The following is a 57,671-nucleotide window of genomic DNA, read 5'->3' on the forward strand; positions in this document are numbered from 1 at the left end:
CTCACGACGGCGTTTGCGTTGACGTTTAGCCCTGCGAATTTCATGACGCTGTTCAATTTTGCGTTTTTGACGGTTGTCTTCTTGAATTGCTCGCTTAATCTTCTTTTTATAGCCAGGCTTGCGCTTGCGTTTTTCTTTTTTAACGTAACCGACGATTTTTGTATCAAGCTTGCGGCCTTTAGCTTGGCGATTATCACGACTGCGGTAATGCTTACGAGGTACTAACTCGCCATTTTTGATTTCAACAAAGTCAAAATGAACACCCATTTTTTCAAGTTCTTCAATACGGTTCATTTCTTCTTCACGAATCAAAGTAATTGCATGACCTGACAAACCATTACGGCCAGTACGGCCAATACGGTGAATTACAAATTCCAAATCACGCGGAACTTCGTAATTAATTACCAAACTAACGCCATCAATATCCAACCCACGTGCAGCCAAATCGCTAGCTACTACATATTGATACTGACCTTGTTCAACTTGACGCAAGGTTCTCTTTCTTTCACGTTCAGTAATACCACCGTGAATTTTAGCTACCTTTAAGCCTTGATCTTGCAAGAAATGAGTTAATTCATCGACTTTTTGCTTAGTATTGGCAAACACCAAAGCCAAATATGGTTGTCCCATAGTAAGCAACTTGTACAAAACATTTTTCTTGTCTTTTGAACCCACATCCAACAAATCATTTTTGATAGTTGGCGCAATAATTGCCGGATTATCAATAACGATTTCATCAGGATGAGCCATATACTTGCGCAAGAAGTTAGAAAGCTTTACAGGAATCGTAGCAGAAAATGCTGCAAATAAAACATCCTTTGGAAGCTTAGCCGCAACTTTATCAATATCAGCCAAAAAGCCCATATCCAAAGTCATATCGGCTTCATCGATAATAAAGTCTTTTACAAGATCAACGGGGAAAACTTTCTTTTCTACAAAATCAAGAAGGCGTCCTGGAGTGGCAATGATTAATTGGGGTTTTTTATTTTGAATTTTTTCTAATTGACGTTCACGATCAGTACCACCGGCCAAATGTTCAATTGAAATATTTAAGCCAGAAGCTTTACGCAAGCTTTTAGCAACCTGATAAAGTTGATCAGCAAGTTCACGACTTGGAGCCGTGATAATTGCTTGTACATAATTAGAATTTTCGTCAATATCATTAAATACCGGAACCAAGTAAGAGTGAGTTTTTCCTGAACCAGTTGCTGCTTGAACAACAACATTTACCTTAGAAAGCATAGCAGGAATAACCTTTTCTTGAACCTTAGTTGGTTCAGTAAAATGAATCTTTTTTAGACCTTCTTGAAGTTCGGGTCTAATTCTTGAATCAGTAAAAGTATTATTCATGTTCTTCATTGTATTTCTTTGTTACATCAACAACTTCGGCAAAAATTTGTTTTACTTCATCCATATCCTTGGCATTAGCACCTGAAGCAAGTGCGTGACCACCACCATCATGCTTTTCAGCCAAATGATTAATAACCGGACCCTTTGAACGGTAATGAACGCGGTAAGTGCCATCTGGCTTTTCAACAAAGACGTTCCAAGCCTTAATATCCTTAATACGGCCTGGAGTTGAAACAGTTACTGAAGCTTGATCATCAGTAATGCCTAAATCCTTCAAATCTTTTTGAGTCAAAACAGCATAAGCTGCGCCACAAGGATCAACAGTCATGTAATCAAGAACAGCTGCTTGAAGCTTAGCTTGAGCGAAAGTAACATCACTAATATTTCTAGCAATTTCTGAAATGTTAATGCCAGTTTCTGCTAATTGCTTAACAACTTCGAAAGTATGAGCAGTAGTTTCTGGATACATAAAACGACCAGTATCACCAACAATTCCTGCGTAAAGTGGGTAGGCAACATCCTTTGTAATTGGCAAGTTTTCTGCATTCAAGAAATCAACAATAATTTGTGAAGCAGCTGGAGCTTCTGGATCAACGTAGCTCATATCAGCATATGGATCTACATCTGGGTGGTGATCAATCTTAATTAATAAATCACCTTTATCATAGTTTTTGTTGGAGATTCTTGGCGTATTAGCAGTATCAGTGGTAATTACCAAAGCACCTTTGTAATCATCAACGCTAACTTCATCCATAGTGTTGATCCAAGCCAAATCGCCTTCATCATTTTCACCAGCACACAAAATCTTCTTGTCTGGGAACTTAGCTTTTAATGCACGTGAAAGTCCTGCTTGAGATCCAATGGCATCTGGATCTGGACTTGTATGACGGTGCAAGATAATAGTTGGATATTCTTTAATCTTTTCAAAAATTTCATCAAAAGTATTTTTAGTCATATATGTTCTCCTTCTTGTTTATCATATAGTTTACCAGAAAAATGATGTTAAAACCTCTATTCCAAGGTTGAAAAAAGATTAGTTTCTTGATACTTTTCTTGCTCTAAACTAGTTACGGATACGCCAAGCAACCGAATTCCCTTTTCAAGAAATTCTGGTAATTCTTCAAATAAATCCTTAGCCTCTTGATAAATTTCATGAGCATCCCGCGTTGAACTTTTTAACATGCGCCGACGAGTAACAGTATAAAAATCTGTATCGCGAATTTTCAATACAATACACTTAGTCTTTACATTTTGCGTCATTAAAATATTGGCAATATCGCTACTATATCCTCTAAGCAAAGTTAAAGCTTTTTGCTCTTCAAAGACGCTAGGTTCAAAAGTTCTCTCCTTGCCAATTGATTTGCGTTGACGTTGCCATTCCACAGGACTTAAGTCAATCCCGCGCGAATGCATTGCCATTACATAGCCCATCTTTTTAAAGTGATCAATTAAATATTTTACGCTTTTAGCTTGTAAATCTGCTCCAGTATTGATCCCTAATTCCCGCAAAATAAGCTGCGTCTTTTTACCAACACCATGAAACTTGCTGATATCTTGTCTTGCCAAAAAATCCTTGGCTTCTTCCGGCAAAATCAACGTTTTTCCAAACGGTTTAGCATATTCCGAACCCATTTTTGCCAAAAATTTATTGTAACTTGCACCATAAGAACAAGTTAATCCCGTTTCTTTATAAATTTTTTGCTGCATATAATTGCCTAGCTGAATTGTCGAATAATCACCCAGTTTATTTTGAGTAACATCCAAATAAGCTTCATCTAGTGAAACTGATTGAATTTTATCTGTCACTTCATGCATAATTTCATGAACTTGAGCAGAAACGCTTCGATATTTTTCAAAATCAGGCGGTAAAAACACCAATTTATCAGCTGGTACTTTTTGAACAGCCTTAATTGCTGGCATCGCACTACCCACGCCATATTTTCTCGCTACATAATTAGCAGTCGTAATCACGCCGTGCCCATTATGTTCCCGCGGATCATGAGCAATTACTAACGCCTTTTTTCTATATTCAGGATGATCTCGCATTTCAACAGAAGCGTAAAAAGCATCCATATCCAGATGTATAATCCGGCGATGGATGTCGTTTTTAGGCAATAAATTATCGCTATTATTCATAAATCCAGTGTTCAGTAGCACTTTCAAAAATATGGTTTGCTTCCTTAGGTCCCATGCGGTATGGCAAATATTGCGGAATATCAACATTACCGGATTCATTTTCTTGTTTCCAGGCATCTTCAATAGCGTCAATATATTCCCAATAGCGTTTTAATTCGCTCCAGTGAGTAAAGTTAGTTGAATCATTTACAAACACATCGTGAAGAAGTCTTTCATAACCATCAGGCACTTGAGATAATTCTTCTTTTGAAAAAGTATATTCTAGATTTTCACGGCGAATACCTGGTTCACTAATTCGCTTGCCATTGATAGTAATATAAATTTCACTCTTAGGATCGATTTCAATCGTAATATTGTTGGAATGTGCTCGGCCATAAGGATTATTAATATGCTTTAAAACAATATCAATTCTATTTTTCTTTTCTTTAAATTCCTTACCAGTTCTGAAGTAAATTGGAACGCCAGCAATTGGTCCCTTAGTAAATTTAACTTCACCTGCAGCAAAAGTTTCAGTTGTTGAATTTTCATCAACATTAGGTTCTTGTTTATATGCAAAGGTGGTGTCACTACCGGCATATTGACCGCGAACAAAATGCTTTTTAATCTCTTCAGCATCCGGAATAATCAAACTATCAAGCAATTCTTGTTTTGCTTTATGAATATTATCCGCAGAAATATTTTCCGGTTCAGGCATTGCAAGCAAAGTAATAATTTGGAAAATGTGATTTTGAACCATATCACGCAAAGCACCTGAAGTTTCGTAGTAACCACCACGAGCTTCAACACCTAAACGTTCAGCCAAAGTAACCTGAATATTTTTAATATTGTCACTATTCCAAATATTTTTAATTAATGGATTAGTAAAGCGAAGTGGCAAAATATTTTGAACCATTTCTTTACCTAAATAATGGTCAATTCTAAAAATTTCATCTTCTTTAAAAGAAGCAGTAATTTGCTTATTTAATTCTTCGGCAGACGCCAAATCACGACCAAATGGTTTTTCAACTACGATACGGTTAAAGCCTGAACCTGTTAAATGCTGATCATTAATGTGGGTAGCAATTGTGCCAAAGAATCTTGGTGCCATTGCCATGTAGAATAAACGATTGCCTTGAGCACAATAACGATCATCCAAATCTTGCGCTAATTCCTTCAAGGTTACATAGTGTTCAACATTAGTGACATCATGAGATTGATAATAAAAGTGACTGGCAAAATCTTTTACATCATTTTCATCTACTTCATCATGCGTCTCATGAATTGCATCACTAACTTGGCCACGCAAATATTCATGTGACCATGGGCGACGTGCAGTTCCAATTACTGCAAAATTATCGTGAATTAAACCTTGTTCATAAAGATTAAACAAAGCTGGATATAATTTTCTATGCGCTAGATCGCCACTACCACCAAAAATTATCATGACAACGGGAATGTTTTTCATCATGAGGCCCTCCTGAAACTAAAATTTACATCATTTCTATTTTACAACAAGATATTTTTGATCAAAACAAAAAGCGTCTATGTGACGCTTTCTATTTATAGATGAATTATTTATTTACTTCATCATTTTCTGCAGCTTTTTCAGCTTCAACAGGCTTAGTTGGTTGAGAAGCTTCAGTAGCTTGTACTTGTGCTTCAGCTGGCTTTGCTGGTTCTGCACTTGCTGGAGTTGAAGGAACAATTTGACGAACAGCCATTCTGCTGAAAGTTAAGTAAATACCATCAGCATCAACAACAACAGTCTTGTCCTTATCATTGATTGAATCAATCTTAGCGTGCAAACCATCAACTAAAACAACGCGGTCACCCTTCTTTAATTGATTCATCATTTCCATTCTCTTTTGTTGTTGCTTCTTTTGTGGACGAATCATACCAAAATAGGTAATGGCAATTAAAACAACAAACAAACCAAGCATCATAAAGTTGTTACCACCTGCTGCAGGGGCATTTGCTAAAAATACAGTATTCAAAATTTCCACCTCATAATATTCTAAAATTAATACAATACTTTAATTATACAGAAAGCTAAACCATTTTACATTAATCTTCGTTAGGAATTGGAAGACCTAATTGCAAATATGCTTTTTCAGTCGCCACTCTTCCTCGCGGAGTTAAAAGAATAAATCCATGTTGCAAAAGATACGGCTCATATAAAGCTTCGATAGTTTCCATATCTTCACCAACGTTAGCAGCTAAAGTTCTAATTCCAACAGGACCTCCGCCATAGCTTTCAATCATTGTTCTTAAAATTTTACGGTCGGTTTGATCAAGGCCTTCATCATCAACTTGCAATTGCTTTAAAGCATGCGTTGTTGTTTCAAGGGAAATCATATCCTCACCTTTTACTTCCGCAAAATCACGCACACGCTTCAATAATCTATTAGCAACACGTGGCGTACCTCTTGAACGACGAGCTAACTCAATTGCAGCTTCTGGCGCAATTGCAGTATGGAAAACTTCGCTTGAGCGTTCAATAATTTGTTCAAGTTCATCAATTGTATAGTATTGCATGTGTTCAACAATACCAAAACGATCACGAAGCGGGGCAGAAAGCTGTCCTGCTAAAGTCGTAGCTCCAATTAAAGTAAATGGAGGCAAAGGAACATGAACAGCATGCGTTGTTTCACCTTCGCCAATCACAATATCCACGTAAAAGTCTTCCATCGCAGAATAAAGAACTTCTTCAATTGGCTTTGGCAAACGGTGAATTTCATCAATAAAAAGAACATCCCCCGGATCAAGATCTGAAAGAAGGGCAACTAAGTCTCCAGCCTTTTCAATTGCTGGTCCACTCGTACTCTTCAAATTAACCCCGAGTTCATTGGCAATTACAAAAGCAAGCGTAGTTTTACCTAAACCAGGAGGACCATACAAAAGAACATGGTCTAAGGCCTCATCACGTTGTTTAGCTGCTTTAATGTATACAGCCATTTCCTTTTTCACACGCTTTTGGCCTAAATATTGATCTAAAGATTGTGGACGAAGCGACAATTCAACTTGTTCTTCATCTGTACCTTCAACTTCACCTGAAGTAACAGAATCTTCCTTTTCTACCACCATTTTCACTTCCTTACTTTGATAATAAAAACTATCTTCAATTATACCAGATCAACTCTATTTCTTAAGCAAGAGTCCTAAGCCCTTTTTAATATATTGATCGGCTGTTTCCGCATCTTCTTTTTCAAGCTTAGGCGTAATGCGATCGACTTCTTTTTGCGTATAGCCAAGGGCAAGTAAGGCAAGTAAAGCATCATGAAGTTCAGGAGTAACAGAAGCGTCTTGCTCAAGAGTATCCTGACGATCCAAGCGGCCAACATAGGCGCCTAACTTTCCTTTTAAATCAAGGACAATTTGAGAAGCAGTCTTTTTCCCCACTCCTGGAAAGCGTGTTAAATATTTTACTTCACCTTGTTCAATGGCTTCAGCAAGAGAATTGCTATCTTCAGCAGCCATAATAGCAAGCGCCGATTTAGGTCCAATTCCACTAACACTAAGAAGCTTTAAGAATAAGCCTTTAGCATTTTGACTTTGGAAACCATATAAAGTAAAGCCGTTATTGTCACTAAAATTTTGTTCAATATAAACTTTTGCTTTTTGTCCCTCTTTATAAGCAAAAGGTGTAGGACTGTAGACCTTATAGCCTACTCCATTTACATTTACGACAATATAGCTAGGAGTTACTTCAGCAATAATTCCTTCAAAAAATTCGTACATAATTATTCATCTTTCTTAAACATTTTTCGCAATTCATTTTGACTCATTCGAACTAAAACTAGCCGTCCGTCAGCATCATGATACGGATCAGCAGTTTGTCTTAAATTATTTAAAATCTCTATACATTCAGCTGCAGAAATTTTGATGCGCCCACTAATTTCTTTCTTAGCTTGACCAGCTGCAATTCGTGCAAATAGATTAGTATTTTTGCTATGATCCAAATTTAAATAGCTATCTAAAATCCTGCGTAATGATTCTTCAATATCACCGTTTATCCATGTAGGATATGACCGCACAATAAAACTATCTTGACCAAAATCTTCTAAATATATGCCAATATTTTTAATTTCATCAAGCTTATTTTTAATTTGCAAAAAATCCAAATTTCCAAATTCAAGAACAATTGGCGTAAGCAAGCCTTGTTGAACAATTTTTTTCGCATTCATTGCTTTGCGAATTTTTTCAAAAGCCAGTCGTCTTCTTGCTGCAACCTGATCTACTAAGAAAAGATCACCATCATTTTCTGCAATAATGTAGGCCGACATTTGCCCAACGTACTTTAAAGCTGGCAAATTATTGGCTAAAGTTTCATCCCCGGAAGAAATAACTTCTGAACTAGATTTTTCCGTATTAAATGGTGTTAATTGAGTCTGTTTTTCTACATTTTCTTGCCAAGTTGGCGTAATAACATATTTATCATTTTCTTGCGGTTTATTTAAATCAATATATTTATGAACAGACTTTTTAATAGGTTCATGTTTTTGTTCACCGATCTCTTTGCTTTTTTTAGTTGCAGTTAGTGCAGTTACGTTATCTTCTTCATGAACTTCCGGAACTTCGTCTTTTTCTCTTTTAGTATTAACAACATCTCGATTCAAATTGAACTTTAATTGATCAACCAAACTATCTTTGCGATTTGTTGTTAAATTTTCAAAAGCACTTGTTTGTTCAACATTATCAAGCAAAGCATCACTAATTGCACTCGTAATCAAGCGACTTAATTCTTTTTCTTTAGACAGCCGAACTTCTTGCTTAGTTGGGTGAACATTTACATCAACAAGCAAGGGATCAACATGAATTGCTACAATCGCAATTGGATAATGACGCGCTGTAAGCTTAGAACCATAACCATCCATAATTGCTGTTGCTAATTTAAAGTTGCGAATATACCGACCATTTAACAAAATCGATATATAATTTCGCGTTGATCTAGTCAATTCTGGTTTGGACAAAAAACCACTAACCTTAAAATCACTATCTTCTTTTTCAAAAGACATCATTTTTTCAGCAATATGACGACCATAAACATTAGCGACTGTCTGTTGCAACTTGCCATTGCCAGGCGTTCTTAACAAAACCTTTCCTGTATTTGATAAAGTAATTGCAATTTGTGGATAACCTAAAGCAATTCGATTAACGATATCCACAATTTTCATCATTTCTGTACGCGGACTGCGCAAATACTTTAATCGAGCCGGCGTGTTAAAGAATAAGTCTTTAACTGTAATCTGCGTGCCCTTACGGGCTGCTGCATCTTCTTGTCCTTTTTTACTACCTCCGCTAAAGTCAGCTCTTGTTCCAATCTTACCTTCAACGCTTGTCAAAATTTCTACATGAGCTACCGCTGAAATGGATGCTAAAGCTTCTCCACGAAATCCTAAAGTCGAAACATTGAACAAATCACGTTCATTGTTAATTTTGCTAGTCGCATGACGCGTAAAAGCTAAATCGACTTGATCACGCTCGATTCCAGAGCCGTTATCTTGAACAACAATCTGCTTTAATCCTGCATCAACAACATCAATTCGAATTCTAGTCGCACCTGCATCAATTGAATTTTCAACTAATTCTTTTACTACACTTGCTGGACGTTCAATAACTTCCCCAGCTGCAATTTGATTAGTTAAATTTTCAGATAGTTCATGAATTTTTGCCATGATTACTTATCGTCATCCTTTAAATCATCTTGCCAGTTGGCAACTAATTGCATAACTTGAAGCGGAGTTTTATCAGCTAGATATAAATTAGAAATTTGATCCAAAATTTCTTTATCTGCATCGGACATTTCTGCTTTCGGTTCCGCCTTGTCTTCGGTTGGTTCATTCGGAACTTTAGCAAATAAATCAAGTTGTTCAGTTGCCGGTCCAAGCTCGCTAGCGCCTTGCGCTTCAAGACGCTTCAATAATTTAGTTGCCTCACGTAAAACTTTATTTGGCAAACCTGCAAGTTGGGCAACGTGAATACCATAACTTTGATCAGCTGGTCCCGCTAAAATCTTATGCAAGAAAATCAATTTGCCATTTTCTTCCGTAGCCCCAACATGGATATTCTTTAAATGGTTCAAAGTTTTATCCATATCGGTTAATTCATGATAGTGAGTCGCAAATAAAGTTTTGGCTCCTACTTTATCATGCAAGTATTTTACAATTGCTCCTGCAAGAGCCATTCCGTCATATGTTGCCGTACCACGGCCAATTTCATCGAATAAAACCAAACTACGTTTAGTCGCATACTGCAAAGCTTCATTAGCTTCACTCATTTCAACCATAAACGTACTTTGACCAGAAATAAGGTCATCAGCAGCTCCAATTCTCGTGAAAATTTGGTCAAATACTGGCAATTCAGCACTATCCGCAGGAACAAAACAGCCTACTTGAGCCATAATAGCAATTAAAGCCATTTGGCGCATATAAGTACTTTTACCTGACATGTTAGGTCCAGTAATTAAGTAAACATCAGTATCTTCACCCATCTCAACATTATTTGGAATATAAGATCCTGCTGTCATTACTTTTTCCACAACTGGATGGCGTCCGTCAATTACATTAATGTCTTGATTATCTGTGTGAAAGACTGGACGACAATAATTATTTTGTTCAGCTACTGTCGCAAAACCTGTATAAACATCGAGTTCAGCTAATTGATTGCCAAGTTTTTGCAAGGCAGGAATATACTTTTTAGTTTCTTCACGAAGTTTGACAAAAATATCGTATTCTAAATCAGTAGAACGAGTTTGAGCCTCCATAATCAAGTTTTCATGCTCTTTAAGTTCAGGAGTAATGTAACGCTCTGAATTGGTTAAAGTCTGCTTGCGCGTATAGCGATCAAGCGGAACCTTCTTTTTATTTCCGTTAGAAACTTGAATATAGTAACCGAAGACTTTATTGTAACCAACCTTTAAATTATCGATTCCAGTTTTTTGACGTTCTTCGGCTTCCATTTGAGCAAGCCATTGCTTACCATTATCCATGGCATCACGATATCGATCAAGCTGAGCGTCTACGCCTTCACGAATTAAGCCACCTTCAGTAGTCAAAACTGGCGGATCTTTAACAATCGTTGTTGAAATCAATTCCGCAACTCCTTGAAGCGGATCAATTTTAGCAGCAAAATCTTTTAAAACATCACTGTCAGATTGTTCTAAAGCATCCAAAATAACCGGAACAGCGTGAAGTGAACGTGAAAGTTGCAATAATTCACGGGCATTAACATTTCCAAACGCAATTCGTCCGGTTAAACGCTCCAAGTCATAAACACCTTTCAAAGCATCAACAACATTTTCACGCGTAAAGTAACCATCAAGAAGTGCTTGCACCATCTCTTGACGATGGTTAATTTGATCAACTGACAATAATGGTCTTGATAGCCATTGCTTTAAAAGTCGTGCTCCCATTGCTGTATGAGTTTTATCAATTACCCAAAATAGCGAACCCATCTTTTTGCCAGTTTTAGCAGACGAGATCAATTCCAAATTATTTTGCACAACATGGGACATCTGCAAATATTGGTTAACTTCGTAGCTTTTAGCAATCTGCAAGTGAGCTAAGCTACGCTTTTGAGTTGTTAACAAATAGCTGACTAATTGTTCTGCAGCTAATTTTTCAGCCTGATTATGCAAATTCTGTTCAACGTAAGAAATTTCCGCATGCTCACCTTCGAGAGGAGTTGGCGTTGAAACAGTAATATTTGCCTTATGCAAAAAATCCTTATTATCCTCTGTCAAAGTCCCATCATAAACAACTTCGCGAGTTCGAAGAGACAATAACTCATTAGAAACTGACGCAAAATCCTTTAAGTGCGTCGCATAAACTTCCCCAGTCGACAAGTCGCTGTAAGCTAGACCGAAACCTGATTTAGTGGTAACTACTGAAGTAAGATAATTAGATTCCTTAGCTTCATTTGGTCCTTCGGCCATCATAGTACCTGGCGTTACTAGTTGAATAATGCCTCGCTTAACCATTCCTTTAGCTTTTTTAGGATCTTCAAGTTGTTCACAAAGGGCAACTTTATATCCTTTTTCAACTAAAGTATTTACATAATTATCAACTGCCATGTGTGGCACGCCTGCCATAGGAATTGGATTTTTAGTTTTATTAGAACGGTGCGTTAAAGTCAATTCGAGGATTTGGGCTCCCTTAACCGCATCCTCTTCAAAAAGTTCATAAAAGTCTCCGACACGATAAAAAAGAAAGGCGTCAGGATATTGCTTTTTAATTTCATAATATTGCTCCATCATTGGAGTAGTGCTTGTATTAGCCAAATGAACTCCTCTTTCTTAAAATCTTTTAATAACTGATAACTATTATACGACAAAGAATCAAACAAAAGAAAAAAGACCGCAACGCGGCCTTTTTTCTTTTTAAGTATATCTATAAAATTCAATATTATTAACTAATTTAGTTAAATTACATTCCCATACCTGGGGCACCTGCTGGATTTGCAGGAGCTTGTGGCTTGTCTTCAGGAATATCTGCAACAACAGCTTCAGTAGTAAGAAGAAGAGCGGCAATTGAAGCAGCATTTTGAAGTGCTGTACGAGTTACCTTAGTTGGGTCAATAATACCAGCATCAACCATGTTTTCCCATTCATCGATAGCTGCGTTGTAACCAATTTCGTTTTCTTGGTGTTCAAGCTTGTCCAAAATTACTGAGCCATCTTTACCAGCATTTTCAGCAATTTGACGAACAGGTGCACTCAAAGCTCTTAAAACAATATTGATACCAGTTTGTTCATCAGGAGTTTCACCCTTGATTTCCTTAACTGCCTTTTCAACATTAACAAGAGCTGTACCACCACCAGCAACGTAACCTTCGTCAACAGCGGCACGAGTTGAGTTCAAAGCATCTTCAATTCTGTAACGACGTTCCTTAAGTTCAGTTTCAGTAGCAGCACCAACGTGGATAACAGCTACACCACCAGTAAGCTTAGCAAGACGTTCTTGCAACTTCTTCTTATCGAAGTCTGAAGTAGTTTCTTCAATTTGCTTTCTGATTGAATCTTCACGTTCTTGGATAGCATCCTTAGAACCTGCACCATCAACAATAGTTGTTGAATCCTTAGTTACAGTGATACGACGAGCTTGACCTAATTGATCAATCTTAGTGTCCTTAAGTTCAAGGCCTAAGTCATCAGTAATAACTGTACCACCAGTCAAAGCAGCAATATCTTGAAGTTGAGCCTTACGACGATCACCAAAACCAGGAGCCTTAACAGCTACAACGTTGAAAGTACCACGAATCTTGTTCAATACAAGAGTTGGAAGAGCTTCACCTGAAACATCGTCAGCAATAATAAGCAAAGCCTTACCTTGTTGAACGATTTCTTGCAATAAAGGCAAAATGTCTTGAATGTTTGAAATCTTCTTGTCAGTGATCAAGATGTATGGGTTATCAAGATCTGCTTCCATCTTGTCGTTATCAGTTACCATGTATTGTGACAAGTAACCACGATCGAATTGCATACCTTCAACTACTGACAATTCAGTGTTAATACCACGTGAATCTTCAATAGTAATAACACCATCGTTGCCAACCTTTTCCATAGCATCAGCGATTAAGTCACCAACTTCTTTAGAAGCTGATGAAACTGCAGCTACTTGAGCAATTTGATCCTTTGAAGATACGTTGTGGCTAATCTTGTGAAGTTCATCAACAGCTGCCTTAGTAGCCTTTTCAATACCGCGACGAATACCAACTGGGTTAGCACCAGCAGTAACGTTCTTCATACCTTCACGAACGATAGCTTGAGTCAAAACAGTTGCAGTAGTAGTACCGTCACCAGCAATATCGTTAGTCTTTTGTGCAGCTTCAGCAACTAACTTAGCACCCAAGTTTTCGAAGTGATCCTTCAATTCGATTGACTTAGCAATAGTAACACCATCGTTAGTGATGTCTGGGTTACCGTAAGTTTGTTCCAAAACAACGTTTCTACCCTTAGGACCAATAGTAGTCTTAACAGTATCAGCTAACTTATCAACACCCTTTAAAAGTGAACGTCTTGCGTTTTCTGAAAATTTAATATCTTTAGCCATAGATTATCTATGCTCCTTATTTCAAATTTATTTTTATTTATGTCTTTAAGTTTATTACTTAACGATTGCTAAAATGTCTTTTTCACGAAGGACTAAGTACTTTTCACCTTCATATTTAACATTAGTGCCAGAGTACTTATCGTATAAAACTACGTCGCCTTTCTTAACAGTCATAGGCAACTTTTCACCGTTATCTGCGTAAGCACCATTACCTACTGCAACAACTTCACCTTCAGTTGGCTTTTCTTTAGCATTGGAAGCAAGGACGATACCTCCAACAGTCTTTTCTTCTTCTTCTTTAACTTTTACGATCACGCGATCACCGATTGGTTCTAACACGTTTGTCCCTCCTATTAATTATTTTCTTTTAAAAATTTATAATCATTATTAATAATTAGCACTCGTATTTCTTAAGTGCTAACTTACAAATATGATAATAACTTGTTTTGTAAAAAAATGCAAGAAAAAATTAGCACTCTTTTATAAAAAGTGCTAATTTCTTAATTTGTTTTGATTTTTGTCTAGAGAAGAATAAGTTTATTCGTGAGCTGTTACGGCAATTAACTTGTCACCGTGCTTGTCACCAGCATCACTAATACGTGATACATTTGCGTAGTTTGCAGTATTGGTAATCACAACCATCACAGTTGTATCGTAACCAGCCTTCTTAACAGCATCAAGATCAACTGTGCCAAGCTTGTCGCCCTTGTTAACTCTTTGGCCTTGTTTTACAAAGCTTTCGAAGTGTTCACCTTTCAAGTTAACAGTATCAAGACCGATGTGAATTAAAACTTCTGCACCTTCATCTGACTTAATACCATAAGCGTGCTTAGTTTCATAAGCAATTGTAACTGTACCAGTTACTGGTGAGTAGATTGTGCCATCGCTAGGAATAACAGCTGCACCATCACCCATTAATTTTGCTGAAAATACTTGGTCATTAACCTTAGTTAAGCTTTCAGGTTGACCATCAACTGGTGAAGCAATAACTTCATCGTGCAAGCTTAATTGTTCTTTTGAAACTTGTTCAGCTCTTTGATTATTTTCAGCTTGAGTAGTTGCATCGTTAACTGGAACATCTTGACTAGCAACTTCTTCCTTCAAGTGACCTTTACCGTAAACATAAGTTAAGACAAAGGCAACTACGAAACTGATTATTACAGAAACAATCCACATAGGAATAGTCTTTGGATAAATTGAAAGGAATCCAAGGAAACCTGCTGAACCCAAAGCTGCGGCAGTAACATGCATAAGTCCTGCAAATGCTGCGGCAACACCTGAACCGATCAAAGCACAGAAGAATGGGAATTTGTATTTCAAGTTAACACCGAAAAGTGCAGGTTCAGTAATACCAAGAAGTGCTGAAACACCAGCCGATGAAGAAAGACCCTTCATCTTTTTGTTCTTAGTTAAGAAGTAAACTGCGAAAGTTGCAGCACCTTGAGCTACGTTAGCCATACATGCAGTAACGAAGATAAAGTCACCAGAACTTGCACCATGACTTTGAGCAAATTGTGCCAACAATTGTGTTTCAACAGCTGGGAAGCTTTGGTGAAGACCTGTTGTAACAATTGCTGAGTAAGTCAAACCAAAGATACCCATACCAAATGCGCCTGTTGTGTTGTAAAGCCATACAATAGCAGCAGTAATTGCATCTGATACCCCTTTGAATACAGGACCGATAATCGTGTAAGTAAGGAAACCTGTAATCATAAGTGAAAGAAGAGGCGTAAATGTAAAGTCAACTGCAGATGGCAACCATTTATGGAATTTCTTTTCAAGAATTGAAAGAACCCAAACAGCAACTAAAACAGGAATAACTTGGTATTGGTAATTTGTTTGAGCAACATTCCAACCCCATAAATCCCAGAATTTAGCTGCGCCACCTAAGTTTGGCGTGGTCATAATCATACCAACAGCTGCACCTAAGAATTGGTTAGCACCAAATCGCTTAGCTGCGGACATACCAACAAGAATTGGCATAAAGATAAATGGAGCTGCTGACATGATTTGAATCATGCTAGAAAGTCCAGCAATATTTGGAGCCATTTGAACAACTGACTTAGCACCGAAAAGTCCAGGTGAAGTCAAGAAGTTGTTCAAAGCCATAAGCAAACCACCAGCAACTAAGGCTGGAATGATTGGAACAAAGATATCAGACAAAAGTTTAATGAAGTCCATCACAGGATTCTTCTTTTGTCCTTCAGCTGCAACTTTCTTTAAATCATCAGTTGATAATTCTTTCAAACCAGTGATGTTAATAAATTCATCGTAAACATCATTAACATCCCCAGGTCCAATAATAACTTGATATTGACCATTGGTCTTAAATGTTCCCTTTACATCAGGATCATTATCTAAAGCTTTTTGGTCAACTTTTGAATCATCCTTTAACACAAGACGTAAACGAGTAGCACAGTGCGCACCGGCGATAATGTTATCGCGACCAACTGCTTTGATTACTCGTTCAGCCACTTTTCTATGGTCCATACGTATCCTCCCTCTAAGCATTTGTTGTAAACGCTTAACTTCATTTCTCAATAACTATGATAGCGTATTCTAAAAATATGTCAATCGATTAACATATTTTTTCTTGTAATATTTTTAATAATTCGTTTTTATTGCTTGTATATCAGTTCTTGATAATATGTTAATCGTTTGACATACTTATCATAATTCATTAGAATAAAGAAAATAGATAACGCTTACATGGAGGCTATATTATGGAATGGACACGAGAAAAAAGATACTTACCTTATAAGGATTGGTCTGCAGAAACCTTATTGCATTTACAAGCACAGGCAGCCAATTCTAAATATCAAATGCATTATCACTTACGCCCTATTTCTGGTTTGATTAATGATCCAAATGGTTTTTCTTACTTTAATGGGGAATATCATGTTTTCTATCAATCATATCCATTTGGTGCTGTTCACGGACTTAAGTCTTGGGTACATTTCAAATCCAAAGATTTAGTTCACTGGCAAAACTTAGGATTAGCAGTTCAACCTGATTGCAAGGCTGATTCTCATGGTGCCTATTCTGGTAGTGCCAAAGAAATCAATGGCAAATTATTCTTAATGTACACTGGCAATCATCGTGATGAAAACTGGGTTCGTACACCATATCAAATTGGTGCTTGGATGGATAAAGATGGCAAAGTTAGTGATAAGACCATTTTATTTAAAAATCCTGACCACATTACTGAACATTTCCGTGATCCGCAAATTATTGAAAAAGACGGAATTTACTACGCTATTTTAGGTGCCCAAGATGAGGAAAATAAACACGGTCACATCGATGTTTGGAAATCTGAAGATTTAAAAGATTGGCAAGAATTAGGTTTTCTTAAGTTCTCAGATCAAGATATGGGCTACATGATTGAATGTCCTAACTTAGTAAATGTTAATGGACACTCTGTCATTATCTTTTGCCCACAAGGATTAGATAAATCAGTTGCTGACTACGATGATATTTATCCAAATATGTACGTAATTGGGGACGAAGTCGATTTTGAAAATCATAAGGTTATCAATCCTTCAACTCTTCATAATCTTGATGAAGGATTTGATGTTTATGCCACTCAAGCATTCAACGCACCAGATGGCAAAGCTTATGAAATCAGCTGGGTAGGTCTTCCAGATACTACTTACCCTACTGATGATGAAGGCTGGGCAAATTGTTTAAGTCAAGTTAAGGAACTTGAAATTAAAGATGGTAAATTACTCCAAAAGCCTGTTGAAGCAATTAAGTCTCTTCGTCATGACGAAGAAAAGATTACTTCACAATTAATTAAGGAAAACAGTGGCAATCAATACGAATTAGAACTTGAAATTGCTGCAGATCAAATTGGCAATTTACATTTGGCAGCTAACGATGACTTGAGTCAAAGTTTGCGCATTGCCTTTGATACTCAAAACGGCACCCTTACTTTAGATCGTTCTAAGAGCGGCAAGAAAGTAGCTATTGATCATGGCGAACAAAGAACTGTTTCTCTTGCTAAAAACAGCAAACTTCGTTTAAATATTTTTATTGACCACTCATTAGCAGAAATTTTCGTTAATGATGGTGAACACGTATTGACTGGCAGATTTTTCGCTGATCCAAGTCACCAAAAGATTAGTTTTGATAAAGATATAGATTACAATGGTAAATTCTGGAAGATGGACACCATTTTATAAAAATAATAAAGAGGGAAAGTATGGCTGTTAAATTAACTGACGTTGCTAAAAAAGCTGGCGTTTCTGTAACTACCGTTTCGCGCGTAATTAATAATCACGGTTACCTTAGTGAAACTACCAAGCAAAAAGTTTTTGCGGCAATGAAAGAATTAAACTATCAACCAAATTCATTAGCTCGTTCTCTTCAAGGGAAAAAGATGAAGTTGATTGGCGTAATTTTTCCTAGTATTACCAATCCCCTATTTGCAGAATTAATTGAAGATATCGAAGCTTGCCTTTTTAAACAAGGCTACAAAATTATTATTTGCAATGCTGGAAAAGATAAGGAAAAAGAGCGCGAATATATCCGCATGCTTTTAGCCAATCAGGTTGATGGGATTATCGCTGGTGCTCATAACTTAGGAATTCAAGAATACAAACAATTAGGTCTTCCAATTGTTTCTTTCGATCGCAGATTGTCTGATAATATTCCTATTGTAAGTTGCGATAATTACCAAGGGATTCAATTAGCTGTCCATGATTTAATTCAAGCCGGCTGCAAAAATATTTACTTTTTAGGAAATAAAAAGAAAAAAGGCAATCCAACTGATGAACGCTTAAAGGCATATGTTGATACTATCAAGTCTTTAAACTCTGAACCTCATATTTGTTCTGTTGCTTTCACTGATTCACCACTTCTTAAAAATATGACTATTCATAAAATGCTTGAAGAAGATCATCCTGATGGTGTTGTTTGTACCGATGATTTAACTGCAATTTTAGTTATGCAAGAAGCCAAGAAATTAGGGATTGATATTCCCAATGATTTAAAAGTTATTGGCTTTGACGGGACTAAAGAAATTCAAACTTATCATTCTGAGCTTTCTACAATTGCTCAGCCAATCTCTGAAATGGCAGAATTATTGGTTAACTTGCTTTTAACAAGAATTGATAATCCTAATAAGCCATTGAAGCAAATGCACTATACTTTCCCAGTAAAATTAATCAAAAATTTAACAACCGCATGAAACACAAAAGCTAGTTCACTGTATGAACTAGCTTTTTTCATCTTCAAATTAATCGCCAAAGCCTTCTACTTTGTAAACACGATTCTTTAATGTAGTTAAATCACTCTTAGAATGGTAAGCAACTGTTAAGTAAATTTGGTTAGGATTAATAACTTGAACACTTTCGAATTCAGTTACATAGCCTAATGAATCAACTGTATGATCGTGATCCAAATTTGCAACTTCCCACTTGTCAGGATCAGTGCATCCCCATGGGATTTTGACAATCTGACGTGGATGGCCTTCTTTAGCAAGACCTAAGAAATTAGTAGTAGGTCCTAACTGACAAGAAACATAAACATTGTTGTTTTTATCAATGTCATAACCCTGAATTGAAGGAATAGTTTGATTAAAGTTAGGAATATTAAATGCACCTAAACAATGCAAATTTTGAATATTTACATCTGAAGCATCGGCTTCTGCCGCATCAAGTGCTTCGTTAACTTCATTTAAATCATAAAGAGCAAAGTGACCAATATGATTTACATCAATACTTGCAATTAGCAAACGTTGATATGCAGGTGAAACAGCAGCTTCTAAACGTTCCAAGTCCTTGCCTGGGTAAGCGACACTGCCGTCGCCGTAACCATAACCTGCACGATTTAAGTAAGATAAACGTGGCATTTCAGTGTTGCTGTCGTATTGCAAAGTTCCGCTTTCTGGTAACTTAATTCTGGCAATTTGCGTATCCCAAAGAATGCTGCCATGCTTTTTAGGCTTAGTGCCGATAAACCAACGATCTTTTTCACCTGAATAAGTCCAAGTTTGCGTGTGACCGCCGGCCATGCCAGTTAAATAAACAATAGGATCATTTTCATCAAAAACAGCATGCTTGCTGCTGCCATCTGTTCTATAAACAACAGTATCTGTTTGCTTATGCAAAAGCTGCAAAGCATAAACATATTTAGAACCTACATCAGAAGCTTGAACAACAACATGATGTAAATTTTCTAATTCATACATCAAACTTAATTTAACTTTTTTATCGATCATACAGTTTGGCTCTTTCTATATCTAAAAATAATTATGTCTTTATTTTAATCCTATTTCTTCCAGAATGAAAAAGTAAAGTTGTGCTAATACAACTTTACTTTCCTTAAACATATTTAACATCAACATCACTCATGCTGGCACGGCCTTGAATAATCAAAGTTGGGCCACCACCATTTGAAGTTCCTTCAATTTCTAAGCTACCAAAAGTTGGGCCTAAATTACTTTCAACTTGCCAAGACAGAGGCACATAAACATTTAGATCCGTCATTGTGACATCTAAATTCATTACTACGGTATCACCAGCAGCTTGTGCATCATCTAAATAAATATTGATATCGCCCATTTTTCCTCTTACATCAATAGTTTCAAGTTCTTTAGAATGAATATAACGAGAGGTATCTGACATAGTTTGATCAATAACAACATGCGCACCATTTTCGTTGCTTACTGTATCAGTAAAGATATGATCCGAAATACTTTCTCTTTTGTTCCTAAAGTCTTTAATTTTCTTATTTGCATACACAACCGTATGAAATCGATTGCGAAATATAATCCCCAATCCAATTGAAATAAGAACAGCCGCAAGTAAAATTGTCCACGGAACCAACTTAGTAATATGAAGCGGTTGAGCAAAAATCATTAATAAAAATGCAACGGAGAATACACTTTCCGTAATCCGACGATTAATAAGCCCATCAATTAAACTTAAAGCAAAAATAATCGTTCCTATAATTGCCCAAAAGCCAAGTTTATAAGTTAAAATTCCCATTTGATTGACAACTACTAATGCAGCCGCAGCTAAAAAGAAAATCCCCCAAAAGGATCGCCAAAATCTGTTTTTCATGATAATTGCCTTCTTTCATCTAAACGATTGCGTAAATCGCGATAATAATGTCTTGAAACGTAAACTGTCTTATAAGAATCTTGAAATTGAATTTGACAATTTGAAATTGATCTTGTGATAGCATGAATTTGATCCAAATTAAGAATTGTGGACTTAGCCACACGCATAAAATTGCTGCCCAAAATATCTTCTAATTCATACAGTTTATATTTCACTTGATAAGCATTTTTGGCAGTATGAGCCATTACCACCTTGCTATCGGTTTCAAAAAAGAGGATTTCACTTAAATTCAAATAGTAAGAAACATTATCTTTAAATCCTTCAATTTGACTTAAATTTTTCTCACCATCCTGAAGCATTTTATATAGCTTTTCGATTTCAGCATCCATCTTAGCTGCAGAAATTGTGACTTCTGTTTCCTTGCAATCAGGATTTATTTCCAATTTAACTTTCAAGTTTCCTCCCCCTTTCATCAGCTTAATAAGTATTAAAACAGGTTCTTTTCACAAAAACTAGCTAATTTAACTAAGTGGTAATTTTTTCATTCTAAGAGGTAAAAAAAGACCACTTTCTTACAAGCAGTCTTTTCCAAATTAATTAAAATTCATTATCTTTTGCTTTATCTGAATTCAAAAAGTAAATTAAAGTTTGAAGTTCAGTTGCCAAGTCAACGTTTTGAACACGAACACTAGCTGGAGCTGACAACCTAATAGGTGTAAAGTTCATAATCCCTTTAATTCCCGCTTCAACCATTTCATCAGTAGTATGTTGCGCCGCACTTGATGGAACAGTCAAAATTGCAATAGAAATTTGTTGATCACTTAATTGCTTTTTAAGATCATCCATATCATATACAGGAACTCCGCTAAGGATTCGACCTGTAATTTCCTTATTAATATCAAATGCACAAGAAATTCTAATATTGTTGCTACGTTTAAAGTTGTAATTAAGGAGTGCTCGCCCTAAATTACCTACACCAACTAAAGCAACATTGGTTAAAGTATCTTGATTAAGGATTTTCTTGAAAAACATAAGCAGATTTTTAACATCATATCCATACCCACGTTTTCCCAATGCACCAAAATATGAAAAATCTCTTCTAATTGAAGCACTATCAACCTGAACTGCTTCTGAAAGTTCAGTAGAAGAAACCTTAGATTTTCCTTCTTCGCTTAAAATAAGCAAATAGCGATAGTATAAAGGCAATCTCTTTGCGGTTGCCTTAGGGATTTTAATCTTATCCATAAATAAGCCTCCAAATATTGGATGTTTGTGAATCTTAAACAAGCATTTATATCATACCTATTTTATTAGGATATTTGCAAGGATATTTTTCACAATACTAATTATTTCTATAATTAGCCTAAATAAGAATATCCAAAGACTACAGGCAATATGTTAAAATATTTGCAGGTGAAAAAATTATGATTATTGCACAAGGGCACGATCTTGAACAACAATTTGGTGCCAATACTCTATTTAAAAATGTTAACTTTTCAATTGATTCCAATGCACGCATTGGTTTAGTTGGTCCTAACGGTGTCGGCAAAACCACTTTGCTTAAAATAATGACAGGTGAACAAGAGCCCACTCATGGTGAATTTACCGTTAATAAAGGAATCGAAGTCGGATATATTGCACAGGAAAATGCTTTAGATGAAGATAAAACGATTTGGGATGAAATGGAATCTGTTTTTGCACCTTTAATCAATAAAGGCAAAAAATTACAGCATATGCAAGAAAAAATTGCTGATCATCCTAAAGATGAAGCTCTTCTCAAACAATATGACCAGATGCAGTTCGATTTTGAACAACAAGGTGGATATACTTATCAATCTGATATCAAGAGTATCTTAAATGGATTTAAATTTCCTGAAGATACTTGGCAAAAACAGATTGGTAGCTTATCCGGTGGTGAAAAGACTCGGCTTGCTTTTGTTAAATTACTTTTGAGAAAGCCACCTCTTTTGCTTTTAGACGAACCTACCAACTATTTGGATATGGATACTTTAGACTGGCTTGAAAGTTTTTTGAAAAACTATTCAGGTGCAATCTTAGTTGTATCTCACGACCAATATTTCTTAGATCATCTGGCTACACAAATCTTCGAATTGCAATTTGGTAAACTTACTGCTTTCAAAGGCAACTATTCTCAATACCAAATGCAACGCGAAGAACGTGATAAACAGCAAGAAGCTGCTTATGAAAAGCAACAAGAAGAAATTAAAAAAGATGAAGAATTTATCCATAAGAACTTGGTTCGCGCAACGACCACTAAACGTGCTCAAAGTAGACGTAAAAAATTAGAAAAAATTGAGCGTATCAAGCCGCCAAAGCATAAGAATAAGGTTCGCATTCACTTTAAGAGTGAACGTCCATCTGGTAAAGAAGTTTTAATCTTAAGCGATTTAACTATTGGCTATCCTGAAAAGACTATGGTTAAAGATATTTCTTTCCAAGTTAACAAAGGCGACCGTGTTGCCATCATTGGTCCAAACGGAATTGGTAAGTCAACGCTTCTTAAAACTATTATGAAGCAGCTCCAACCTAAAGATGGCTCAATCAAGTATGGTGCATCCCTTGATATCGGTTATTACGATCAAGAATTGCAAAGACTTGATCCAAGTAAAACCGTTCTTGATACCATCTGGGATCGTCATAAAACTATGCCCGAACGTGATGTTCGTTCAATTCTAGCAAGTTTTCTTTTTACTGCTAAAGATATTGATAAAACGGTTGGGCAATTATCAGGTGGTCAAAAGGCTCGTTTGACTTTGACTGTTCTTTCACTCGAACACGACAATTTCTTATTAATGGACGAACCTACTAACCACTTAGATATTGAAGCTAAAGAAGTTCTTGAAGGAGCTTTAAAAGATTACGATGGTACTTTGCTTTTCGTATCTCACGACCGTTACTTCATCAACGAATTAGCTAACAAGATTGTTTCAGTCCGCGATGGTCACGCCAAGATTTATGAAGGAAACTATTCATATTATCTTGATGAAAAAGCTAAACAAGAAGCTGGCCTCACGCCTAGCCAACCGGGAGACACTGTTCAAGAAACTGAACCAGTTAAACAAGTTAGCGAACAAAAGCTTTCTTACCAGGAGCAAAAGCAACGCGATTCTCAAAAGAGAAAATTGCAAAGAGCAGTCGATAACACGGAAAAACAAATTGAAGAATTGGAAAGCCAACAAGAAGAAATTCAAAATGAAATGGCTAATCCAGATATCGCTACTAACTTTGATAAGCTAGGACCTCTTCAAGAAAAACTTTCTGCGGTTCAAGAAAAACTTGATCAAGCAAATGACGCTTGGGAAAAGGCACTTACTGAACTAGACGAATTTGAATAAAAATAAAAAGAGCAGATTTCAAATAGAAACCTGCTCTTTTTGTTATATAAATTACTAATTAAGCATATTATCTGCATATGGTAATTCAAGTGATGGATCCGCATTTAAAGTCAAATCTGCGAACTTACCAGCATTATATAAATTATATGCAGCAGCACCGATCATTGCAGCATTATCACCACAAAGTTTAATATCCGGCAAAATTACCTTTGGTTGGATATTCTTAGGCAACTTTTCAATTTCTGCGCTCATACGATCACGCAAACCATGGTTAGCAGCAACGCCCCCACCCATGATAAATGTCTTAGGTTGATATTGCTTCAAAGCTCTAACAGTTTTATGAGCCAAAACATCAATAACAGCCGCTTGGAAACTGGCAGCTAAATCATATTTATTCAATTCTTCATGAATTTGATCAGCATGGTGACAAGTATTAATAAAGGCACTCTTAAGACCTGAGAATGAGAAGTCGTAATCATCATCTTCCATCATTGCTCTTGGGAAATTAAAAGTATCTTTTCCTTGATGAGCCCAAGAATCAATAGTTTTACCAGCAGGATAATTTACACCAAGAACACGGCCGATTTTATCATATGCTTCACCTGCCGCATCATCACGTGTATCCCCAATAATTTCGAAATGAATTGGGTCTTTCATCAAAACAATTTCAGTATGTCCACCTGAAACTTGCAAAGCCAAAGCTGGATATTCAATCTTATCTTTTAATTGGGCAGCCATAATATGACCCATAATATGATCAACGCCAATTAAAGGAATACCTGTAGCCATTGAAGCTGCCTTAGCAGCGCTAACTCCGATCAAAAGAGCGCCAACAAGTCCTGGACCATAAGTTACGGCAATCGCATCAATATCATCCCAAGTAGCATTCGCTTCATTCAACGCTTCTTTGGTAATTTGGCTAATAACTTCAATATGGTGACGACTAGCTACTTCTGGAACAACTCCACCAAAACGTTGGTGACTCTTAATTTGAGTAGCAACAACTAAACTTTCAATATCTGTTCCGTTTTTAATTACGGCAGTTGAAGTTTCATCACATGAACTTTCATAAGCTAAAATTCGAACGTCTTTTTTCTCACTCACAGCGTAAACTTCTTTCCTTTATTTTGATTCTTCCTTAACCAAAGAATCATATTAATTGCATCAGTATGAGTATCTTGATAATAATTTTTTCTGATAAAAATTTCTTCAAATCCTAAAGAACGATAAAGTTTCTTGGCAATCTCATTGTCTATTCTAACTTCTAAACTTACACATTCATTATCATTTTCACGTGCTCGATCAATCATTAATTCCATTAATCTTTTTCCAATATGCTGTCCTTGAAATTGCGGAGCAACAGCAATATTAGTGATATGAGTTTCGCGGGAATAAAAACGCGCACCGATAAAAGCGACTAACGTGGAAGCTTGGTAGACAACCAAATACAAGGAATTTTTTCTTTTTTTAAGCTCAGATTCAAATGAAAAACTACTCCATGGAGTTTGTCCTGAATAAACCTGTTTTTCTAAAATGAGCAAACCTGGAATATCATTATCCGTTGCTTGCATAACTTGCAAAACTTTACCATTTACCGTCATGATAAACGGTGAAAAATTTATATTTATTCTATTTTCAACAGGATGAAAAAAATCATTAAACTTCTTCAACATAATTACTATCTGGTTCAAATGGCTTGCCAGTCTTCTTATGCCAATCAACTTCGGCTTGAGTTCTGCGCAAGTAACGTGGCAACAATTTATCTGGATCAACTGGCTCAGCACTCACAGCTAACTTGCCAATCAAACCGGAATGAAGAACGTTTTGATCATCTGTTCCATAGCTATAATCAAAATCAGCTTCTTTAATCAAGTCATCTTGCTTTTCAAGGCCACTACCAACAAAAATAACTTTCTTAATGTCATTTTCAGCCAAATAATCTTTCACTGCATTAAGTAAAACGTCAATATGATAGTGACCGTCCGGAATAACATTTTCTGGCATATTATTTTTATTTACATAGCCACCAGCAAAGTAATTATCATTACGAGCATCAAGACCAGCTACGATCAAAGTATTTTCATCTTTTACTGATTCAGCTAAAGCCTGTAAAGTAGAAATACCCACGACTTCTTTATTTAAAATGCTGGCAAACATTTTTACTGTAGTAATTCCAATTCTTAATCCCGTATAAGAACCAGGTCCAATTGCTACTGCAAAACGATCGATATCTTTTAATTTCAAATTATTAGCCTTTAAAATTTCATCAATCATTGGATCAAGATGTTCACTATGATTGCGCTCATCTTGTTCATTTTTTTCAACTATAATTTCTTCATCGTTATTCAAAGCTACGCTTAAATGATTAGTAGCGGTTGAAACACTTAAGATTTTCATATTAGATTACTATTCCTTTATATTTAAAATCACTTTTTTATTTTAACACGAGAAAGGGCTTGTAAGACAAAGTAGATTACAACCATTTGAATCCAAGGAACAATTGCTTCTTTGGGAATACGCTGAATCAAAGCTACTTTTAAATCTACGCCATATAAAAGACTGACCCATAGCGTATTCATGGCTATATTAACGATAATAGTAACTAAAATTGTGGATACAATAATCCGCCAAATTTCCACGGGCTTTTTATAGAAAAATAAGCCATAAATAAGTGGCGCTGCCATTGCCGTTAAAGTAAAGCCAATAAAGAAGCCACCTTGATTGCCAAAAATTGCTGAAGAAATCAAATCACTAATTCCGCCACCAACAGCTCCCCAAATAGGTCCGAATAAATAGCCAAGCATAACGCTCCCAATAAATCCCAATCCTACTTTAACCATTGCAGGTCCAAACGAAAATTGACTTAAAATTATTTTGATAGCAACGATTATTCCAAGCAAAACTAATTTACGCAATTCTTCACCGCGTATTTGTTTAGATTTTGAATTCATTCTATCCCCCCTCAATAAAAAAAGCACGACCCGATGTCATGCTTTTATTAAATCATACTTTGCTATATCTTTCGCCATTTTAGTTTGCAAACAGTCTTTTCATTGCCTTCTTCATCTTCAATTGCATGATAAGAAACAATTTCATTATTATCGTTTGTTAAAGTTAAACATGAATAAGGCATTTCTCCATACTGTACTTCACGGTCAAACTTAATATCAATGTTTTCCACCATATGATTCTTTAAAAAGTCTCTTCCCAACATATCAATAAACCAATTAAAGTAGTGACTATTGGTTAAATGGTGGTTAGTATCAAGATCATCATAGCGAACACGATACTGGCGTTTTTTATCATATGTTTTTTGTGCACGCAAACGAGGAAAACGAGGCATTTTTGCTAAAAGTGGAACATTAAATTGCTTCATTAACTCTGGATCAGAAGGAACCATTTTACGTTTTTTCAAATCAAACAATACCCATTGACTAGTAACTTTAACGAGTTGATTGCCTTTTTCATCTTCGATGCCGAAATCACGATATTCAAAGAATTTATTATAGCCACTAGCTTCTGTAGTCAAAGTAACTTTTTCAAGCGTCTTAGGCAATCTTTTAATATCAAAATGATACTGCGTAACAACCCAACCTTGCCTTGAGCCATTAAATCATCAGTGCCTGCCCCGCCTTTATCCAATTGGTGTTCAGAAACCTGCATTAATAAATCAACCATGGATGGCAATTTTAAATGTTGATTTTCATCGCATTCACTAAATTCTATTTGATGTTCTTCTCTATATTGCATAACTATCCTTGATGATATTCGTCATAAAGTTCATTTTTAGAAACGTTGTGTTCCTTAGCGACTTTCTTAATAGCATCTTTTTTGCTTTCACCTTGATCAACCAAATCATTTACCAAGGCAATTAATTCTTTCCAAGAAAGTTGCTTAGCTTCTTCAGTATTAGGCGAAATTAAAATTACGAATTCGCCACGAGGAGCATTCTCAGCAAAATAATCGCTAACTTCACTCACAGTCCCACGAACAAATTCTTCATGAATTTTTGTTAATTCACGCGCAGCTACCATTTGACGATCTGCCGGTAATACTGAAGCCAATGTCTTTAAAGTTTTTGCTAAACGATGAGGTGCTTCATAAAAAATTGATGTCCCACGAAAATCGCTCATTTGCTTAAAGTAAGGCTTTTGTTCTGAAGATTTTCTTGCAAAAAGCCATAGTAAGTAAACGGTTGTGCATCAAAACCTGATGCAATTAGCGCTGTCGCAAAAGCAGAAGGGCCAGGAAGTGGAACAACTGGAATATTATTTTTTATACATTCTTGAACCAAAATATAGCCAGGATCAGAAATAACAGGCATCCCTGCATCACTAATTTCGGCAATTGTTGCTCCATCTTGCATCAACTTGATTAATTCTGGAGCCCTTTCCTTAGAATTATACTTATGAAAAGAAATCATACGATTATGTACGCCAATTTTTTCGAGTAAAATCCCACTCGTTCTAGTATCTTCTGCCGCAATATAATCAGCATTTGTTAACACCTTTTTGGCTCTTATAGTAATATCTTCTAAGTTTCCAATTGGCGTTGGCACCAAATAAAGCTTACCTGAATCATCTTTATAACTACTTTGACGTTGCATACTTTTCGTCCTTATCGTTTCTTCTTTTCACCAAAATTATCTAAAATATCCAAACAAAACATACAATCTGAGCTAGGATCACGGTGTGAACCGTAATACATATTGCAGATATGATATCCTGAGCTATAAATTTGGCGCAAAGATTCCAAACCACTTTGAATTTTGGCAACTGGTTCGCCACGTTTGGCCGTCAATTTATCAAGTTTTTCACGCAAAAGCTGATTTTCAACCTTCAACTCAGTATTTTCTTTTAAAGTTTCGAGCATATCATTTTCCAAACTCTCAACTGTCTTAGTCATTTTTTCCATTGAATTATGAAGCTGTTGCAACTTGGAATATGGATCCATTAATCAACACCTACCGTTTCCACTGTAAAGCAAGATAATCTAATAAATTTCGAAAGTTAACATTGCTAAAACGCATCTTATCTATTTCTATCAAACATTCTAGCATATGCATCCCTGCTAACCGTCTATTTTCGTCTTTTAACTCTTTTTGTGCAAACAATTTTAAACTAAGCAAAATATAATTTTGCAACGTACTTATTTTTGCATTATCGGATAACTTATGTGCACTAACAAAAGAAAGGCTATTCTTTTCAAGGAGTTCTTGATAAAAATACTTGATTTCTTGATCAATTTTCTTTGTATCTTTTAACTCTTCAATTTCTTCACTTGAAAAGCCATTTTCGATCAAGATCGCTTCTCTGCCATCCTTTTTTTCACCACTATCGAATTTGAGAATCTGAGTTCTAGATCGAATAGTAGGCAAAATTTGATCGGCATTATTAGTAATTAAAATCGAGACAACTGGCGCAATTGGTTCTTCAAGAAGATTAAGCAAAGCATTAGCAGCTGGCATTGTTAGTTTTTGTGCCTCATTAATCATAAAGAATCTTCTACTGCTTTCAACTGGACTTTTTGCTAACTCTTCCTTTAAGGGACGAATTTGATCAATTCCTACAGTCTGTTTTCCTTCGGTTTTTACCAACAAAACATCAGGATGATTGCCAGACAAAATTTGCCGGCAATTAGCACACGTACCATCCGGCTTATCCTTACCTGTACAATTGAACAAACATGCTAACCAATAAGCTGTATTTAAAGCACGCTTTTCATCATTATCCACAAATAGATAACTATGAGCTAATTGCTTTTTTTCATAAGCTCTTTTTAAAAAATCAGCCTGCTTACGGCTGATATCTGTAATATTTATCATTAGAATCGTTTAAACTCATCTACAGAAACAACAAAACAAGTTGCCCCACCAATAGTTACCTTAACTGGTTGATTCATTTCAAGGCCGGTTGAAAGAGGATTAGGTTGAATAAAGCCTTCACGTGCTTCAGACTTTTCTTTAATAATATCAAGTACATCTTGAACTTTTTCATCTTCAATCCCAATTAAAAAAGTAGTATTTCCTTCGCTTAAAAAGCCCCCGGTTGTTGACAACTTAGTTGCTCGTACATTATTTTCAATAAAAGCACGTTGCAATCTATTAGAATCATCTTTTTGAACAATGGCAATAACTAATTTCATTTAATCACCCTTTTAAAAAAGCTCTGGCAAACGTTTTTGAATTGTTGAAATCGTTGTTTCAACCACTTCTTCAAATGGTTTGCTTGCATCAATTATAGCAATGCGATCAGAATATAATTTATTTACTTCCTGATATCCTTCATATACTTTTTCATGAAAGGCCAACTTTTCTTGTTCTAGACGGTCTTCATGACCAGGACGTAACTTTTCAATTCTAGCTAAGCCAATTTTAGGATCTAAATCAAAGAATAAAGTCAAATCTGGTTCAAGTCCACCAGTTGCAAAGTCATTAATTTCTTTAACTTCTTTAATTCCTAAATTGCGTCCTGCTCCTTGATAAGCTAAAGAACTATCCACAAAACGATCAGAAATAACTATTTTTCCTTCATTTAAAGCTGGCTTAATAATTTCTTCGACATGTTGACTTCTAGCAGCAGCATAAAGCAATGCTTCAGTACGATCAGACATTTTGACGTTTTCTGGATCTAAAATTATCTTTCTGATCTTTTCTGCAATTTTTGATCCGCCCGGTTCACGAGTCACAAGATATTGTGCTTTGAGCTTAGGACCTATTTGCTTTAAAACTTCTGCTAAAACTGTACTTTTACCTGCCCCATCAGGACCTTCAAAACTAATAAAAAAACCTCTCATAGAATCCTCCATATCTTTATTCTACAGAAGTTTACCATACTTTAACAGTCCTAAAATTTTCAAAAATAAAAAGCCCGCCTCAGCGAGCTTTTTTATTGCGTAATTGCGTTAGTGATACCACTAAATCTTGTATGACGATAACGAGCTTCATTATATAAAAAACTATATTTTGCTTGTAAAATTTTGCTAGCAACAACGTTATCATCTGACATATCCAATGTAGTTTGATCTAGATCTTGTTGAAGAGCAATTTGATTCTGCAATTTTTCAACCAAGGCAATCAGCTTTTGATCGCCCTCTTCTTTGATCTTATCTCTCTTTTTTCTTGCCATTATAAAGACGTTCTCCCTTGCACTGCACGCTTCAAGGTAATTGAATTTGCATATTCAATATCGCTTCCGACAGCAAGTCCCGCAGCCAAACGCGTAACTTTAATTCCTGCTGGCTTAATCAATTTGCTAATATACATCGCCGTTGATTCACCCTCAGGGGTTGAATTTAAAGCTAAAATTACTTCTTTGACTTGATCTTGCTTTTGCAAACGAGTAATTAAAGACTTAATGTTGATTTCTTCAGGTCCTACGCCATCCATTGGAGATAAAACACCGTGAAGAACATGATAAAGTCCATCATACTCTCCCATTTCTTCAAAGGCCATGACATCTTTTGGCTGTTCAACAACCATAATCGTTGCTTGATCACGATTAGGATTAGAACAAATATCACACGGATCCTTTTCAGTGATGTTACCACAAATTGAACATTGGTGAAGATTCTTTTTCACATCATTCAAAGATTTGGCAAAATCCTGCACATCCTGTTCAGGCATATCCAAAGTATAAAAAGCCAATCTAGTTGCAGTTTTTTCACCAATTCCTGGCAACCTCATGTAAGATTCAATAAGTCGTGCAATAGGTAATGGATATTGCAATTACATCAAGCCTTTCGTGTATTTGCCTAAACTTGCTTGGGTAGCTTCATCAATTGAAGAAATTCCCTTGTTAACAGCATCAATAATTAAATCTTGAAGCATGTCTGGATCATCTGGATCGATTGCTTCTTTGTTAATCTTCAAATCTTTAAGCTTACGGTCACCGGTAAAGGTAGCTACAACTAAGTCATCTGCTGATTTTCCGGTGAATTCTTGAGCAGTAATATTTTCTTGTTCTTCTTGCATTTGTTGTTGAAGCTTCTTAGCTTGCTTCATCATTTGTTGCATATTCATACCGCCCATACCGCCAAAATTAGGTCTTCTACTCATTTTAAATCTCCTTTAAAAACTAATCTTTAATATTTACTGTATCACCAAATAAAGCCTTTGCTTTATTAATTACTTCAGGATCATCTTTTGGTTCTTCTGATTCTGTTTTTTCTTCTTGAATTGCTTCAATCTTTTGCTTCTTTTTAGCTAAAAGTTCCGCTTTATGACTTTGAACAAATTCATTTCTAACAGCCATCCAGTCATTATCAGGTACCAAAACAATATCATAAGAATGTTTAGTAAATTTTTCAATATAACCTGTTAGTTTCGCCAACAAATCACTATCTGAACTTGCTTTTTCAAACCATAATGTATATTTGCATTTCATTACAACTTGATCAGGACTTGCCGCAACAGGTTCAAGCACATCGAGAAGTGCTTTTTCAGAAACTTCTAAAACAGACTTCAAATCTGGCCAAACATCTTTAATAGCTACTAAATCCTGCTTAGTTGCATTTTCCAGTACATGATAAACCTGCTTACGATTTTGTTCAGTTGTTTTCTTAACTTTTTTAACTGTTTTCCTTGGTTCAGGCTGAATAATCTTAGTTTGCTTACGAGCGGGTGCCTTCTTTTCTTCATTATCCATATGAAAAATCATATTAGGTTGTGAAGAATGACTTACAGGTCGACTAGATAAACTAGAAACTTGTCTTGTTAAATCAATAACTTGTTTTTTCAGAGCAGCGACTTCGGCTTGCAAATCAGTGTTTGCACTTGCAGATACTGGTTGAACTTCCGGAGCTTTTACAGTTTTTGAAATTTCATTCGAATTATTAACTTTTTGACTAGCTGCCACCAAAAATACTTCCAATGGAATTTGTTGTTGATTAGTGTAACGCAAATCATTCAAAGCATTATTAGCTAATTTTATTAAATTAAAATAGCGTTCACTTGGAACTTCTTTGATTTTTTCCGCAAAATCTTTAGTTAAAAAGCTACTGCTGTTTTCACGATCATTTGCTTTATTAACCATTAAGGCATTAGTTGCTAAATCAATTAATTCATCCAAAATGTTTTTAGAACTAGCACCATCGGCTAAAGCAGACTGAGTTTGTATTAAAGCATTTCCTGCATCTTCGTTCAATAAGGATAATAAAATTGTTTCAATTTTTTCTCGTGCCGCAAAGCCAGTAATTTGCAAAGCATCATCATAATTAATGTTGCCTTTTTCATAACTCAGCAATTGATCAAGAATACTTAAAGCATCACGCATCCCGCCATCGGCAACTTGCGCAATAACCGCTAAAGCCTTATCTTCATAAGCAATCTTTTCTTGATCAAGAATGTACTCCATTCTCTTTTCAAGATCAGACTTAGATATGCGTTTAAAATTATATCTTTGCGTTCTTGAAATAATAGTTGCTGGAACTTTTTGTAGTTCAGTTGTGGCCAGAATAAATACAACATGCTCAGGTGGCTCTTCCAAAGTTTTAAGTAAAGCATTAAAAGCTCCTATCGAAAGCATATGAACTTCGTCGATAATATAAACTTTGTACTTTCCTTGCGTAGGAGCGTATTTTACCTTATCACGAATATCACGAATTTCATCAACGCCATTATTTGAAGCTGCATCGATTTCCATGATATCAGGCATTGAACCAGCATCAGCTGCAAGACAATTCTCACATTCATTGCATGGTTCGCCATCTTGCAAATTAGTACAATTTAATGCCTTAGCAAAAATTTTGGCACAAGAAGTCTTACCTGTCCCACGCGGACCAGCAAACAAAAAAGCATGTGAAATAGTACCACGTTTTATAGCATTTTTAAGAGTGTCGGTAATGGCTTCCTGTCCGACAACACTATCAAAAGTGCGAGGTCGCCATTTACGATATAGCGCTTGATAAGCCATGAATTCTCTTTCCCTAGTAAAAAACTCTTAACTCTTTGAAAGAGTTAAGAGTTTGTAATTGTCTAATAAAAGGCACATGCCTGAACAACCTTAGTGCTGCTACCTTCCGGTCCTGACACAATTCAGAAGCCAAACATTGCCCAACAAATATAATAACGTATTTTGAAAAATATTTCTACTATTAGCTAATTTTCTTCTAAATTATTTTTAGCAGCTTTTTTAGCTTCTTTCTGCTTTTTGCGAATTGCCCTAAAAAAGTTAGTCAACATCTGGCCACATTCTTCTTGATTCAATCCAGCTATTACGTTAGGATGATGATTAAATTTTTCTACAGCAAATAAATCAACTACGCTTCCTGCAGCCCCCGCTTTAGGATCCATAGCACCAAAAAAGATATTTTTTATACGCGAATTAATGATAGCTCCTGCGCACATTGGGCAAGGTTCTAATGTTACAAATAAGCTGCAATCAATTAAGCGCCAAAAACCAATATTTTTGCAAGCTTCACGAATCGCAATCATTTCCGCATGCTGGGTAGCATCTTGATCTAGTTCACGGCGATTATATCCTTTTCCTACAACTTCACCATTAGGATCAACTACAATTGCGCCAATCGGCACTTCATCTTGTGCCTCAGCTTTTTTAGCCTCTTCTACGGCCAATTGCATATATTTTTCTTTATCTTCGTCTGTGAACATATATTAGCTACCTCAATGTTTTTAATTTTTTACGGCCTTTAAAATGTAATAGCCTTTATCCCTATCCAAAATTTCACAATTGCCATAAGTTTCTTTAAGCAACTTACGTGCACTTGGCTCACCTTGTTTTTTCTGAATAACTACTAATAAAACACCATTATTTACAAGATAATCTTTCGCATCTGCTAAAATCGCAGAAACAACTTTTTTGCCCGCTCTAATTGGGGGATTGGTCAAAATCATGCCAAACTTTTTAGTTTTATCAACTTGCGAATAAACATCTGATGAGTAAATATTCACGTTGCCAACATGATTAAGCTCCGCATTTCTTTTTGCTAAAGCTAATCCACGTTCATTGACATCGACCATATCAACAGTTTGATTAGGCCAAAATTTTGCAGCAAATAATCCAATTGGGCCATAACCTGTCCCAACATCAAGAATATTATTTTCAGGAAATTTCACGTTTTCCATCGCTTTAATTAAGACACCAGAACCATAATCAACACGCATTTTTGAGAAAACTCCAGCATCGGTATTAAACTTTAAATCAACGCCGCCAACATGATAATCTACAACATGTTCATCATGTGCGGCATCAGGATTTTCTGCAAAATACATTTGATTTTTATTATTTGCCATTTTCATCCTCGCTCTTCTTTTTTGAAATCCAACCTTTTAAACGGCGCCATTCCGTAGAATTTTGTTCTTTACGCAACTCTTCAATTTGAGCCTGCATTTTTTTATTGGCATCAGCTAAATCTTGATTTTGCTTTTCAAGATTATCAAGCTTTTTTAAAATAAGCTGCATATTACTTTGGTTTTGACTAGTATTAATAGCCGAATTTTTCTTCATAAAATAAGTCGTAAGTGAACTTGTAACCATACCCATGATTCCTACACCAATTAAAATCATTACTAAGATTACAAATTTTCCCATTAAAGTTTTTGGTGAGATGGTATAGGTAGAAATATCACCATAACCCACAGTACTTGCAGTTGTAATAGCCCACCAAAACGCTCGATCTAAAGAAACGTGTTCAGTAATTGAAATCGCAACAGATCCTAACATTAAAAAGGCAATACTAAAGTAAATCATATAAAGAATGCCATTAGTATGCAAAATTTTACGTAATTTACCAACCAATCCAGCTAATCGAATCAGCCGTAGCAATCGGAAATATAAAACAATATTCCCCATCTGTGCCATTTCCATCCAGTTAAAAGCAATACCTACTGGAATAATGGCTAATAAATCATAAATATTATTTTTTACAAACAGGCGCTTATCATCTGACTTATAAAGTCTTACAAAATAATCGATTGCAAAAATAATCAAAATAATGTTATTTACCCAAAACCAACGTGAGTAACGCCCATTAATATCAATTACTGCAGCAAAATCCATGACAATCAAAACAATTGCGATAATTGCTAGAATTGCCATTGTCCATTTATAAATATTTTTCTTAAGTGTTGTATCCATATCTATATTTTACGAAAAAAAAGAGGACCCTGCCAAGTGGCAAAATCCTCTTTTTATAAATAGTCGCCCAGTTGGGCAGTAACTATTTAAGGGTTACAGTAGCACCAACTTCTTCAAGCTTAGCCTTGATGTCGTTAGCTTCGTCTTCTGAAACGCCTTCCTTAACGTTCTTAGGAGCACCATCAACAAGGTCCTTTGAGTCCTTAAGGCCAAGACCAGTAATGTCACGAACAACCTTAATAACCTTAACCTTTTCTTGACCTGCTTCAGTCAATTCAACGTCGAATTCTGACTTAGCTTCTGCAGCACCTGCAGCACCTGCAGCTGCAACTGGAGCAGCAGCAGTAACGTCAAATTCTTCTTCAATAGCCTTTACAAGGTCGTTCAATTCAAGGATGGTAGCACCCTTCAAATCTTCAATAATCTTTTCAGTATCTAAAGCCATTTATATATCCTCCGAAAATTTAGAATTTAGATAATAGCTATGATAATTTCTTATCAACAATTATTCAGCTGATTCGTCCTTTGATTCAGCAACAGCTTTAACAGCATATGCGAAGTCGCGTACTGGAGCTTGCAATACAGATACAAGCATTGACAACAAACCTTCGCGACCTGGGATAGCAGCAAGTTCCTTGATTTCTTCTTTTGAAGTCAACTTACCTTCAAGCATACCACCCTTGATTTCGATAACGTCAAAGTCATCTTCGTACTTAGAAACAATACGAGCAGGTTCAGTAACGTCGTCAGCGTTATCAGTGTAGACAACAGCAGTTGGGCCAACAAAAGTATCGTCAAGACCTTCAATACCAGCCTTAGCAGCAGCGCGTCTTAAGTAGGTGTTCTTGATAACCTTCATCTTAACATCGTTATCACGAAGTTCCTTACGCATGTTAGTAACTTCTTCAACAGTCAAACCTAAGTAGTTAATTACCAAGATAGCCTTTGCACTCTTAAGTTCTTCAGCAAATGCATCAACGAGCTTTTCTTTTTCAGCAATAGCAGCTTTACTCAATCGATTTCACCTCCATAATTACTCTGATAAATTCTATAAGGCCTTTTTATATAAAAACTCCATGCCGAAAGACATGGAGCGTAAAAATCTTCATTATCTTCTGGCCTCGGCGGGATATTAAGGCGTCATGCCACCCGAGTCTTAGGTAGAATTTACAATTACATAGTATAGCAGGACATATGATTTAGCGCAAGGAAAAAATTAAATAGTTTTTCCTTCAGTTGGATTCGACAACTCTTCAAGCTCACCTGTAGTTTTGTAAACAACCCACATTGCCAAATTAACGATGTGATCGCCAATTCTTTCTAATAATCTAGTAACTACAAAGTAGCTTGATGAAGCTACGGCTACGCTTGGATCATTTTCAATTCCATCAATAATCAACTTTCGAGCCTTAACATAATCTTCATCAATTTCAGTATCATGCGCTGCAACAGATTTAGCCATTTTACCGTCATCTTGAACATAAGCAGTCAAAACTTGAATCAACATGTGGCGTACATTATGAGTCATGCGAGAAATAATTTCTTCTACTTCTGGAATTCGAGGATTTCCCTTTACACGAATTGTTTCCAAAGCAATACTAATTGCATTTTCACCAATTCTTTCCAAATCAGTTGTTGCCTTCAAAATACTGATTACCACTCTAAAATCAGTCGCAACTGGCTGTTGTAAAGCCATTAATTTCAAGGCTTTCTTTTGAATGTCTAAAGATTCATGTGGAATCTTTTCTTCATCATCAACCATAGCTTGTGCTCTTTTTTTATCATGATCAACAAAAGCTCTTGTAGCATGATCAATTTCATCATTTACAAAAACACCCATTTCCATAAATTGGGTATTCAATTTTTTCAATTCATCTAAAAATATTTCGTGCATCTTTTACCTCAATACTCTAACCAAAACGACCGTTAAGGTAATCACTTGTAATTTGTTTTTCAGGTGCAATAAACATCTGCTCTGTTGGACCAGCTTCAATCAAATTGCCATTCATTAAAAATGCTGTTTGATCAGAAATTCGCCCTGCCTGTTGCAAGTTGTGCGTAACCATAATGAAAGTATATTTGTGTTTTAATTCCATTAAAGTTTCTTCAATTTCTGAACTTGAAATTGGATCCAATGCACTTGTTGGTTCATCAAGCAAAACAACTTTTGGTCTAACCGCTAAGGCTCTTGCAATACAAATTCGTTGTTGTTGTCCGCCTGAAAAAGCCTGAGCGTTTCTATTTAAATTATCCTTAGTTTCCTTCCAAATTGCAGCTTGCTTTAAGCTTTCCTCGACTCTTTGGTCAATTAATTCTTTATCTTTAACACCGGCTAAACGCAAACCATAAGCAATATTGTTATACACAGAAAAAGGAAAGGGTGTTGGCTGCTGGAAAACCATACCAACTTCTTTTCTTAATTCAACCAAATCAGTTTTTGGACTATAAATATCTTTTCCATCGAATAAAATTTCACCAGTAATACGAATATTTTCAATATCATCATTCATTCGATTTAAGCAACGCAAAAAAGTTGACTTACCACAACCTGAAGGACCAATTAATGCCGTTAATTCTTTTTCATGAAAGTTCAGACTAATTCCATGCAAAGCTTCAAAATTGCCATAGTTTAACTTAACGTTCTTTGCAGTTATAACTTCTTTCATTTCTTTTCCTTTAACCAAAACTACCTTGAATATAATCTTCCGTAATCTTGCCCTTAGGATTAGTAAAGATTTCGGCTGTTGTATTATATTCAATTACATGTCCAAGATGGAAAAATGCAGTATAATCACTGATTCTAGATGCTTGCTGCATATTATGCGTAACCATAATCATGGTATATTTGCTGCGAAGCTGTTTTAAAGTATCTTCAAGCTTAGACGTTGAAACAGGATCAAGGGCACTAGCGGGTTCATCCAAAAGTAAAATTTCTGGTTTAACTGCTAAGGCACGTGCTATACAAAGTCTTTGCTGCTGACCACCTGAAAGAGCCAAAGCACTTTTATCAAGTTTGTCCTTAACTTCATCCCACAAAGCAGCCGCACGTAAACTTTCTTCAACAATTTGATCTAATTCATTTTTATCATTCATGCCATTAGCTTTTAAAGCATAAACAATATTTTCACGAATTGATTTTGGAAAAGGATTGGGACGTTGAAAGACCATACCAATATTTTTACGCAATTCATAAACATTAATATTTGACTTATTAACGTCTAATCCATGAAAAATAATTTCGCCATTAATCGTTGCTACTCGGTCATTCATTCTATTTAAAGATCGTAAAAAGGTTGATTTACCAGAACCTGAAGCACCAATTAATGCTGTAATCGTATTTTTCTTGAATTGCAAACTCGCATCAAATAGCTTTTGAACTGTACCGCCATATAAAACACTTAAATCTTTAGTCGACAAAGCTATCTCATCTGAATCAAACGTCTTGATATAGCTTGGTTTGTTAATTACTTCCATTTTTCACCTTTATTTTGCTGCCGTTAATTTTTGATAAAGCTTATTGCCTAAATAGCGAGCACCTAAGTTAAACAAGATAACCACAATAACCAACAAGGCTGAAGTTGCCGCAGAAACAATGGTAGCATCTGAAATAATTCCTTCTGTGTTCACTTTCCAAATATGAACGGCCAAAGTTTCAGCAGGACGCATAACATTCAAAAAACTCGTTGGACTGAATGGATTCCAGTTTGAATAATCTACAGTTGAGCCACTTTGCCCTGCGGTATAAATCAAGGCTGCAGCTTCCCCAAAAATTCTTCCAGCACTCAAAATAAGTCCTGTTAAAATTCCTGGTAATGCCGCTGGTAACACAATTCCGCGAATGGTTTTCCAATTAGAAAGACCTAAAGCAAGACCAGCTTCACGTTGAGCCTGGGGAACGCCCTGAATTGCTTGTTCAATATTACTGGTAAGAATTGGCAAGTTAAAGAATGTCAAAGCTAAAGCACCAGAAATAATTGAAAAACCAAAACCGAATTGAACAACAAATAATAAATAGCCAAATAAACCTACAACAATTGAAGGAAGCGAGCTTAAAATTTCAATTGTCGTTCTAATCAAACTAGTAATCCAATTATCTTTAGCATATTCAGAAAGATAAATCGCTGCTCCCAAAGCAATTGGCAAAGAGATAATTGTTGTTAAAACAAGCAAATAAAGCGAATTAAACAATTGATCTCGAACACCGCCCCCTGCTTTATATGATGAAGCTTCAGAGGTTAAGAAATGCCACGATAAATGAGGGACACCAGTAATTAAAATATTGCCTAAAATACCAGCTAAAATTAAAACAACGATTGCAACCAAAATATGAATAATAATCGTTGCTAATTTATCTCTGCTTTTCGCATTCATTACTTTTGTCCCTTCTTTCCTACTAATCTAACTAAGAAGTTAAATACCAATGACATAATCAAAAGCAAAAGCGCTAATGACCATAATGCATTATTTGGTAAAGTTCCCATAACCGTATTACCCATTTGGCTAGTTAATTGACTAGTTAAGGTTGCCGATGGACTTACCAAGTTGTAAGGCATAAGAACTGCGTTACCAATAACCATTTGAACAGCTAAGGCTTCACCAAAGGCACGTGCCATACCAAAAATAATCGCAGTTAAAATTCTTGGTGTTGCTACACGTAAAACAACTTTATAAATAGTTTGCCAATGCGTTGCTCCTAAAGCTGCAGAAGCTTGTCTAAAATGTTTAGGAACCGCCTTTAATGCATCAACAGTTAGTGAAGTAATTGTTGGTAAAACCATAACAAATAAAACTAAAGTTGCCGCTAAAATACCAAAGCCAGTTCCGCCAAAAATATTTCTGATAACTGGAACAATAACAGTTAAGCCTAAGAAACCATAAACTACGGATGGAATTCCTACTAATAACTCCATTACGGATTGCAAAAATTGCGCATCTTTTTTAGAAGTATATTCCGTCATAAAGAGCGCTACGGCAATTGCAAATGGGGTGGCCACCAAGGCAGCTAATAAAGTAACAGAGAAAGAAGTTACAATCATAGCAGCTGCCCCAACATGATTTTTACCATCACCTGGATCCCAATCTGTAGAAGTTAAAAAGTGGAAGATATTGACATGATCATTGAAAAAGGTAGCTAAACCATGTGCACCTACAAAGCCAATAATTGAAACAACTAAAACGATAATCAATCCAATGGCAAAATAAGTTAAACCTTTACCCCAATATTCTTGACGTGTTTCTTTAGATGGCTTAGTTAATTTATCAACATCAACATCATTAGGTCCCATCTTCTTCAGCTTAACATGAGGGACTTTCTGTTCGGCAATTGCTTGATCAACTACCTGTTTTAAATCTTCTGTATTTTTACTCATTCATTTACCCAATCTTTGTAACTTTATTGTTACTATCACGCATTACCTTCATATCGTTAATGCTTAAGTAACCAATTTCAGGAATCAAATCTTTCTGTACTTTCTTTCCCAACATATAGTTAATAAAGGCTGCAACCTTTTTAGTCGGTTTACCTTTGGTATACATATGTTCATAAGACCATAATTTCCACTTATTAGTTGTAATATTTTTATTAGTTGGTTTAACATGGTCAATATCTAATTTTTGAATATGCTTGTCATTAGCATATGGGAATGAAATATAGCTAATTGTACCTGGGGTTGAATTAACAATTTTCTTAACTGCTCCGTTAGAATCTTGTTCTTGAGAACGAATTGGTTTTTGTCCCTTTAAAACAATATCTTCAAATGAAGTTCTCGTACCACTACCTTTTGAACGATTAATAACGGTAATTGGTTCGTCTTTTCCACCAACCTGTTTCCAATTAGTAATTTTTCCTGTAAAAATCTTCTTTAATTGTTCAGTAGATAAGTTTTTAATACCAACATTTTTATTAACAATCGGTACAATACCAACTACTGCAATTAAGTGATTTTTCAACTTTTTAGCATTAATTCCTTTTTGTGTTTCTGCAAAGACATCGGAAGTCCCAATTTCTACCGCTCCGGCTTGAACCTGACTTAGTCCCGTACCAGATCCTCCACCTTGCACAACAATATTGCTTGATGGATGAGCTAAACGATAATCATTTCCTGCTTGTTCAGCAAGAAGTTGCATGGCACTAGAACCGACAACAGTAATTTTAGAATTGTTGTTTTTGCAGCCTGTTAAAAAAAATACGGCTAAAAATAAAATACCAACAATCTTTACTCCAAGATGTTTATGCATGAAATACTCCTTTTATCGTGCGTGAAATCAACTAATGATACCATATAAAAAAAGCGTCCCGCAATAGTGCGAAACGCTTTATAATCATTATTTATATTTTATAACGATTAGTTCAAGTTCAATGGATCAAGCTTGATACCAGGGCCAAAGGTTGCAGCAACTGCAACACTCTTGATGTATTGACCCTTAGCTGATGCAGGACGAGCACGTAAAATTACGTCACGTAATGCGTCAAAGTTTTCAACTAATTGATCTTCAGTGAATGATACCTTACCGATAGCAGCGTGGATAGATGCTTGACGGTCTACACGGTATTCAACTTGACCAGCCTTAACGTTCTTAACAGCCTTTTCGATGTCCATGGTTACAGTACCAGTCTTAGGGTTTGGCATTAAGCCTTAGGTCCAAGGATACGACCCAAACGACCTACCTTAGCCATCATCATAGGGGTTGCAACAACAACGTCAAAGTCCAAGTAACCGTTTTGAACTTTTTCTACTAATTCGTCAGAACCAACTTCGTCGGCACCTGCAGCCTTAGCTTGTTCAGCTTGTGGGCCTTCAGCAAATACGATAACCTTTTGAGTCTTACCAGTACCGTTAGGCAAAACAAGTGAACCACGAATTTGTTGGTCAGCTTGCTTAGGGTCAACACTCAAGTTGTAAGAAACTTCAACAGATGCGTCAAAGTTTGCGTATGAGGTTTCCTTAACAAGCTTCATAGCTTCTTCAATTGAGTAAAACTTGTTTGAATCTACTTTCTTAGCAGCTTCTAAATATTTCTTACCATGCTTTGGCATGTGATTTCCTCCTTGTATATGTGGTCAATCGAGCTTTCTCTGAGCTCTCCCACCTAATATGTTACCTAAATAACAGGATTAGTCTTCGACTTCGATACCCATACTTCTAGCGGTACCTTCAACCATGCGCATAGCAGCTTCAATATCAGCAGCGTTAAGGTCTTTCATCTTAGTCTCGGCAATTTCCTTGACTTGGTCCTTAGTTACCTTACCAACCTTCTTGGTATTAGGTTCACCAGAAGCCTTTTGGATCTTAGCAGCTTGCTTAAGCAAAATAGCTGCTGGTGGAGTCTTAGTAATGAATTCGAATGAACGATCTTCATATACTGTAATAACTACAGGGATAATCATGCCCTTTTGGTCAGCAGTTCTAGCATTGAAGTCCTTAGTGAAACCTACAATGTTAATACCAGCTTGACCCAAAGCAGGACCAACTGGAGGTGCAGGTGTTGCAGCACCAGCTGGGATTTGTAACTTAACTACGTTAATAACTTTCTTTGCCACGGTCAAAACCTCCTTGATTCCGTGATGCGGTTAAAATGGAGAATTTACCTACTTCTCCTCCCACAATAATAAACGTACTTTACGTATGTTACCATCGTTTAACCGCAAATACAATACTAAATGATGAATTAATTATTCGTCCAACTTCTTAACTTGATCGTATTCAAGTTCAGCAGTTGTGGCACGACCAAACATATCAACAGAAACATAAACTTTGTATTTATCGGGTTGAATATCAGTGATCTTACCTACCATACCATTAAAGGCACCTTCAGTAATAGTAACTTGTTCACCAATTTCGAAGTCAATAGTTGGTTCCTTAGCAGGTGCGCCTTGCTTGTTGAGAAGACGTTTAATTTCTTCATCAAGAAGTGGTGAAGGCTTAGAACCACCACCATGTGAACCTACAAATCCAGTTACGTTAGGAGTGTTTCTTACAACAAACCAACTTTCGTCAGTCATTACCATTTCCACTAAAACGTAACCTGGAAATACTTTTTCTTCAACTTCTTGTTTCTTACCGCGAACAGTTTCAACTTTTTCTTCTTCAGGTACCATTACACGGAAAATGTAATCTTGCATCCCCATGCTTTGAGCACGTGATAACAAATCTGACTTAACTTTGTCTTCGTAACCAGAATAAGTATGCAAAACATACCATTTCTTTTCAGCTGTTTCGACCATTTCTTTTCTCCTTAATTTTCGGCAAACAAAAAAACCTCCACATAGAGGCCCTTTTCTTTTTCAATATTATACCACGTAGCAATATTATTTACTATGTTTAAGTTGCATTACATAATAGCTTGGGTCAAGGCACTGAATGCCCAATCTAAAGCACCCAAGTATGCAGCAAACAAGATTGAAGTTACAATAACAGTCACAGTATCGTGGCGATTTTGTTTATAAGTTGGCCAAGTGACTAACTTCATTTCGTGTCCAACGCTCTTAAAGAACTTGATCATCTACTTCTTACCTCGTTTCCTTATGTAATGTCATTTTACCGCAATGCTTACAGAACTTTTTTAATTCAAGTCGCTGAGTGCGATTCTTACTTGCGGTGATTGAGTAGTTACGCGACCCGCAAACGCTGCAGGCTAATGCTGCTTTTTTCACTGCCATAATCTCACTTCCAAACTTCCGCTATTGTAACAGAAATAGCCTAAGGATGCAATCTATTACGCCTTAAATAGATCAGGATGCCTATTTTGAAAAGCTGTTATCTTTTCATAGCTTTGATTAATTTCGTGTTCAATTTCCTGATAAATCGGAATAATTTCTTGATAAATCTTTACTTCTTTAGAATCAGGAAAATAAACTTTTTCTTCCGTAATAAAATTATTTATTTCCGATAGTTCTTTATTCATCCCTAATGCTAAACGTGCTAAAAACATGGCCGCTAATGTTCCACTTTGACTATTTTTCATAGCAACCATAGGTATATTAAATACATTAGCAAGCATTTGGCGAACAAACTCACTTCTTATAAAACCACCTGTAACTTTAATTGCTCGCGGTCTGCCAATATTTTCTGTTATCGCATGCGATGCTTCAAAAAGATTGAATACTATTCCCTCAAGCACACTACGAGCCATTTGAGGCTTAGTATGATTACGCGTCAGGCCAATAAAAGATGCTTTTGAATTTGCATTCCAAATTGGTGCCCTTTCTCCACCCAAGTAGGGATGAAAAATAAGTCCGCCACTTCCTGCCGGAACGCTTTGAGCAATATTTAAAAAATCTTCTGCAGTTTCATCCGCATCAAAAATTGTTTTACGCGCCCATTCAAAAGCAATCCCACCATTATTCACAGGACCGCCAACTAAATATGATTTTTTATCTGCTGGATAACAGAAATAACGCGCCTTTTTATCAATAATAGGTTGCGTAACCAAAGTTCGAACTGCACCTGATGTACCAACGTTAAGTGCAAAATCACTTTTACTTAAAACACCAACGCCAATTGTAGATAAATAGCCATCACTTGCGCCAATTACAATAAGCGTATTAGAAGACAGGTTTAATTTACGTCGATATTCATCACTCAAGTTTGAAATAATCTCAGTCGGCTTAGTCAATTTAGGCAATTGATCTATGCTTAACTCTAATTTATTCAAAATCTGGTTATCCCAAGTTAAGGTCTTTAAATCAAGCATTCCACTACCAGCAGCCATTGGAATATCCATCCAAAGCTCTCCGGTTAATCGATAAATTAAATATTCTTTTATTCCGATCCAATATTTCACTTGTTTATAAAGCTGGGCATTCTTTTCTTTAAGCCACATCAACTTATATACAGGCGCCATGGGATGAATTGGCATACCCGTATTTTGATAAATTATTTTTCCTAGCCCACTTTCTTTAGCTCCAGCAACTATTTCTTCAGCACGATTATCTGCCCAAGTAATACTATTAGTTAATAAGTTTTTATTTTCATCTAATCCAATCAATGAATGCATCTGGCTAGACCAAGAAATTGCCATTATTTTTCCGTCTGCGTTTTTGGACAGTTTATAAATTATCTGCTGAACAGCATCAAAGATAACTTCCGGATCTTCTTCCGCTTGTCCAACTTTAGTTTGAATCAAAGGATATGGAACCCCTATTTCAAAAATCTGCTTGCCATTTTCATCATAAAGAACGCCCTTACTTGCTGTCGTTCCCACATCTATGCCAATTATATATTTCATATTATTTTCTTTCTCTGTTTAAATCACACAGTTTAATATAGCAAAAAAAGTCGAGCCTTTCTTTCAATGTTTTTTATATACTACATCATGTAAGGAGTAAATAATGTTAGAAAAAATTGAAGCCGTTCAACGCATGCAAGATTATATTAAAAAACATTTATTTGAGAATATTACTCTTGCAGATCTATCAAAAGTTTCATTATATTCACCATGGTATTCATATCGTTTATTCATAGATCAAATTGGTATGACTCCAGCCAGATACATTCGTCGTTTGCGACTATCTCAGTCCGCATTAAGATTGCGTGACGACAAATGTAAAATTATAAATGTAGCCTTTGATATGGGATTTAAAAGTGTAGATGGCTATCAACGAGCATTCAAAAGCGAATTTAACTGCAATCCGAGTGATTATGTAGCTAATCCACGCCCGATTTACTTATTCTATCCTTACGGCGTAAAATTCAAGCCTACCGAAAGGAGACAAAAAATCATGAACAACATAAGAGATATTTTCATTCAACAAATTAACAAACCTAAGCGCAAAGTTATCATCAAAAGAGGAATTAAAGCTACCGACTATTTAGATTATTGTGACGAAGTGGGTTGCGATGTATGGGGATTATTGAAAAGTATAAAATCAATTAGTGGCGAACCTGTATGCCTTTGGCTCCCTCCTAAATACCGCAAGCCTAAAACTTCTGAATACGTTCAAGGCGTAGAAGTTTCTTCTGACTACAACGGCGAAATCCCAGAAGGATTTGATGTAATTGAACTTCCTGAAGCAAAATATTTAATGTTCCAAGGCGAACCATTCAAAGAAGAAGATCATGGCATAGCATTAAAGAAATTCGAGCTGCAATCAAAAAATATAATCCTGAAATTATTGGCTATGTATGGGATAAATCTAATCCAAGAATTCAGTTGGAACCAATTGGATCACGAGGATACATTGAAATGGTCCCAGTCAATGAAAAATAATATTTAAAAGGCATTTTTGAAAAATGCCTTTTTCATTTGCACAAAAAAACAGTTGCCGGAGAAGGCAACTGTTAATGGTGATCAAACAAAGCGTGATCACTGTGCGTAGAACATTGTTTTTAGTCGGATTACTTCTTAAGATTTTCGTTGACGAAGGCTTCAACTTTATCGTCAGAGTCTTTCAAAAATGGAAGCATATCTTCCTCCGTCTTCATGGTATCTCTACCATTCTTTTCCATGAAATAGTCCCAAAGGGCATCTCTAACTGGACGATCTGAATCACTCCAGTCAAAAACTTCACTCATGTGACGGTCTAACAATGCAGTCTTAATAATTTCGTCTGTCATCTTAAATTACCTCCTAAAATATTCTACAGACCATATTATAACGCAACTTTTTTAAAATAGAAGATTATTAAATTTATTACGAATCCGGCTCTTGGCCCTACCTAATTGTTTATCATCTAGCTGCCATTCTTCAATTATTTCCCTATCATCTGCCAATCCCATAATTGATAAAAAGGCTAATAATTCTAATTCGGATAAATTTTCAAAAAATTCATGACCAAACTCATTAATCGAACTTTGGATAATAATATGTTCTTCTTTTTGAACTAATTCACTGCACATTTCTTGTAACCATTCTAACGAGACACTCTGCATATACCCTTTACGGCGTTCAGCATATAGAATCTCACTAATGTCATCATTCTATTTTTTAATCGACTTCTAAAATATACGCTAAATTTTCCTTTGTCACTGGTATATTCACGTGCTGCTTCATAGCAAACAATTAATGCTTCTTGATTCCAATCATTAGAATCAAAATCACGTAAATAATATGTTTTTCTTAAACCAGAAATCATAGGATTATATAACTCAACTAATTTTTTCAAAGCCGTTCCATCTTTTTTTGCAGCTTTTTTAATAAGATCCTTTTCATTCATATCTCAACTTCCGCCTTTCGGATTTAAATTTGAGTAAAATGATATAAGACCTTCTGAGTAAAAAATAGTTCAAATCAACCACTTATATACAAAACACCCCTTTTTGTATGAAATCTTCATATAAAAAGAGGTGTTTTATATTTAAAAAATTCTATTTTAAAGGATGACGACTATTTAACATTTGGTAAAGCATAATACCAGTCGCTACACCAGCATTCAAAGACTGAACGTGACCAACCATTGGCAAGGTCAAAGTTTGATCCATTTGCTTTTTAAGGAGTGGAGAAATACCTTTACCTTCATTACCAATAACTAACACCGTTTTACCATTGGCATTCCATTCACGATAATCTGTCCCCTTCATGTCTGTACCGAAAATCCAATAGCCTCGCTTTTTTAAAGTTTTAGTTGTTTGAACCAAATTGTTAACGCGGGACACAGGAACATAATCAATAGCGCCAGTTGAAGTTTTAGCTACAATTGAAGTAAGCCCAGAAGCGTGGCGCTTAGGAATGATAATTGCATCAACGCCTGTCGCATCAGCAGAACGCAAAATTGAGCCCAAATTATGTGGATCCTCAATTGAATCAAGCATAAGCAAAAATGGTTCTTTACCTTCTGCATCAAATTTATCAAGCAATTTATCCAAATCAGCATACTCAAAACTGGAAACCGCTAAAACCAACCCTTGGTGGTTTCCACCAGCTACCAAACGATCAAGCTTGTTTTTGGGAACGCTTTGAACTACCAAACGTTTCTTTTTAGCTAAAGCATAAACTTGATTGGCAAAATCTTCTTGAATACCATGTTGTAAAAATACTTTATTAATCTTGCTCGCATCTTGCGTTTTTAAAAAATCAAGTCCGGCATGACGACCGAAAACAAAATCCTTATTAATTGAAGTCATAATCTTCTAGACCGCCTTCCTCAACAGTTTTAATACACCAAAGACTTACTTCATCTACACGATCATGTTGACCAGCCAAATCAAGGTAGCCAATGACAGCTTCAAAACCAGTTGAAAGTTGATAAGTCTTTAAGCTTGTATGTTTTGCTTTAGTATGACTTTTTGCATTGCGTCCACGGTGAAAAGCTGCTAATTCTGCTTCAGACAACATATTTTCATCCTGCATTTTTGCAATTAAGCCCGCTTGTGCCTTAGCCGAAACATAATGGGTTGCTTCTCTTTGCAAAACTTGTGGTTTCACAATACCACCTTTAATCAAATGGCGACGAATATAAATTTCATAAACAGCATCACCCAAATATGCCAAAGTTTGGCCACTCAAAGTATCTGGATTTATATCTTTTTCAGTTAATTTTTTTACTTTAATCACGAGTCCACCTTGTCCCTTGAGGAGTATCCTGAATAGTTACGCCCAATTCTTTTAATTGATCACGAATTTGATCACTGACGGCCCAGTCCTTATTTTTGCGTGCTTCGTCACGTTTTTTAACTAATTCGTCAATTTCCGCATCATCTGAACTGGCAACACTCGCTGTTAGCTTTTCGCAGTCAATTCCAAAGATGCTTAGCCATGAACTAAGAAGAGTCTTGAATTTCTTGAGTTCATCTTTATCAACGTTAGAAAGATTAGTATTAGCATTTACTACTGGTAAAACTTCATAAATAGCAGTCAAAGCATTTTGAACATTGAAATCATCATCCATTGCTGCTTCAAAGTTTTCCTTAGTTTTAGCAATTGCACTACGTAAAGAATCAGATACTTTAGATTCAGTATCATCTTCTAAACGATAGTCAATATTTTTAAGCGCATTCTTAAAGCGCTCCAAGATAGTTTCAGCCTGTTTTAAATTATCTTCTGAATAATTGATTTGTCGACGGTATTGAACGCTAGCCATGAAGAAACGCAAAACTTGTGGATCAACTTCCTTCAAAATATCATGAACAGTCACAAAATTATGAAGCGATTTTGACATCTTTTCTTGATCTTTACCGACAGTCACAAAACCATTATGCATCCAGTAATTGACAAATTTCTTTCCAGTTTTGGCTTCACTTTGAGCAATTTCATTTTCATGGTGTGGAAATTCCAAATCTTGGCCACCACCGTGAATATCAATTGTATCGCCTAAATACTTAGTCGACATAACTGAACATTCAATATGCCAACCTGGACGCCCCTTGCCCCATGGCGAATCCCACGCAATTTCGTCAGATTCTTTTTGTGCTTTCCAAAGAGCAAAATCAATTGGATCTTCTTTACGATTTTGTTCTTCATCATTAACATGCTCAGAAGCGCCTTCTTCAAGCTGTTCAATATTTTGATCGCTTAATTCGCCATAATCCATAAATTTTTTAGCACGATAATAAACATCCCCATCAACTTCATAAGCGTAACCCTTGGCAATTAAATCTTGAACAAAGGCAATAATTTCTTTAATTTCATGAGTAGCACGCGGATGAACTGTAGCTGGCTCAACATTTAAAGCATTAGTATCTTCTAAATAAGCATTAATATAACGTTCGGCAAGTTCCGGTACGGTGATCTCTTCTTTTCTTGCTTCATTGATCATCTTATCGTCTACATCTGTAAAGTTAGAAACATACTTTACTTTATAGCCTTTATATTCAAAATAACGTCTGATTGTATCAAAGGCAATTGCACTACGGGCATTACCAATGTGAATATAGTTGTAAACTGTTGGTCCACAGACATACATGCTAATTTGTCCTGGAACTAAAGGTTTGAATTCTTCTTTTTTTTCGCGTTAGCGTATTAAAAATTTTCACGGCTAATACTTGTCCTTTCTAAAACAGCTATTTTCATTTTACCAGACTATCAAAAAAGCTGCGTTTCCACGCAGCTTTTATTTTTATTAATTTAGCTATTAGAGACCATTTTCTTCCATTTGCTTCAAGGTTAAGTCAAGGTGGTTCATAACTCTTTCCTTACCTAAAAGTTCCATAGCTTCGCCGATACCAGGTCCAACCATTGATCTGGTTGCAGCAATTCTAATTGGCATGAAGAGCTTTCTACCTTTAATGCCAGTTTCACGACGAGTAGCTTGAATAGCACCCATGATTTGAACTGCAGTAAAACGAGGAATTAAATCAAGTTGCTTCTTGAATTCTTCAATTACTGGACGAGCATCATCATTCTTGATCTCTTCAAGTTCTTCATCACTCAAGTTCTTAGCATCTTCAAAGAAGATCTTAGCCATATCAACAATTTGGTTAGTGTATGACATTTGAACTGAGTAAATGTTAACCAATTGACGAACCCATTCCATCTTTTCTGGAGTTGGATTCTTTTCAATAAGACCTGCTTCTTGCAAGTTGTTCAAAGCAAGATCAAGCAAAGTATCACGATCAGCCTTCTTGATGTATTGGTTGTTTACCCATTCAAGCTTCTTTTGATCAAAGGCAGCTGGTGACTTAGACAAACGCTTAGGATCAAATTGCTTGATAAATTCACGTTGACTAAAGATTTCATTTTCACCAACAGGTGACCAACCAAGAAGAGTAATGAAGTTAAACATTGCATCTGGAAGGTAACCAAGGTCACGGTATTGTTCAATAAATTGAAGAACTGATTCATCACGCTTAGAAAGCTTCTTACCAGTTGCGGCGTTAATGATCAAAGTCATGTGGCCGAACTTAGGTGGTTCCCAGCCAAGTGCTTCATAAACAACTAATTGCTTAGGAGTATTTGAAACGTGGTCATCACCACGAAGTACGTGAGTAATTTCCATTAAGTGGTCATCAACTACAACGGCAAAGTTGTAAGTTGGCATACCATCACGCTTTTGAATAACGAAGTCACCACCAATGGTGTCTGATTCAAAGCTTAAGTGACCCTTAACCATATCATCCCATTCGTAAGTTTCCATTTCTGGAATGTGAATACGAACAACTGGCTTCAAGCCTTTTGCTTGTGCTTCTTCTTGTGCCTTCTTAATTTCGTCAGCAGTCATGCCTTCATATTCGTAAGTGTAGTGAGGAGCAATACCCATAGCACGTTGTTCTTCACGTTGTGCTTCAAGTTCTTCCTCAGTCTTGTATGAGTAATATGCCTTGCCTTCATCAATCAATTGCTTGATGTATTTGTTGTAAATATCTTTTCTTTCTGATTGACGGTATGGACCGTAGTCTCCACCCTTATCAGGACCTTCATCCCAGTCAATGCCTAACCAGTGAAGGTTTTCCATTTGAGATTCTGATCCACCTTTAACATTACGCTTTTGGTCAGTATCTTCGATTCTTAAAACGAAAGTACCTTTGTTGTGACGAGCGAATAAATAGTTAAAAAGTGCAGTACGTGCGTTACCAATGTGTAAGTGACCAGTTGGACTTGGTGCATATCTTACACGGATTTTTTGTTTAGCCAAAATTCATGCCTCTTTCAAAAATAGTATATTTAAACAATCCTAGTTTACGCGTAATATGGAAAAAGTTCAATTCCTTAACCAAAAACTAATTTTAAAGCTTGAGGAATGCTAGAAACTGGAATAACCTCAATGCCTAAATCTTTTAGCCCATTATGCATATTATGCTTAGGAACAAAAATACGCTTAAAACCAACTTTAGCTGCTTCTTTAATTCTTGCTTCAATTTTATCAACACGGCGTACCTCGCCGGTCAAGCCGACTTCCCCTACAAAGCAATCTGTGGCAGAAATTTCTTTATCTGTATAACTAGAAGCTACAGACATAGCCACGGCTAAATCAATTGCTGGTTCATTTAATCGAATTCCGCCAGTTGCTGTTAAATAGACATCTTGATTTTGCAACATCAAATTACCGCGTTTTTCAAGAACAGCTAATAAAAGTGCCGCACGATTATAGTCAATTCCTGATGTCGTTCTCTTAGCATAGCCAAAAGCCGTCGGCGTTACTAAAGCTTGAATTTCTGCTAAAAGTGGCCGTGTTCCTTCCAAAGAAACCACAACAGCTGACCCCGTTGATTTAGGCAAACGCTGATCAAGAAAAATTGAGGAAGGATTGGTTACCTCTCGTAAACCTTCATTAATCATTTCGAACATGCCAATTTCATTAGCAGCCCCAAAACGATTCTTTACTGAATGCAAAATACGATATGAATGGTGCTCATCACCCTCAAAATAAAGAACTGTGTCTACCATATGTTCCATTATTTTTGGACCGGCAATTGCACCTTCTTTAGTAACATGTCCGATTACAAAAATTGTAATTGCATCCATTTTTGCAATTTTCATCAATTCACTAGTTACTTCTCGAACCTGTGAAGCCGATCCTGTCATTGAATCTATGCTTGGTTCATTCATTGTCTGAATTGAATCAATAACTACGAAATCTGGCTTAACGTCATTAATTTGTTCACGAATATCATGCATGTCCGTTTCAGGGTAAAGAAGCATGTTGCTCTGCCCTACTCCCAAACGGTCAGCTCGCAATTTAATCTGATTGGCGGATTCTTCTCCAGATACATAAAGGACTTTATATTTTTCAGATAAGTCGCTCATGATTTGAAGCATCAAGGTTGATTTACCAATTCCAGGATCTCCACCAATTAAAACAAGTGATCCTGGAACAATTCCGCCACCTAAAACACGATTTAATTCTTCAGATTTAGTTGGAATTCTTTCTTCTTTTTCGGCCTTAACTTTTTCAAGCTTTACCGGTTCATTGATTCCTGTTTTTTGAATCAATTGACTGGCAGTTGCCTTGGTCGAACGTTTTTGCACTTCCTGCGTTTCTTTTTCAAATTGATTCCAAGCTCCGCAATTTGGACAACGACCTAAATAACTTGCCGAAATATAGCCACAAGACCGGCATTTATATTGCGTCTTTACTCTTGCCATTAACTAACCTTCTTTTTCATTAGTTGAACCAAACCCACTAATCCGTTCACGACTAATCGGATTATCATCATCCGTTTTTAAATACTTCATAAATATGCCTTGAGCAATACGTTCTCCTTTATGAATATGAAGAGGACGCACTCCGTAATTAAGCATTTGTACAAAAAGTTCCCCTTCATTATTAGGGTTATTGTAGTAATCTGCATCAATTACGCCAATTCCATTTGGCAAAGATAAATTCTTCTTAAAAGTATTTGATGAACGATTAGCCAAAATTAAAACTTCATCTTCTGGCATATATACTTTTAATCCCGTTGGTACCAAAATTGGCTTTAATATCTCTTCAGCCATTTCATAATCACGTTCATTCAATTCATGACCATTTCTGATCAATCTAAAAATACGTACGAAATTTAACCGCCAAATACTTGGAATAGTAATATCTTCGGCAGCTTCAATATCATAGCCAGCACTAGCCAAAGTTTGGCGTCTTGGCAAATTAATATTTTTGTCTTTATATTTAGTAACTACTTCAAATCCACGTGTTTTCATCATTGAGTAAACTCCATTTAATCTTTTCTTTTGCTAGGTATCTATTTTACAATGTTTTTTAGTAAAGCAAAAAGGATTTAGTCCTTCATATATAAATACGCAAAAAAATCAGATATTACCGAAATAAAAGGAAAAATTATGACTGAAGAAATCAAAAAATTTTTTACATTAAAAAATGACGACGATATTATTACTTCACGAACAGATCTAGATTTAATTAACCGCCCCGATCAAAAAGTTTGGGTAATGAATCATATTTTTATAAATCCGGATAATCACAATGAACACGAGATCAGTATTTTAATGGAAAAAGTGGTGAAGTTTGTCAAAGATTCAAATAAACAAGTTTGGCCTCTCGATCCTATTGCAATCAAATATTTTAAAAAGCATCCCGAATTTAAGAATATTTGGTACCATAAACCATTTAATTTTTAAGCGCCTGCATAGACGATTCTTTTTTTATGGGCTAAAATAGAATTTGATTAAATGATTATTAAATATCACTAAGGAGGAATTTTAATGTCAAAAGAAATCTCAAACGATACTATTGATAAGTTTGAAAAAGATTTAAACAATCATCCTATTTTCAACGTTGCCAGCCATGCCGCTCAAGAAAATGGCATCTTCAAGGCTAGTCAAAACTTGCAAACTAAAATTGATTTAGATCCTACTTTTTCAATTGAAATCGAAACTGGTAAGCCAGCTGATCAAAAGCAATCTGGTCGTTGCTGGATGTTTAGTGCATTAAACACTATGCGTCACCCACTTCAAAAGAAATTTAGCTTAAAAGATTTTGAATTATCACAAAATTACACCAACTTCTGGGATAAGTTTGAAAAGTCTAACTGGTTCTTTGAAAACGTAATTGCTACTGCTGATAAAGATCTTGGCGACCGTAAAGTTGCATTCTTGTTCACCACTCCTCAACAAGATGGTGGTCAATGGGATATGCTTTGCGGAATTATTGAAAAATATGGTATTGTTCCTAAGAGCGTTTATCCAGAAACCGCAAATGCTACCAATTCAAGTGCATTAAACGACACTTTGAACACTTTGCTTCGTAAAGATGGTCTCGAACTTCGCAAGTTGGTTAACGACGGCAAGTCAGAAGATGAAGTCCAAGCTCGCAAGGAAGAAATGCTTAACGATGTCTTCCGCGTATTAGCCATTTCATTGGGCGTTCCACCAAAGAAGTTTAACTTTGAATACACTGACGATGACCACAATTACCATATTGATAAGGACATTACTCCTAAGGAATTCTTTGACAAGTACGTTGGCATGAATCTTGAAGACCATATCTCAACCATCAATGCTCCAACTGCTGATAAACCTTTCCACAAGGTATTCTCTGTTGAATACTTAGGTAACGTTGAAGGCGGTCGTCAAGTTCGTCACTTAAACTTAAAGGTTGATGAAATGAAAGACTTAATCATCAAGCAATTAAAGAGTGGCGAAGTTGTATGGTTTGGTTCAAATGTTGTGAAGGATTCTGAACGCCGTGCTGGTCTTCTTGATACTAACCTTTACAGACGCGATCAATTATTTGATGTTGATTTCACTATGTCTAAAGCAGATATGCTTGATTCCGGCGAAAGTATGATGGACCATGCGATGGTTATCACTGGTGTTGACATTGTTGATGGCAAGCCAACTAGGTGGAAGATCGAAAACTCATGGGGTGAAAAACCTGGCTTTAAAGGCTACTTCGTAATGAGCGATAAATGGTTTGATTCATTTGTTTACCAAGCAGTTATCAACAAGAAGTTCTTGCCAGATGACCTAAAGAAGGCTTACGACGAAGGTAAAGAAGACCCAATTCAATTATTGCCATGGGATCCAATGGGTGCTTTAGCCTTTGAATAAAAAATAATTTAAGAATCAAAAAAGAGTTACCACAATCGTGTAACTCTTTTTTTCTACCAAATGTGAAGCAAACGTGTTGGATCAAGCTTGCTTAAGTTGAATTGATGAACGTGTTGTTGTTCATTTTCTGGAAATTCTTTAAGGTAATCAGCCACATTGAATAATCCTGTTGAATATGACCAAACCCCATGAACTTTTCTAACCGGATCAATCATTTCATTTCTTATTGGATAAGTTGATATCAAGAAATGTTTATGATGGAATTTAAAAACAAAATATGGCAACTTAAATTCTTCCACAGCCTCTTCTGCCGTTTTGGCAATTGTTACCACATTACGGTAAGTTCCATACTTTTCCGTAAACTTATCATTAAATGAAAAGTAGAAATTAGAAATATGCACATGTGGAAAATCTTCCTCTGCCACTTTATCTGGAACAGCAATCACATGAGAATATTTATCTAAATTGCTTTCCCGTTGAGAAAGAGCTTTTTCCATTTGATTAGGAACAATACCGTGGGCCCACTCAGGAACTTCTGGATGAGCTTTGTAAGAATGATACATTTGCTTAACTACTTCAGGTTTTACCCAGTCGTAATGCATTCTGGTCTGATTACGCTTGAGTAAATTATCCAAAGTATTATGTTGCATCAAATCAACTACAAATAATTCATAATGGTATTTATCTACCCATGGCTTAAAATGTTCAATTGCACTTGGAACAACGTGAGTTCCATCAACAATTACCGTTTCACCATGAGACATCTTATGTTCTACAAGATTATCTACCATTTTTTGTGTTTGAACAGTTACATGACGCGGAATTACCTGATGTAAATAATCGGCTTCTTCTTGATAATAAACTGTTAAATCCGCCAATAATAACCGAATTTGATCACGACTAATCGCATACGGTTGTAAGTGATGACGCGCAATAAAAGAAGATTTACCGGAGCCAGGTGCGCCACGTAATAAAAATATCTTACGCATGCCAAATACTCCAAACTAGAAAATAAATATTGTATATCGTATAAATTTTACCATAATTGTAGCCAATTCATTATTATGAGTATTAAAAAAGTGTACTTTCGTACACTTACTTTAAAATTTCTTTGTTTATTATATTAAGATGATCATCCATTGTATAAATAATTGGCTGTGCATTAGGAACTTCTAGCTTCACAATATCGTGATCACTAGTATTTTCAATTTTTTTAATTAATGCTCTTAAACTTGAACCATGAGCAACAATTAATTGATCTTCCCC

General features: G+C 36.0%; 60 protein-coding genes, 1 other RNA gene, 4 pseudogenes and 1 other annotated feature (1 of these 66 running past the window's edge). Of the genes and pseudogenes, 6 read left to right on the forward strand and 59 right to left on the reverse strand.

What is annotated here, in order from left to right; all coding sequences use genetic code 11:
- The 12 genes from JCM6256_RS01125 to JCM6256_RS01180 form a co-directional block, all read right to left on the reverse strand.
- On the reverse strand, positions 1-1,350 hold a 1,350-nt coding region (locus tag JCM6256_RS01125), incomplete at its 3' end, for a DEAD/DEAH box helicase (protein WP_025080009.1).
- Positions 1,343-2,305: a DHH family phosphoesterase gene (locus JCM6256_RS01130; RefSeq protein ID WP_025080010.1), complete on the reverse strand. Its 963-nt coding sequence runs from the start codon at positions 2,303-2,305 to the stop codon at positions 1,343-1,345. The genes JCM6256_RS01125 and JCM6256_RS01130, both read right to left, overlap by 8 nt.
- 56 nt (positions 2,306-2,361) lie before the next feature.
- Positions 2,362-3,486, reverse strand: coding sequence for a DNA polymerase IV (dinB, locus tag JCM6256_RS01135; protein ID WP_025080011.1), 1,125 nt, complete (start codon positions 3,484-3,486; stop codon positions 2,362-2,364).
- Positions 3,479-4,930, reverse strand: a complete 1,452-nt coding sequence (gene zwf / locus JCM6256_RS01140; RefSeq protein WP_025080012.1) for a glucose-6-phosphate dehydrogenase — start codon at positions 4,928-4,930, stop codon at positions 3,479-3,481. The genes dinB and zwf overlap by 8 nt, the downstream gene beginning before the upstream one ends.
- Before the next feature lie 106 nt (positions 4,931-5,036).
- Positions 5,037-5,459: a preprotein translocase subunit YajC gene (yajC, locus tag JCM6256_RS01145; RefSeq protein ID WP_025080013.1), complete on the reverse strand. Its 423-nt coding sequence runs from the start codon at positions 5,457-5,459 to the stop codon at positions 5,037-5,039.
- A gap of 70 nt (positions 5,460-5,529) precedes the next feature.
- Positions 5,530-6,549, reverse strand: coding sequence for a Holliday junction branch migration DNA helicase RuvB (ruvB, locus tag JCM6256_RS01150; protein WP_155833137.1), 1,020 nt, complete (start codon positions 6,547-6,549; stop codon positions 5,530-5,532).
- A 54-nt stretch (positions 6,550-6,603) separates the two neighbouring features.
- Positions 6,604-7,203 carry a Holliday junction branch migration protein RuvA gene (gene ruvA, locus JCM6256_RS01155; RefSeq protein WP_025080015.1) on the reverse strand — a complete coding sequence of 200 codons (600 nt, stop codon included), beginning with the start codon at positions 7,201-7,203 and terminating at the stop codon, positions 6,604-6,606.
- Positions 7,204-7,205: 2 nt separating this feature from the next.
- Entirely contained in the window at positions 7,206-9,140 is a 1,935-nt protein-coding gene (gene mutL / locus JCM6256_RS01160) for a DNA mismatch repair endonuclease MutL (RefSeq protein WP_025080016.1), read from the reverse strand.
- 2 nt (positions 9,141-9,142) lie between these two features.
- Positions 9,143-11,719, reverse strand: coding sequence for a DNA mismatch repair protein MutS (gene mutS, locus JCM6256_RS01165; RefSeq protein WP_155833138.1), 2,577 nt, complete (start codon positions 11,717-11,719; stop codon positions 9,143-9,145).
- Between the two features lie 169 nt (positions 11,720-11,888).
- Positions 11,889-13,514: a chaperonin GroEL gene (groL, locus tag JCM6256_RS01170; RefSeq protein WP_025080018.1), complete on the reverse strand. Its 1,626-nt coding sequence runs from the start codon at positions 13,512-13,514 to the stop codon at positions 11,889-11,891.
- Between the two features lie 54 nt (positions 13,515-13,568).
- On the reverse strand, positions 13,569-13,853 hold the full coding sequence (gene groES, locus JCM6256_RS01175) for a co-chaperone GroES (RefSeq protein WP_025080019.1): 285 nt from the start codon (positions 13,851-13,853) through the stop codon (positions 13,569-13,571).
- Between the two features lie 198 nt (positions 13,854-14,051).
- Positions 14,052-16,004, reverse strand: coding sequence for a sucrose-specific PTS transporter subunit IIBC (locus JCM6256_RS01180; RefSeq protein WP_025080020.1), 1,953 nt, complete (start codon positions 16,002-16,004; stop codon positions 14,052-14,054).
- Positions 16,005-16,237: 233 nt separating this feature from the next.
- Between JCM6256_RS01180 and JCM6256_RS01185 the strand changes: the two genes are divergently transcribed.
- Together JCM6256_RS01185 and JCM6256_RS01190 are read left to right on the forward strand one after the other, a co-directional pair.
- On the forward strand, positions 16,238-17,695 hold the full coding sequence (locus JCM6256_RS01185; protein ID WP_025080021.1) for a sucrose-6-phosphate hydrolase: 1,458 nt from the start codon (positions 16,238-16,240) through the stop codon (positions 17,693-17,695).
- Positions 17,696-17,715: 20 nt separating this feature from the next.
- Positions 17,716-18,702 carry a LacI family DNA-binding transcriptional regulator gene (locus tag JCM6256_RS01190; protein ID WP_025080022.1) on the forward strand — a complete coding sequence of 329 codons (987 nt, stop codon included), beginning with the start codon at positions 17,716-17,718 and terminating at the stop codon, positions 18,700-18,702.
- Between the two features lie 48 nt (positions 18,703-18,750).
- On the opposite strand, the gene JCM6256_RS01195 is transcribed toward JCM6256_RS01190, so the two are convergent.
- The 4 genes from JCM6256_RS01195 to JCM6256_RS01210 all read right to left on the reverse strand — a co-directional run bounded on the left by JCM6256_RS01195 (position 18,751) and on the right by JCM6256_RS01210 (position 21,823).
- Entirely contained in the window at positions 18,751-19,734 is a 984-nt protein-coding gene (locus JCM6256_RS01195; protein ID WP_025080023.1) for a class III bacteriocin, read from the reverse strand.
- Positions 19,735-19,837: 103 nt separating this feature from the next.
- Positions 19,838-20,578 (reverse strand): LiaF transmembrane domain-containing protein, encoded by a 741-nt coding sequence (locus JCM6256_RS01200; RefSeq protein WP_025080024.1) that lies wholly within the window; start codon positions 20,576-20,578, stop codon positions 19,838-19,840.
- Entirely contained in the window at positions 20,575-21,033 is a 459-nt protein-coding gene (locus JCM6256_RS01205) for a LytTR family DNA-binding domain-containing protein (protein WP_025080025.1), read from the reverse strand. Before JCM6256_RS01205 ends, JCM6256_RS01200 begins: the two co-directional genes overlap by 4 nt.
- 142 nt (positions 21,034-21,175) lie before the next feature.
- On the reverse strand, positions 21,176-21,823 hold the full coding sequence (locus JCM6256_RS01210; RefSeq protein WP_025080026.1) for a redox-sensing transcriptional repressor Rex: 648 nt from the start codon (positions 21,821-21,823) through the stop codon (positions 21,176-21,178).
- 179 nt (positions 21,824-22,002) lie between these two features.
- Here JCM6256_RS01210 and JCM6256_RS01215 point away from each other — a divergent pair, with 179 nt between their 5' ends.
- A complete protein-coding gene (locus tag JCM6256_RS01215) occupies positions 22,003-23,934 on the forward strand; it encodes an ABC-F family ATP-binding cassette domain-containing protein (RefSeq protein WP_025080027.1) in 1,932 nt (643 codons plus the stop codon).
- 54 nt (positions 23,935-23,988) lie between these two features.
- Here the strand turns inward: JCM6256_RS01215 and tsaD are convergent, their stop codons facing one another.
- From tsaD to JCM6256_RS01365, 32 genes and pseudogenes are all read right to left on the reverse strand, one after another.
- The gene (gene tsaD / locus JCM6256_RS01220) at positions 23,989-25,038 is read right to left on the reverse strand and encodes a tRNA (adenosine(37)-N6)-threonylcarbamoyltransferase complex transferase subunit TsaD (RefSeq protein ID WP_025080028.1); all 1,050 of its coding nucleotides are present in this window, start codon (positions 25,036-25,038) and stop codon (positions 23,989-23,991) included.
- Positions 25,035-25,607 carry a ribosomal protein S18-alanine N-acetyltransferase gene (gene rimI, locus JCM6256_RS01225; protein ID WP_025080029.1) on the reverse strand — a complete coding sequence of 191 codons (573 nt, stop codon included), beginning with the start codon at positions 25,605-25,607 and terminating at the stop codon, positions 25,035-25,037. Before rimI ends, tsaD begins: the two co-directional genes overlap by 4 nt.
- Positions 25,591-26,331, reverse strand: coding sequence for a tRNA (adenosine(37)-N6)-threonylcarbamoyltransferase complex dimerization subunit type 1 TsaB (gene tsaB, locus JCM6256_RS01230; protein ID WP_025080030.1), 741 nt, complete (start codon positions 26,329-26,331; stop codon positions 25,591-25,593). The genes rimI and tsaB overlap by 17 nt, the downstream gene beginning before the upstream one ends.
- Positions 26,332-26,360: 29 nt before the next feature.
- The gene (locus JCM6256_RS01235; protein WP_025080031.1) at positions 26,361-26,885 is read right to left on the reverse strand and encodes a folate family ECF transporter S component; all 525 of its coding nucleotides are present in this window, start codon (positions 26,883-26,885) and stop codon (positions 26,361-26,363) included.
- Positions 26,886-26,947: 62 nt separating this feature from the next.
- Positions 26,948-27,684 (reverse strand): annotated as a pseudogene (locus tag JCM6256_RS09375) (acyl-[acyl-carrier-protein] thioesterase).
- Between the two features lie 2 nt (positions 27,685-27,686).
- Positions 27,687-28,540: pseudogene (gene rsmI / locus JCM6256_RS09380) on the reverse strand (16S rRNA (cytidine(1402)-2'-O)-methyltransferase).
- An 11-nt stretch (positions 28,541-28,551) separates the two neighbouring features.
- Positions 28,552-28,887 carry a DNA replication initiation control protein YabA gene (yabA, locus tag JCM6256_RS01250; protein ID WP_025080032.1) on the reverse strand — a complete coding sequence of 112 codons (336 nt, stop codon included), beginning with the start codon at positions 28,885-28,887 and terminating at the stop codon, positions 28,552-28,554.
- Between the two features lie 10 nt (positions 28,888-28,897).
- Positions 28,898-29,758 (reverse strand): DNA polymerase III delta subunit-related protein, encoded by an 861-nt coding sequence (locus JCM6256_RS01255; RefSeq protein WP_025080033.1) that lies wholly within the window; start codon positions 29,756-29,758, stop codon positions 28,898-28,900.
- Positions 29,758-30,078: a cyclic di-AMP receptor DarA gene (gene darA / locus JCM6256_RS01260; protein WP_025080034.1), complete on the reverse strand. Its 321-nt coding sequence runs from the start codon at positions 30,076-30,078 to the stop codon at positions 29,758-29,760. Before darA ends, JCM6256_RS01255 begins: the two co-directional genes overlap by 1 nt.
- Before the next feature lie 12 nt (positions 30,079-30,090).
- On the reverse strand, positions 30,091-30,729 hold the full coding sequence (tmk, locus tag JCM6256_RS01265; RefSeq protein WP_025080035.1) for a dTMP kinase: 639 nt from the start codon (positions 30,727-30,729) through the stop codon (positions 30,091-30,093).
- Positions 30,730-30,821: 92 nt separating this feature from the next.
- On the reverse strand, positions 30,822-31,061 hold the full coding sequence (locus tag JCM6256_RS01270) for a YaaL family protein (RefSeq protein ID WP_025080036.1): 240 nt from the start codon (positions 31,059-31,061) through the stop codon (positions 30,822-30,824).
- Positions 31,061-31,660: a recombination mediator RecR gene (recR, locus tag JCM6256_RS01275; protein WP_025080037.1), complete on the reverse strand. Its 600-nt coding sequence runs from the start codon at positions 31,658-31,660 to the stop codon at positions 31,061-31,063. The genes JCM6256_RS01270 and recR overlap by 1 nt, the downstream gene beginning before the upstream one ends.
- Positions 31,661-31,990: a YbaB/EbfC family nucleoid-associated protein gene (locus tag JCM6256_RS01280; protein ID WP_025080038.1), complete on the reverse strand. Its 330-nt coding sequence runs from the start codon at positions 31,988-31,990 to the stop codon at positions 31,661-31,663.
- Positions 31,991-32,009: 19 nt separating this feature from the next.
- Entirely contained in the window at positions 32,010-33,845 is a 1,836-nt protein-coding gene (gene dnaX / locus JCM6256_RS01285) for a DNA polymerase III subunit gamma/tau (protein ID WP_025080039.1), read from the reverse strand.
- A 53-nt stretch (positions 33,846-33,898) separates the two neighbouring features.
- Positions 33,899-33,998, reverse strand: an RNA gene (gene ffs / locus JCM6256_RS10460) — signal recognition particle sRNA small type.
- A 32-nt stretch (positions 33,999-34,030) separates the two neighbouring features.
- The gene (tadA, locus tag JCM6256_RS01290; protein ID WP_025080040.1) at positions 34,031-34,543 is read right to left on the reverse strand and encodes a tRNA adenosine(34) deaminase TadA; all 513 of its coding nucleotides are present in this window, start codon (positions 34,541-34,543) and stop codon (positions 34,031-34,033) included.
- 21 nt (positions 34,544-34,564) lie between these two features.
- Complete coding sequence (locus tag JCM6256_RS01295; RefSeq protein WP_025080041.1) at positions 34,565-35,185, reverse strand: class I SAM-dependent methyltransferase; 621 nt, start codon at positions 35,183-35,185, stop codon at positions 34,565-34,567.
- Entirely contained in the window at positions 35,175-36,029 is an 855-nt protein-coding gene (locus JCM6256_RS01300; RefSeq protein ID WP_025080042.1) for an ion transporter, read from the reverse strand. Before JCM6256_RS01300 ends, JCM6256_RS01295 begins: the two co-directional genes overlap by 11 nt.
- 82 nt (positions 36,030-36,111) lie before the next feature.
- On the reverse strand, positions 36,112-36,474 hold the full coding sequence (gene rplL, locus JCM6256_RS01305; RefSeq protein ID WP_025080043.1) for a 50S ribosomal protein L7/L12: 363 nt from the start codon (positions 36,472-36,474) through the stop codon (positions 36,112-36,114).
- A 60-nt stretch (positions 36,475-36,534) separates the two neighbouring features.
- On the reverse strand, positions 36,535-37,044 hold the full coding sequence (rplJ, locus tag JCM6256_RS01310; RefSeq protein WP_025080044.1) for a 50S ribosomal protein L10: 510 nt from the start codon (positions 37,042-37,044) through the stop codon (positions 36,535-36,537).
- Between the two features lie 42 nt (positions 37,045-37,086).
- Positions 37,087-37,208 (reverse strand) — a sequence feature (ribosomal protein L10 leader region).
- Between the two features lie 37 nt (positions 37,209-37,245).
- Positions 37,246-37,923 (reverse strand): phosphate signaling complex protein PhoU, encoded by a 678-nt coding sequence (gene phoU, locus JCM6256_RS01315; RefSeq protein ID WP_025080045.1) that lies wholly within the window; start codon positions 37,921-37,923, stop codon positions 37,246-37,248.
- A 16-nt stretch (positions 37,924-37,939) separates the two neighbouring features.
- The gene (gene pstB, locus JCM6256_RS01320; RefSeq protein WP_025080046.1) at positions 37,940-38,695 is read right to left on the reverse strand and encodes a phosphate ABC transporter ATP-binding protein PstB; all 756 of its coding nucleotides are present in this window, start codon (positions 38,693-38,695) and stop codon (positions 37,940-37,942) included.
- A gap of 10 nt (positions 38,696-38,705) precedes the next feature.
- On the reverse strand, positions 38,706-39,503 hold the full coding sequence (gene pstB, locus JCM6256_RS01325; RefSeq protein ID WP_025080047.1) for a phosphate ABC transporter ATP-binding protein PstB: 798 nt from the start codon (positions 39,501-39,503) through the stop codon (positions 38,706-38,708).
- Between the two features lie 9 nt (positions 39,504-39,512).
- Entirely contained in the window at positions 39,513-40,400 is an 888-nt protein-coding gene (gene pstA / locus JCM6256_RS01330) for a phosphate ABC transporter permease PstA (protein WP_025080048.1), read from the reverse strand.
- Positions 40,400-41,398: a phosphate ABC transporter permease subunit PstC gene (gene pstC / locus JCM6256_RS01335; RefSeq protein WP_025080049.1), complete on the reverse strand. Its 999-nt coding sequence runs from the start codon at positions 41,396-41,398 to the stop codon at positions 40,400-40,402. The genes pstA and pstC overlap by 1 nt, the downstream gene beginning before the upstream one ends.
- 4 nt (positions 41,399-41,402) lie before the next feature.
- Entirely contained in the window at positions 41,403-42,266 is an 864-nt protein-coding gene (locus JCM6256_RS01340) for a phosphate ABC transporter substrate-binding protein (protein WP_025080050.1), read from the reverse strand.
- A gap of 107 nt (positions 42,267-42,373) precedes the next feature.
- A pseudogene (rplA, locus tag JCM6256_RS01345) lies at positions 42,374-43,065 on the reverse strand (50S ribosomal protein L1).
- A 78-nt stretch (positions 43,066-43,143) separates the two neighbouring features.
- Positions 43,144-43,569: a 50S ribosomal protein L11 gene (gene rplK / locus JCM6256_RS01350; RefSeq protein WP_025080052.1), complete on the reverse strand. Its 426-nt coding sequence runs from the start codon at positions 43,567-43,569 to the stop codon at positions 43,144-43,146.
- 132 nt (positions 43,570-43,701) lie between these two features.
- Positions 43,702-44,253: a transcription termination/antitermination protein NusG gene (nusG, locus tag JCM6256_RS01355; RefSeq protein WP_025080053.1), complete on the reverse strand. Its 552-nt coding sequence runs from the start codon at positions 44,251-44,253 to the stop codon at positions 43,702-43,704.
- 107 nt (positions 44,254-44,360) lie between these two features.
- Positions 44,361-44,531: a preprotein translocase subunit SecE gene (gene secE, locus JCM6256_RS01360; protein WP_025080054.1), complete on the reverse strand. Its 171-nt coding sequence runs from the start codon at positions 44,529-44,531 to the stop codon at positions 44,361-44,363.
- A gap of 7 nt (positions 44,532-44,538) precedes the next feature.
- Positions 44,539-44,688, reverse strand: coding sequence for a 50S ribosomal protein L33 (gene rpmG, locus JCM6256_RS10465; protein WP_003549092.1), 150 nt, complete (start codon positions 44,686-44,688; stop codon positions 44,539-44,541).
- Positions 44,689-44,744: 56 nt separating this feature from the next.
- Entirely contained in the window at positions 44,745-46,256 is a 1,512-nt protein-coding gene (locus tag JCM6256_RS01365; protein ID WP_025080055.1) for a gluconokinase, read from the reverse strand.
- Between the two features lie 103 nt (positions 46,257-46,359).
- On the opposite strand from JCM6256_RS01365, the gene JCM6256_RS09385 reads away from it, so the two are divergent.
- Positions 46,360-47,244: a helix-turn-helix transcriptional regulator gene (locus tag JCM6256_RS09385; RefSeq protein WP_238318564.1), complete on the forward strand. Its 885-nt coding sequence runs from the start codon at positions 46,360-46,362 to the stop codon at positions 47,242-47,244.
- Positions 47,245-47,365: 121 nt separating this feature from the next.
- Here JCM6256_RS09385 and JCM6256_RS01375 read toward each other — a convergent pair whose 3' ends face one another.
- The 9 genes and pseudogenes from JCM6256_RS01375 to JCM6256_RS01410 form a co-directional block, all read right to left on the reverse strand.
- Positions 47,366-47,584 carry a P8 family protein gene (locus JCM6256_RS01375; protein ID WP_025080056.1) on the reverse strand — a complete coding sequence of 73 codons (219 nt, stop codon included), beginning with the start codon at positions 47,582-47,584 and terminating at the stop codon, positions 47,366-47,368.
- A gap of 51 nt (positions 47,585-47,635) precedes the next feature.
- Entirely contained in the window at positions 47,636-47,899 is a 264-nt protein-coding gene (locus JCM6256_RS10300) for a hypothetical protein (protein WP_051545863.1), read from the reverse strand.
- A complete protein-coding gene (locus JCM6256_RS10305; protein WP_051545864.1) occupies positions 47,881-48,183 on the reverse strand; it encodes a sigma factor in 303 nt (100 codons plus the stop codon). Before JCM6256_RS10305 ends, JCM6256_RS10300 begins: the two co-directional genes overlap by 19 nt.
- Before the next feature lie 151 nt (positions 48,184-48,334).
- Positions 48,335-49,090: a 23S rRNA (guanosine(2251)-2'-O)-methyltransferase RlmB gene (gene rlmB / locus JCM6256_RS01385; RefSeq protein ID WP_025080057.1), complete on the reverse strand. Its 756-nt coding sequence runs from the start codon at positions 49,088-49,090 to the stop codon at positions 48,335-48,337.
- Complete coding sequence (locus JCM6256_RS01390; RefSeq protein ID WP_025080058.1) at positions 49,077-49,520, reverse strand: Mini-ribonuclease 3; 444 nt, start codon at positions 49,518-49,520, stop codon at positions 49,077-49,079. Before JCM6256_RS01390 ends, rlmB begins: the two co-directional genes overlap by 14 nt.
- Positions 49,513-50,938, reverse strand: a pseudogene (gene cysS, locus JCM6256_RS09395) (cysteine--tRNA ligase). The gene JCM6256_RS01390 and the pseudogene cysS overlap by 8 nt, the downstream one beginning before the upstream one ends.
- 98 nt (positions 50,939-51,036) lie before the next feature.
- Positions 51,037-52,536: a glutamate--tRNA ligase gene (gltX, locus tag JCM6256_RS01400; RefSeq protein WP_025080059.1), complete on the reverse strand. Its 1,500-nt coding sequence runs from the start codon at positions 52,534-52,536 to the stop codon at positions 51,037-51,039.
- 74 nt (positions 52,537-52,610) lie between these two features.
- Positions 52,611-53,987, reverse strand: a complete 1,377-nt coding sequence (gene radA / locus JCM6256_RS01405; RefSeq protein WP_025080060.1) for a DNA repair protein RadA — start codon at positions 53,985-53,987, stop codon at positions 52,611-52,613.
- Between the two features lie 3 nt (positions 53,988-53,990).
- On the reverse strand, positions 53,991-54,539 hold the full coding sequence (locus tag JCM6256_RS01410; RefSeq protein WP_025080061.1) for a dCTP deaminase/dUTPase family protein: 549 nt from the start codon (positions 54,537-54,539) through the stop codon (positions 53,991-53,993).
- Positions 54,540-54,677: 138 nt separating this feature from the next.
- Here JCM6256_RS01410 and JCM6256_RS01415 point away from each other — a divergent pair, with 138 nt between their 5' ends.
- Together JCM6256_RS01415 and pepC are read left to right on the forward strand one after the other, a co-directional pair.
- Positions 54,678-54,974, forward strand: a complete 297-nt coding sequence (locus JCM6256_RS01415) for a GNAT family protein (RefSeq protein WP_025080062.1) — start codon at positions 54,678-54,680, stop codon at positions 54,972-54,974.
- Positions 54,975-55,058: 84 nt separating this feature from the next.
- Positions 55,059-56,405 (forward strand): aminopeptidase C, encoded by a 1,347-nt coding sequence (pepC, locus tag JCM6256_RS01420; protein WP_025080063.1) that lies wholly within the window; start codon positions 55,059-55,061, stop codon positions 56,403-56,405.
- A 53-nt stretch (positions 56,406-56,458) separates the two neighbouring features.
- On the opposite strand, the gene JCM6256_RS01425 is transcribed toward pepC, so the two are convergent.
- Both JCM6256_RS01425 and JCM6256_RS01430 read right to left on the reverse strand, forming a co-directional pair.
- Complete coding sequence (locus tag JCM6256_RS01425) at positions 56,459-57,394, reverse strand: AAA family ATPase (protein WP_025080064.1); 936 nt, start codon at positions 57,392-57,394, stop codon at positions 56,459-56,461.
- Between the two features lie 106 nt (positions 57,395-57,500).
- A protein-coding gene (locus JCM6256_RS01430) for a 2,3-bisphosphoglycerate-dependent phosphoglycerate mutase (RefSeq protein ID WP_025080065.1) crosses the window boundary here: on the reverse strand, positions 57,501-57,671 show its 3' end. Its footprint extends 507 nt past the window's final position; 171 of the gene's 678 nt are visible here — the last part of the coding sequence; its start codon lies beyond the right edge, outside the window; the stop codon is at positions 57,501-57,503.

This window comes from Lactobacillus hamsteri DSM 5661 = JCM 6256 (genome assembly GCF_000615445.1).
GTDB lineage: Bacteria > Bacillota > Bacilli > Lactobacillales > Lactobacillaceae > Lactobacillus > Lactobacillus hamsteri.

Bases quoted from the DNA above. Each gene is read 5' to 3' on its own strand.
- pstC (WP_025080049.1), bottom strand. From the start codon at position 41,398: ATGAGTAAAAATACAGAAGATTTAAAACAGGTAGTTGATCAAGCAATT.
- secE (WP_025080054.1), bottom strand. From the start codon at position 44,531: ATGATCAAGTTCTTTAAGAGCGTTGGACACGAAATGAAGTTAGTCACT.
- ruvB (WP_155833137.1), bottom strand. From the start codon at position 6,549: ATGGTGGTAGAAAAGGAAGATTCTGTTACTTCAGGTGAAGTTGAAGGT.
- JCM6256_RS01425 (WP_025080064.1), bottom strand. From the start codon at position 57,394: ATGCGTAAGATATTTTTATTACGTGGCGCACCTGGCTCCGGTAAATCT.
- mutL (WP_025080016.1), bottom strand. From the start codon at position 9,140: ATGGCAAAAATTCATGAACTATCTGAAAATTTAACTAATCAAATTGCA.
- JCM6256_RS01190 (WP_025080022.1), top strand. From the start codon at position 17,716: ATGGCTGTTAAATTAACTGACGTTGCTAAAAAAGCTGGCGTTTCTGTA.
- JCM6256_RS01280 (WP_025080038.1), bottom strand. From the start codon at position 31,990: ATGAGTAGAAGACCTAATTTTGGCGGTATGGGCGGTATGAATATGCAA.
- JCM6256_RS01210 (WP_025080026.1), bottom strand. From the start codon at position 21,823: ATGGATAAGATTAAAATCCCTAAGGCAACCGCAAAGAGATTGCCTTTA.
- zwf (WP_025080012.1), bottom strand. From the start codon at position 4,930: ATGAAAAACATTCCCGTTGTCATGATAATTTTTGGTGGTAGTGGCGAT.
- JCM6256_RS01340 (WP_025080050.1), bottom strand. From the start codon at position 42,266: ATGCATAAACATCTTGGAGTAAAGATTGTTGGTATTTTATTTTTAGCC.
- pstA (WP_025080048.1), bottom strand. From the start codon at position 40,400: ATGAATGCGAAAAGCAGAGATAAATTAGCAACGATTATTATTCATATT.
- darA (WP_025080034.1), bottom strand. From the start codon at position 30,078: ATGAAATTAGTTATTGCCATTGTTCAAAAAGATGATTCTAATAGATTG.
- JCM6256_RS01195 (WP_025080023.1), bottom strand. From the start codon at position 19,734: ATGATCGATAAAAAAGTTAAATTAAGTTTGATGTATGAATTAGAAAAT.
- JCM6256_RS01375 (WP_025080056.1), bottom strand. From the start codon at position 47,584: ATGACAGACGAAATTATTAAGACTGCATTGTTAGACCGTCACATGAGT.
- tsaB (WP_025080030.1), bottom strand. From the start codon at position 26,331: ATGAAAATCTTAAGTGTTTCAACCGCTACTAATCATTTAAGCGTAGCT.
- JCM6256_RS01365 (WP_025080055.1), bottom strand. From the start codon at position 46,256: ATGAAATATATAATTGGCATAGATGTGGGAACGACAGCAAGTAAGGGC.
- JCM6256_RS01180 (WP_025080020.1), bottom strand. From the start codon at position 16,004: ATGGACCATAGAAAAGTGGCTGAACGAGTAATCAAAGCAGTTGGTCGC.
- JCM6256_RS01415 (WP_025080062.1), top strand. From the start codon at position 54,678: ATGACTGAAGAAATCAAAAAATTTTTTACATTAAAAAATGACGACGAT.
- tadA (WP_025080040.1), bottom strand. From the start codon at position 34,543: ATGTTCACAGACGAAGATAAAGAAAAATATATGCAATTGGCCGTAGAA.
- nusG (WP_025080053.1), bottom strand. From the start codon at position 44,253: ATGGTCGAAACAGCTGAAAAGAAATGGTATGTTTTGCATACTTATTCT.
- radA (WP_025080060.1), bottom strand. From the start codon at position 53,987: ATGGCAAGAGTAAAGACGCAATATAAATGCCGGTCTTGTGGCTATATT.
- JCM6256_RS01185 (WP_025080021.1), top strand. From the start codon at position 16,238: ATGGAATGGACACGAGAAAAAAGATACTTACCTTATAAGGATTGGTCT.
- JCM6256_RS01255 (WP_025080033.1), bottom strand. From the start codon at position 29,758: ATGATAAATATTACAGATATCAGCCGTAAGCAGGCTGATTTTTTAAAA.
- rimI (WP_025080029.1), bottom strand. From the start codon at position 25,607: ATGTTGAAGAAGTTTAATGATTTTTTTCATCCTGTTGAAAATAGAATA.
- ruvA (WP_025080015.1), bottom strand. From the start codon at position 7,203: ATGTACGAATTTTTTGAAGGAATTATTGCTGAAGTAACTCCTAGCTAT.
- rplL (WP_025080043.1), bottom strand. From the start codon at position 36,474: ATGGCTTTAGATACTGAAAAGATTATTGAAGATTTGAAGGGTGCTACC.
- JCM6256_RS01200 (WP_025080024.1), bottom strand. From the start codon at position 20,578: ATGAAAAACAGATTTTGGCGATCCTTTTGGGGGATTTTCTTTTTAGCT.
- yabA (WP_025080032.1), bottom strand. From the start codon at position 28,887: ATGGATCCATATTCCAAGTTGCAACAGCTTCATAATTCAATGGAAAAA.
- JCM6256_RS01130 (WP_025080010.1), bottom strand. From the start codon at position 2,305: ATGACTAAAAATACTTTTGATGAAATTTTTGAAAAGATTAAAGAATAT.
- groL (WP_025080018.1), bottom strand. From the start codon at position 13,514: ATGGCTAAAGATATTAAATTTTCAGAAAACGCAAGACGTTCACTTTTA.
- rpmG (WP_003549092.1), bottom strand. From the start codon at position 44,688: ATGGCAGTGAAAAAAGCAGCATTAGCCTGCAGCGTTTGCGGGTCGCGT.
- JCM6256_RS01235 (WP_025080031.1), bottom strand. From the start codon at position 26,885: ATGAATTCAAAATCTAAACAAATACGCGGTGAAGAATTGCGTAAATTA.
- dinB (WP_025080011.1), bottom strand. From the start codon at position 3,486: ATGAATAATAGCGATAATTTATTGCCTAAAAACGACATCCATCGCCGG.
- JCM6256_RS09385 (WP_238318564.1), top strand. From the start codon at position 46,360: ATGTTAGAAAAAATTGAAGCCGTTCAACGCATGCAAGATTATATTAAA.
- pepC (WP_025080063.1), top strand. From the start codon at position 55,059: ATGTCAAAAGAAATCTCAAACGATACTATTGATAAGTTTGAAAAAGAT.
- JCM6256_RS01215 (WP_025080027.1), top strand. From the start codon at position 22,003: ATGATTATTGCACAAGGGCACGATCTTGAACAACAATTTGGTGCCAAT.
- JCM6256_RS01270 (WP_025080036.1), bottom strand. From the start codon at position 31,061: ATGGCAAGAAAAAAGAGAGATAAGATCAAAGAAGAGGGCGATCAAAAG.
- mutS (WP_155833138.1), bottom strand. From the start codon at position 11,719: ATGATGGAGCAATATTATGAAATTAAAAAGCAATATCCTGACGCCTTT.
- dnaX (WP_025080039.1), bottom strand. From the start codon at position 33,845: ATGGCTTATCAAGCGCTATATCGTAAATGGCGACCTCGCACTTTTGAT.
- JCM6256_RS01410 (WP_025080061.1), bottom strand. From the start codon at position 54,539: ATGAAAACACGTGGATTTGAAGTAGTTACTAAATATAAAGACAAAAAT.
- JCM6256_RS01295 (WP_025080041.1), bottom strand. From the start codon at position 35,185: ATGGCAAATAATAAAAATCAAATGTATTTTGCAGAAAATCCTGATGCC.
- pstB (WP_025080046.1), bottom strand. From the start codon at position 38,695: ATGAAAGAAGTTATAACTGCAAAGAACGTTAAGTTAAACTATGGCAAT.
- JCM6256_RS10300 (WP_051545863.1), bottom strand. From the start codon at position 47,899: ATGCAGAGTGTCTCGTTAGAATGGTTACAAGAAATGTGCAGTGAATTA.
- pstB (WP_025080047.1), bottom strand. From the start codon at position 39,503: ATGGAAGTAATTAACAAACCAAGCTATATCAAGACGTTTGATTCAGAT.
- tmk (WP_025080035.1), bottom strand. From the start codon at position 30,729: ATGAGAGGTTTTTTTATTAGTTTTGAAGGTCCTGATGGGGCAGGTAAA.
- JCM6256_RS01300 (WP_025080042.1), bottom strand. From the start codon at position 36,029: ATGGATACAACACTTAAGAAAAATATTTATAAATGGACAATGGCAATT.
- rlmB (WP_025080057.1), bottom strand. From the start codon at position 49,090: ATGACTTCAATTAATAAGGATTTTGTTTTCGGTCGTCATGCCGGACTT.
- JCM6256_RS10305 (WP_051545864.1), bottom strand. From the start codon at position 48,183: ATGAATGAAAAGGATCTTATTAAAAAAGCTGCAAAAAAAGATGGAACG.
- phoU (WP_025080045.1), bottom strand. From the start codon at position 37,923: ATGCACGAAATATTTTTAGATGAATTGAAAAAATTGAATACCCAATTT.